We start from the raw sequence: 56,199 nt of genomic DNA on the forward strand, positions 1-56,199 counted from the left end.
AGACGACGGCCCAAGTGCTCGCCGCCCGGCGCACCGACTTTCATCTGAAGCTGGAGGCCCGGCTGCGCCAGCTCTCCGACCCGTTCGCGGTGGCCGCGGCGGCTGAGGAGGCACTGGGCCGTCACCTGGGGGCGAGCCGCGTCGGTTACGGCGTGGTGGACGAAACCGCCCGCTTCTTCACGACGGAGCGGAGCTGGACCGACGGCAGCGTCGACCATCAGGCCGGCACTCATGACCTGCTGAGCTTCGGGCCGGAATTCCTGGACACGCTGCGCCTCGGCGGAACGCTGACCATCAACGACTGCGCGGCGGACCCGCGCTGCGCGGCACCGGAACGGCAGGCCGCCTTGGCGGCGCTGAGCCTCGCCTCCACCGTCACCACCAGCCTGGTGAAGAACGGGCGGATGGTCGCCACCCTCTACGTCCACGACCGGAAGCCCCGGCACTGGCACCCGGACGAGGTCCGTCTGGTCGAGGAGGTGGCGGAGCGCACATGGTCGGCGCTGGAGCGCGCGCAGGCGCAGGAATCGCTGCACCGCGCCAACGCCCGTCTGGCCGCGGAGGGGGAGCAGATGCGCACCCTGTTCCGGCAATCACCCAATTTCATGTGCGTGCTGCGCGGTCCGGATCATGTGTTCGAGCTGGCCAACGACTCCTACCGACGGCTGGTCGGCGACCGTGCCCTGATCGGCAAGCCGGTGCACGAGGCCATGCCGGAGATCATCGGCCAGGGCTTCTTCGAGCTTCTGGGCCGCGTGTACGACAGCGGGAAGCCCTTCGTCGGGCACGCACTGCCGGTGCGGGTCGTCCGCCAACCCGGCGCGCCCGTCGAGGAACGCTTCATCACCTTCATCTACCAGCCGATCAAGGACGCCGACGGTCGGGTGACCGGGATCTTCTGCGAAGGCAGCGACGTCACCGAGGCCAAACGGGCCGAGGACGCGCTTCGCGACCTGAACGCCACGCTGGAACAGCGCGTCGCCGAACGCACCGCCGATCGCGACCGCATATGGCGCCTGTCCACCGACATCATGCTGGTCGCCCATTTCGACGGCACCATCGGCGCGGTCAATCCGGCCTGGACCGGCCTGCTGGGCTGGACGGAGGAGGAACTGGTCGGGCGCAGCTTCTTCGACCTCGTGCATCCGGAGGATCTGGAACGCTCCCGGGCCGAGGCGGCGCGGCTGGGCGCCGGGCACACCACGCCGCGCTTCGAGAACCGCTACCGCCACAAGGACGGTCATTATCTCTGGCTGTCCTGGGTCGCCGTGCCGGATGAGCGCTTCATCCACGCCGTGGGCCGCGACATCACCGCCCAGAAGGAGGCGGACGCCGCCCTGCGGCAGACCGAGGACCAGCTTCGCCAGTCCCAGAAGATGGAGGCGGTCGGCCAGTTGACCGGCGGCGTGGCCCACGACTTCAACAACCTGCTCCAGGCGCTGGAAGGCTGCCTGTCGATGATCGCGCGCCGCACGGAGGAGCCGCAGGTCCACGCCCTGCTCGATGCCGGGCAGCTGGCGGTGGGACGCGGGGCCAAGCTGGTGCAGCAGCTTATGGCCTTCGCCCGGCGCGACAGCCTGCGCCCGGAATCCATCGGCGTGCGCGACCGGGTGCTCGCCATGTCGGCCCTGCTGGAGCGGGCGCTGCGCGCCGACATCGCGCTGGATCTGCGCCTCGGCGACGATCTTTGGCCCGTCGAGGTGGACCCGACCCAATTCGAGCTGGCGGTCATCAACCTCGCCGTCAACGCGCGCGATGCCATGCCGGCCGGCGGGCGGCTGACGGTCGAGGCGGTCAACGCCGTGTTTTCCCCCGGCGATCCACGGGGGGTGGAAGGCGAGTTCCTGCGCCTGTCCGTGTCGGACACCGGCTGCGGCATGCCCGCCACGGTGGCCGCCCGCGCCTTCGAGCCGTTCTTTACCACGAAGGACCTCGACAAGGGGACGGGGCTGGGTCTGGCCCAGGTCTACGGCCTCGCCCGGCAGGCCGGCGGCACCGCCTGGATCGACAGCGCGCCGGACCGGGGCACGACGGTGCATCTGCTGCTCCGCCGCTCCGGCGTCGCCCCCGCCGAGGAGCCCGCCCTTCCCGCGGCCTGTGTGCCGCCGACGGGCAGTGCGCGGCGCCATTGCCGCGTCCTGGTCGTGGAGGACGACCCCATCGTCGCCATGACGGTCAGCACAGCGCTGGAGGACGCCGGGTTCGCCGTGCTGTCCGCCGCCAACGCCGAGGAGGCGCTGCCCCACCTGTCGGACGACGCGGTCGATGTGCTGCTGAGCGACGTGGTCATGCCCGGCGGGATGAGCGGCATCGATCTGGCCCGCGAAGCCCGCGAGCGGCGGCCCGGCCTGCCGGTCATCCTGGCGACCGGCTACAGCGAGGACATCGCCCGTGCGACCGGCATCCTGGTGCTGGCGAAGCCCTACCGGATCGACGAGCTGGTCGGGCGGATCGACGCGATCCTGATGGGCCAAGTCGAGGAGTAAGGAGATCGGGGAATAAAGAAGGCGGAGCCCCGCAGGGGACTCCTGAGGACTCCGCCTTGACCGGCCGCGATCCGGTTGCTCAGATGTGGTCGGAGGACAGGATGGCCTCGGCGTCGCCGCCGGTGCCGCGGCCCGGCAGGACCGCGTTCAGGACGACGCCCATCAGCGCCGCCAGCGCCATCGAGGAGACGACGAAGCCGCCGTCGCCGAACTTCAGCGACGCCCCGCCGATGCCGATCACCAGGATGGTAGAGGAGATCAGCAGGTTGCGCTTGTCGCCCAGATCCACCTTGCCCTCGATCAGCGTGCGGATGCCCGAGGACGCGATGACGCCGAACAGGGCGATGGACACGCCGCCCATCACCGCCGTGGGGATGCTCGACAGGAAGGCCGACAGCTTGCCCACGAAGCCGAGGATGATGGCGAGCGTCGCCGCCCCGCCGATCACCCACACGCTGAACACGCGGGTCACCGCCAGCACGCCGATGTTCTCGCCGTAGGTCGTCGCCGGGGGACCGCCCAGCGCGCCCGCCACCATGGTCGCCACGCCATCGCCGAACACCGAGCGGTGCAGGCCGGGATCGGCGATGAAGTTGCGCCCCACGACGCGGCTCAGCACGATCTGCCCGCCGATGTGCTCGGCGATGGTGACCAGCGCCACCGGCGCCACCAGCAGGATCATCGCCCAGGCCGAGACGCCCTCCTTCATGCCGGAGAACAGCAGGTGGAAGTCGGGCATCCGCAGGAAGGGCGCCGCGGCGACCGGTCCGAAGTCCACCATGCCGAAGACCACGCCCAGGACATAGCCGGTCACGATGCCCAGCAGGATCGGCACCACGGTGAAGAAGCCGCGCAGCACGATGGAGTAGAGGAAGATGCTGCCCAGCGTCGCCAGCGCCAGAAGGAAGTGCGGCAGGCTGTACTCGCCGCCCCCCGCGGTGTTCTGCGCCATGCCCACGGCGACCGAGGCGAGGCCGAGGCCGATCACCACGATCACCGGCCCGACGACGATGGGCGGGAGGATCGCCAGCAGCCAGCGCACGCCGAAGGCGCGGATCAGCAGGGCGACGGCCACATAGACGGCTCCCGCCGCGCAGGCCCCGACCAGCGCGCCGCCGGTGCCGCCGATCTGGGTGGCGGCGACGATCGGGCCGATGAAGGCGAAGGAGGAGCCCAGATAGGCAGGCAGCCGCCATTTGGTGAAGGCCAGATAGATCAGGGTGCCCAAGCCGCTGGTGACGAGCGCCACCGACGGGTCGAGCCCGGTGAGGATCGGCACCAGCACGTTGGCGCCGAACATGGCGAACAGGTGCTGGAGGCTGAGCAGGAGGAAGGTGGCCGGGGGCGGACGGTCGTGGACGTCCAGCACCCGGTCGCGCGGGGCTGTCATGAACTGCGGTTCCCGTATCGGTGGTTGCGGGCCAAGGGTTACTCCGCGACGGCCTGCCCGGTCAAACGCCACCATGCGGAATTTTTCGGCACAGGACTCCCACCGGGGGCCGGCGGCACCGTCACGAACGTGAGAACATAGATCCGTTGCCCACCCATAGGCCATTCGTTAGTATGATGTTTAATAAAATTCCCTTTTTTGGATCTGAAACTGCGGTCCTGCACGCATTTTCGGGATGACGTTCCTGCTTTTAGAGTGATTGACCGCATGGCCGACGAACTGTTTGCACAACTCACCGACACCCTTTCGTCGGCGAAGACCGTGGAAGACCTGACCCGGCCCCTGCTGTCGCTCCTGGAGCTGGTGACGGAGCTGGAAGCCACCTACCTCACCCGGATCGAGCTGGAACACGGCATCCAGCGCATTCTCTTCTCCCGCAACACCAAGACCCTGACCATTCCCGAAGGGCTGGCCGTTCCGTGGGAAGGCACGCTGTGCAAGCGGGCGCTCGACGAAGGGAAGCTCTACACCGACGACGTGCCCAGCTGCTGGGGCGATTCCGAGGCGGCGGCGGCGCTGGGCATTCAGACCTACGTCAGCACGCCGGTCCATCTCGACGACGGCAGCCTGTTCGGCACGCTCTGCGCCGCCAGTTCGGAGCGCAAGCCGCTGACGCCCAAGGGGGAGCAGGTGCTGCGCCTGTTCGCCTCGCTGATCGCCCTTCATGTGCAGCGCGAACAGCTCCTGACCCAGTTCCGGGACTTGAACGCGGCCCTGGAATCCTATTCCTACACCGACGCGCTGACCGGCCTGCCGAACCGGCGCGCCGTGGTCGCGGAACTGCACCGGTTGTTCGCCATGGCCGAACGGGCCGGCCAGAGCGTGCTGATCGGCTTCATCGACCTGGACGGCTTCAAGGCGATCAACGACACCCACGGGCACGAGGCGGGCGACGAATTCCTGACCGAGGTGGGGCGGCGCATCGGTGCGGGGCTGCGGGCGGGCGACACGCTGGGCCGGCTGGGCGGCGACGAGTTCATCATCGTCGGCATGGGCGCCACGCCCGGCGCCGAGGGGGATGACGCCGCCGACGCGCTGCGCGAGCGGGTGGCGCCGCTGATCCGCGGCGGGTACCGCTTGAAGGGCTGCGCCTTCGATTATCCGGGGGCGAGCGTCGGGGTGGTCAGCGCCGACCCCGGCGCCACGACGCCCGACGACGCGCTGCGCGCCGCCGACGCCGCCATGTATGTCCAGAAGAAGATCCGGCGGGCGGTCAGAGCCTGACGCCCAAACCTGACGCCCTCCGCAACGATCGTTCCAAGCCTTACGGACCGGCGGCCGCGCTCCAGGGATCGGGAGCGGTCACCTCGTAGGGCTGGGCGACGCCACCCATCGACAGCGCATGAACGGAATTGCTGGAGAAGCCGCAGGCCTGCTCCGGGTTCACGGCGGTGTTGGGACGGAAGGCGTAGGGCCGCGGGGCGTCGGGCGACACGGAGGTGGCCTTGGTGCGGACGACCAGCCCGTGGCCCGACGGAACACTCTGCTCCACCCAGACCCACAGGACCTCCGGGTTGTCTCGGAAGCGGGCCAGCAGGGTGGACAGCGCCTCCGTGCAGGCGGCGTGGTCGAGCTGGTGGGCGCCGCGGTCGATGATGGCCGAGGCCGGCCCGGACGACGAGGCGTCCGCGGGATTCCAGGTGACCGCCATGAGGCCGGACAGCGCAATGCCAGCGATGGAGGTTCCCCAGAGGACTCCGGAATCGAAACCGGACTCACCGTGACGGCTGGAATGATCGCGCATCGTGGCCCCTCTACAAAACACTCAACCGCTGCAACCGGCGTCTGCAATGTCCCCATCTGTTTGACAGGAACGCAGGCCCGTGACGTTGATCCAGGACAAGCACTTCACGGACTCGTCCGGTTCGTTGTTTATTGTGCACCGCAACATCCGCCCGTCAACACCCACCGGAAGCATGGCAGGGCTGATTCCGCGCGCTTTCACGCCCACGTGGCGATGAACGCGGCAATTTGCCGCTCCTCCGTGCCGGAGCACCGTGACGACCGGCGGATGCACCGCCGGCCAACAGGCTCCCAGACAACGGCTTTGGCGACGTCATGGTTCCCCACCCTCGTCCGATTCGCCAGCAAAGTCAGCTGGTTAGACTTACGCACATTCAGGATTACAAACGAAGGCCACCCCTCGATCCCACGCCCAACGGGTCGATTGTGGACACGCGGGTGCCATTCCCTTTCGCCCGCGCCGCCGACGCGCGTTATGGTGCGCCCGGCGACCAGCGGACCGGCAAGAGTCCGGGGCGCCAGCAAGAAGAACACGAGAACCGGAAGGGACGAGCATGAGTGACGAGACCCCCAGCCGCCGCGCCGCCGCGGCCTTCGCCCAGACCGCGGAATCCGGAACGCCGGTCGCCTTCGCCGATCTGGTGGCGCTGCTGGAGCGCATCTTCCTGCGCCACGGCACGTCGGAGCGGGTGGCGGCGATCCTGTCGGAGAACTGCGCGTCCTGCGAGCGCGACGGTTCCACCAGCCACGGCGTGTTCCGCATTCCCGGCTATGTCGGCTCGCTGAAGAGCGGCTGGGTGGACGGGCGGGCCGAGCCGACGGTGGAGGAGGCCGGTCCCGCCTTCCTGCGCGTCGACGCCGCCAACGGCTTCGCCCAGCCCGCCTTCCTGGCCGCCCGCGGCCGCTTCCTGGAGATGGTGCGCGACAACGGCGTCGCCGTGATGGCGATCCGCAACTCCCACCATTTCAGCGCCCTGTGGCCGGACGTCGAGCCCTTCGCGCGGGAGGGGCTGGTGGCGCTCTCCTTCGTCAACAGTTTCGCCTGCGTCGTGCCGCCGGGCGGCAAGGCCGCCGTCTACGGCACCAACCCGATGGCCTTCGCCACCCCGGTGGCCGGCGCCGACCCGATGGTGTTCGATCAGGCGGCCAGTTCGATGGCCAACGGCGACGTGCGCATCGCGGCGCGCGAGGGGCACGTCCTCCCCGCCGGCTCCGGCGTGGACCGCGACGGCAAGCCGACCACCGACCCCAAGGCCGTTCTCGACGGCGGCGCCCTGCTGCCCTTCGGCGGTCACAAGGGCGGTTCCATCGCCTTCATGATCGAGGTGCTGGCGGCGGCGCTGACCGGCGGCAAATACTCGCGCGAGGTGGACTGGTCGGCCCATCCCGGCGCCGAGACGCCCTGCACCGGCCAGCTCTTCATCGTCATCGACCCGGAGCGCGGCGGGACCGGGGCCTTCGCCGACCGCGTCGCCGGCCTCATCGGAGAGGTGAAGGAGGCGGGGCAGGACCGCATGCCGGGCGAGCGCCGCTACGCCCGCCGCGCCCGCACCCTGCGCGACGGCATCCCGCTGGCCCCCGCCCGGCTGGCCGAGCTGCGCGCCCTGGCCGGCGACGCCTGAGCCCCCTTCCCGCCTTCACATCCGGTCGGTTCCCGCCATGACGACGCCCACCATCGCCACCCTGTCCCGCCAGCTCGACACGGGCGCCACCACCAGCCGCCAGCTTGTCGACTCCGCCCTCGCCGCCATCGCGGCCGGGGGCGAGGAGGCGCGCAAGACCTACACCGCCCTGCACGCCGATCCGGCCCGCGCGGCGGCGGATGCCCAGGACCTGCTGCGCCGGGCCGGGCTGCGCCCCTCCCCGCTGGCCGGCTTGCCGATCTCGGTCAAGGACCTGTTCGACGAGGCCGGGCACACCACGCGCGCCGGGTCGCGGGCGCTGGAGGGCGCCGCCCCCGCCGCCCGCGACGCCGACGCGGTGGCCCGTCTGCGCGCCGCCGGGGCGGTGGTGGTGGGGCGGACCAACATGACGGAGTTCGCCTTCTCCGGCGTCGGCATCAACCCGCATTACGGAACCCCCGGCAACCCCGCCGATCCCGCGCGCATCCCCGGCGGCTCGTCGTCGGGCGCCGGGGTGTCGGTGGCGGCGGGCCATGTCCCGCTGGCGCTCGGCACCGACACCGGCGGTTCGGTCCGCATTCCGGCGGCGCTCTGCGGCATCGTCGGTTTCAAGCCGACGCAGCGCCGGGTGTCGCTGCGCGGCGCCCTGCCGCTGTCCTGGTCGCTCGATTCCATCGGGCCGCTCGCCCGGACGGTGGAATGCTGCGCCATCGCCGACGCCGTGCTGGCCGGTGACGCGGAATGGGTGCCGCCACCGGTCGGGCTGGCCGGGCTGCGCTTCGCCGTGCCGCAGACGTTGGTCCTGGACGGGATGGAGGACGCGGTGGCCGGCGCCTTCGACGCCGCCTGCCGCCGCCTGTCCGAGGCCGGGGCGCACATCGTCGAGATTCCCATGGCGGAGCTGGCGGAGATCGGCCCGGCCAACGCCAAGGGCGGCCTGCCCGCGGCGGAGGCCGCCCATTGGCACCGCGACCTGCTGGCGGAGAAGGGCGACCTTTACGATCCCCGCGTCCGCGTCCGCATCGAGCGCGGCCAGACCATGAGCGCCGCTGATTACATCGAGGTGGCGCAGCGCCGCGCCGACCTGATCGCCCGCACCGACCGGGTCACGGCGGACTATGACGCGCTGCTGATGCCGACCGTTCCGCTGCTGGCGCCGCGCATCGACGCCTTCGCCGAGGACGCGGAGTTCACGCGGCTGAACCTGCTGCTGCTGCGCAACTGCGCCCTGTTCAACTTCCTGGACCGCTGCGCCATCAGCCTGCCGATGCAGCGGGCCGGCGACCTGCCCAGCGGCCTGATGCTGGTGGGCGCGGCGGGGGCCGACCGCCGCCTGCTGTCCATCGCCGCAGCGGTGGAGCCGGTGGTGGGCGCCTGACGCGAGGGGGGCGGCGCACCCGCCCCATCAGAAGCCCCCTCAGAATCCCAGGGCGCAGCCGTCCTTGCGGTGGTCCGAGCCGGCGATCAGCAGGCCGGCCGCATGATCGATCCAGATCGCCTGCCCGCCGCCCATCGGCTCGTTCCGGCGGACCACCGCGTGGCCGCGCCGCGCCAGTTCCGCCGCGGTGTCCTCCGCCACGGTGGGCTCGATCTCCAGGACGCCGTTGAAGGCGAAGCTGCGCGGCTGGTCGATGGCGGTCTGGACGTCCAGCCCACGGTCGAGCACCGCCGACACGAAGGCGCCGTGCCCCGCCGCCTGGTAATGGCCGCCCATCACGCCGAAGGGGCAGACGGCGCGCCCGTCCTTGCGGATCAGGCCGGGGATGATGGTGTGCAGCGGGCGGCGGCGCGGCGCCAGGGCGTTGGGGTGCCCCTCGGTCAAGCGGAAGGAGGTGCCGCGGCTGTGCAGGAGGACGCCGGTCGCCGGGTCGAGCTGCACACTGCCGAAGCTGTGGAAGATCGAGTTGATGAAGGAGATGGCGTTGCCGTCGCGGTCGACCACGCTGAGGCAGACCGTGTCCTTGTGTTCCGCCTCCGTCCACAGCGCGGGGGGCTGGGCGCGCGCCGGGTCGATGCGGCGGCGCAGCGCCGCCGTCGCTTCCGCCGAGAGCAGCGCGGCGGCGGCGTCCGGAGCGCCCTCCCCCACCAGAGCATCGCGGTGGTGGTAGGCGAGCTTGGTCGCCTCGGCCTGCAGATGGTGGCGGTCGGCGTCACCGACCGACGGCGACAGGTCGAAGCCGCCCAGCGCGTTCAGGATCATCAGCGCGGCGAGGCCCTGGCCGTTCGGCGGGCATTCCAAAATCTCGTAGCCGCGGTAATCCGTGGCGATCGGCGCCGCATACTCCGCCCCGCCCTGCGCCGCCGCGAAGTCGTCGAGCGTGTGCAGCCCGCCGCGGGCGCGCAGGAAGCCGACCAGCGACTCCGCCGTCGCCCCCGTGTAGAAGGCCGCCGCCCCGTGCGCCGCGATGTCGCGCAGCCGCTGGCCGAGCAAGGGCTGGGCGTGGCGCTCCCCGGCGCGCGGCGCGCGGCCACCGGGCAGGAAGACGGCGCGGCAGCCCTCGTCCGCCGCCAGCAGGGGGACCGCCGCCGCCCAGTCCTGGGCCACCCGCGGGGAAACGCCGTAGCCCTCCTCGGCATAGCGGATGGCGCGGAGGAGCAGCCGGTCGAGCGGCAGCCTCCCGTGATCGGCGTGCAGCCGCGTCCAGGCGGCGACGGCGCCCGGCACGGTGACCGCGTGGGCGCCGTGGCGCGGAATCTCGCCGGTGACGCCCAGCCCGGCCAGACGCTCCACGCTCGCGGCGGCGGGCGCCCGCCCGCTGCCGTTCAGGGCGACCACCGGCCCGTTCGCCGGGGCGTAGAGGACGAATCCATCGCCGCCGATGCCGGTCATGTGCGGCTCGACCACGCATTGCACCGCGACGGCGGCGATGGCCGCGTCCACGGCGTTGCCGCCCGCCGCCAGGATCTCCAGCGCCGCCGCGCTCGCCAGCGGGTGCGAGGTGGCCACCGCGGCCTCCGTCGCCACCAGCGCCGACCGTCCGGGCCGGCAGAAGTCACGCATCACGACGGGGCGCCCTCCGGGACGGGAATCGGGTCAGTGCGGGTCGCGGCGCAGGGGGATGACGCGGCGGTTCCGGGTTTCCGGCTCCTTCGCGGCGTGGATCTGCACCTTCTTGAGCTGGATGACGTAACGCTCGGCGCCGTTGACCATCACGGCGATGACGGTCGGCCCGTTCGCCCAGTCGCTGGGTACGAGATGCAGTTCCTTGATGCGCGCGGTTCCGGCGGTCAGCTCCGCAAGGTCCAGAACCTCGTCCCCGGCGCGAAATCCCAGATATTCATCAACGATCATGGCGTCCGGCGGCAGTGTCTTGGCGGCAATGTCCCCAACCCTACCAGCACCGCAGGCGGCGGGCCACCGTGCAGGCCGCCGCCCGGCGCTTTTTCCTAGGGAGCCCTACGGACGGCGCGTCATGCGGCAATGCGCGTCATATGGCAAAACGAGTCATGTGGCAAAACGAGTCATGTGATTGTCCCAGCGGAAGTCGGCCAGCCGCAGGCCGTCGCCCGGCAGGTCCGGCGCCGCGCCGACCGTCCGGAGATTGCCGAGCCCGCTGCTCGCCAGGAAGCCGTCGCCGTCCGGGGCGATGCCGCAGCCGTCGGGCAGCGCCGCCGCTCCCAGCCACGCGCCGGTGGCGTCGTCCCACAGCCCGATGATGCCGCCCTTGGGCGAACTGGCCGCGACCTTGCCCTTGTCGGCCGCGACGCTGCCGATGTAGCCTTCGAACCGGGACAGCGCGTCGTCCGGAGTGTCGAACAGGCGCACCGCGCCGCCGCCCGGACGGTGCGTGCCGGTCAGCGGCTGGAGCATGCCGACGGGCCGCTCGTCCTGCGCGCCGAAGGCGATCCCGCCGTCGGCCAGGGCGGCGATGTGACGGATGCCGAGGTTGGCGTGCTCCTCCGGCAGGCGGACCTGATCGAGCAGCTTTCCGCTCGCCACCTCGACATAGGTGATCGAGGAGTCCATCTCGTCCAGGTTCAGCTTGGCCCGGCCGGTGTCCGGGTGGGTGATGACGCCGCCGTTGGCGACCGCGAGGACCGTGCCGTCCGCGATCATCAGAAGCTCGTGCGGCCCCAGCCCGTGGGTCGGCATCGCGCCGACGCGGCGGTAACCGTCCATCGCGTCGTAGACGCCGATCGACCCGGCCTCGCGCGGCACGTCGTCCTCCGCCACATAGAGCAGGCGTCCATCCGTGGAGAAGGCGCCGTGCCCGGTGAAGCGGCGGTCCTCCGGCGCGCGGACCACCGGCCCCGGACGCCCGCCCGATTGCCCATCGACCAGCGACAGCGGCATGAACCAGCGCCCCGGACGGCGGGCGAAGGCCACGGCCTCGGCCCGCGTCGGGTGCGGAACGATGCCATGGGCGCGGCCCGGAGTCGGGGTGGTGAAGCGCACGCCGCCCGCCCCGTCCAGCGCCGCCACGCCATACTCCGGCGATGCCGTCGCGGTGGCGTAGGCGTTGAGGAACAGCGTCCCCCCGGCGGTCTCCGCCCGCGCCGGCCCCAGGAGGGCGCCGAGCAGGCCGCCCCCGAGCAGACCACCGCCAATCAGAAGCAGGGTGCCCCGGCGGGTCGCGTCCATCGCTCAGTCTCCATCCAGTTCGTTGAAGCCGATGCTGATGTCCAGCAGCGGCGCCACCGTGCCGGTCAGCAGGTTGCGCACGTCCTTGGCCCGTTGCAGGGTGGTCTCCACGGTCTTGCGCTTGGCCGGATCGGCGACGGCGACGTTGATCGGGGTGGGGATCGCCTCGGCGGCGCGGATCGCGGCGGTGAAGCCCTCGTCCAGCGCGCGGCGGGCCTGCGCCCCGGCATCGCCGGCGGGCAGCAGGGCGGTCAGGCCGGGGCCGCCGCCCTCGCCCAGCATCAGGGCGCGCAGCGCCTCCAGGTTGATGCGGACGTTGCGGGCCGACTGGCCGCTGCGCAGCGCCTCGGCCACCGCCGGCTTGGCCTCCCCGGCGTTGGGGCCGAGCGGCGCCAGCAGTTTCTGGTCGGCCACCACCTGCAGGGCGGTGAGCGCGCCGGAGAAGAGGACGTTGACCGCGGAACCGGCGTCGGGACCGAGCGCGGTCTGCTCCCCGGCGGCCAGCGGCGCCTCCAGCGCCTTCCAGCCGTCGCGGACCTCGCGGGTGATGGCGAGGACGTTCTGCGCCACCGCGGCGGCCAATGCGCCGCGGAATCGCCCGGCCTCATCGCCCTGGAATGAGGAGGCGGTGACGCCTTCGTCGAACAGCAGCCGCTCCAGCGCGGTCAGCCCCTGCACCGCGGCGCTCTGGCGGGCCAGCCCGCCGGGCTCCAGCAGCTTCGGATCGCGGTTCTTCAGCATGGCGAGGATCTGGCGCTGCACCACCCCGGCCCGCTCCGGCCAGAAGGCGATGCGGTCGGCGCGCAGCTCCATCGCCAGCGGTCCGGAGCGCAGATGCTGGACACCGGCCCAGGCGTCGTAGAGGGCGCGGTGGGCGGCGCGGCAGCTCTCCAGCCCGTCCGCTGTCGGCGCCGCGGCGAACTGCGCCAGCCGTTCCGCGTTGATGCCGGCGGCGCCGGCCAGCGCGTCGAAGCGCGGCAGGGCATGGGTTCGAACCAGACCGCCCAGCATGGTGGCGTCTCCCGCCGGCTCCCGCGCCGCCAGGGCGAGCCGGCCCGGCAGGAGGATCGACAGGGCGGCGGCCGACATCAGGCCGATCACGCGGCGGCGTTGCATTCTCATCACCTATGCCATTCAAACCGTGTGGACTTTAGAGCCCCAGAACGAAACGCACCAACTTTTCCCGGTCGCCGCGCGGCAGGGCCATGAAGGCGCCGCGCGCCTTGCCCGCCTCGCCGCCGTGCCACAGGACGGCCTCGGTCACGCTGCGCGCCCGCCCGTCGTGGAGCAGGGCCAGCGTGCCGTCGGATTCCGCCAGCCGCCTCATCCCCCACAGCGGCGTCGTGCGCCAGTCGCGGCCCCGCGCCTCGCCCATCGCCACGCCGTCGGCCAGATCCTCGCCCAGGTCGTGGAGAAGCAGGTCGCTGTAGGGGAAGATCGTGCGGCGGGACAGCGCGGGATGCGCGGCGTCCTCCGCCGTGGTGAAGGAGGGGCGGTGGCAGGACGCGCAGCCGGTGGCGGCGAACAGCGCGCTGCCCGCCGTGTCGCGCGGCGCCTCCAGCCCTCCGTCGGGCGGCAGGGTGCGCAGATAGCCGTCGATCAGCCCAATCACCGTGGAGGGGATCTCCAGCCCCTCATACTGCGGGGAGTCGCCGTGCGGGGCGTTCCGGCATTCGGTCTGCGCCGGGGTGCAGTCGCCCCAGGGCTCGGGATAGGCCGGGGTGGACATGCCGATGTCGAGGCTGAAGGCCTCCGAATTCTGGCGGTGCAGCGTCGGGTGGACGGCCTTCCAGCCGAAGCGGCCGAGTTGCCGCGTGCCCTCCGGCGCCACCCAGTTGGGGCGCCCGGCGACGCCGTCGCCGTCACGGTCCTCCGGATCGGCGCCGGCCAGGATGTCGGCTTCGGGGATGCGCTCCAGCAGGCCCATGCCACGCACGGACGGAGCGATGCGGGCGGAGATCGCCGTCGCCTCGGCCAGCGGGCCGTAATTGAGGTCGGTGACGGACAGCAGCGGGCGGCGCAGCGTCGCCGTGTCGCCGTCGGGGAAGCGCACCGTCTCCTTGCGGTAGGTCAGGACGGGCTGGCCCTCGATGGCAAAGCCGAGCACCGCGTTGGTCTGGATCTGCCGCCCATAGACGGGGTCGCCGCTGAGCTTCAGCGCGTAGCCGACGCCGCGGTCGTCGGGAACGGCGGGATCGGGCGGTCGCCCCTGGCGGGCCGCCGGATGGCAGGCGGCGCAGGAGCGGGCGTCGTAGAGCGGACCCAGCCCGTCGTTGGCGTGCGTCACCGTGGGGGCGCTGACCCACATCCGCCGGAACAGCTTCTCGCCGATCCGGGTGTCGAGGTCGCCCGCCACCGCCGGCAGGGCCGGCAGCAGGGCGAGCAGAAAGGCGAAACGGGCTTTCATCAGTCGGGCGGGCGGCCCCATTCCAGAATGGCAAAAGGACGGGCTGCGGCCCCTCCCACCGCGCGGGCGGTCGGCGGGGAGCGGACAACGCCGCCCCACGCGGGAAGGAGAGGCCGCAACCCGTGGTCCGCCGGCTTACTTGCCGACGGCCGACGGGTTGTCGAGGCTGTCCGAACCTTCCAGCTCGACCGAGACGCCCAGGGCGGCGACGACGCCTTCCAGGGCCTTCTTCTGATCGACCAGACGGTCCACCGCGGTCGAGACGATCGCGTTGCCTTCGGCGTTGTCGGTGCCGATCATCTGGTCGTAGGCCATCTTGCCGAGGTCGGCCGTGTCCTTCATGACCTTCATCGCGGCGGTGGTGGCGGTCATCGCCTCCTTCACCTTGGCGTCGGCCTCCGGCGCGGTGGCGGCGACATACTGCGACAGCGACGGGCCGGTCACGACCTTGCCGTCCACGCGGGTGTAGCGACCGCTGTAGACGTTGACCATGCCGATCTGGTCGTAATAGTGCGAGTTGTGGGTGTTGTCGGAGAAGCAGTCATGCTCCTCCTCCGGGTCATGCAGCATGAGGCCGAGCTTCATGCGCTCGCCGGCCAGCTCGCCGTAGCTGAGGCTGCCGAGTCCGGTCAGGATGCGGGCGACGCCCTCCGACTCCTTGGCCTTGGCGACGGAGGCGCGGGCCTTGCCCTTGGCGCCCCAGGCCTTGGCCATCTCCTCCAGATCCTCGACCAGCATCTGGGTGGCGACGGTCAGGAACTGGGCGCGGCGGTCGCAGTTGCCGTTGGTGCAGTCCTTGCCCTTGGCGTAGTCGGTCGCCTTACGATCGCCGGCGCCCGGACCCGTGCCGTTCAGGTCCTGGCCCCACAGCAGGAACTCGACGGCGTGGTAGCCGGTCGCCACGTTGGCCTCGACCTTGCCGGCCTCGTGCAGCTTGTCGGCCAGCAGCTCCTTGGTGATCTTGCGGGCGTCGATGGTCTTGTCGCCGGCCTTGATCTTCGGGTTGGCGATCACGTTGGCCTTGGCGAACGGGTTGCTGTCGCCGCCGGCGTAGCCGTCGTCCACATAGTCGATCAGGCCCTCGTCCAGCGGCCAGGCGTTGACCTTGCCCTCCCACTCGTCGACGATCGGGTTGCCGAAGCGGAAGGCCTCGGTCTGCATGTAGGGGACGCGGGCGTTCAGCCACGCCGTGCGGGCGGCGGCCAGCGTCGCCTCCGACGGGTTGGCCACCAGCGCGTCGACGGCCTTCTTCAGCGCCTTGGCGGTGCTGGCGGAGTCCTCGTAGCTGGCCTGGGCGATGTCGGCGTAGGTCTTCACCACGTCCTTGTAGGCGGGCTTGGACGTCTGGGCGTCGGCGGCGAGCGGCGCCAGCGCGATGAGAGCCGCGGCGGCAAGGCCGGAGGCGTGCTTGAACATGAAGGTCTCCTCAAGCGTCGGTGATCGTTGGCGTGAGAGCCATGAAAGTGCGAAGCATTCTCAACATGCGCCGCCAATCACTCTCATTGTCAAGATGCAATTGCCAAGCAGGGCGAGCATTGCCGAATTTGCGGCGGACGGCGGGGCCATGGCGGCGGCCCCGCCTGCCCGCGCTCACTTCACCAGCGGTTCGTAGCGGGCGTCGGTCAGCGTCTTCATGAAGGCGACCAGCGCCTTGATTCGGCGGTCGTCGAGCGCCGGACCCTCCTCCAACTCCTTGATGGAGACGGTGGCGGCGATTTCCGGATTGGCCCAGGGCTTGCCGGTCTCCGGGTTGATCTGGTCCGCCGGCTTGGTGCTGTTGTACTTGTTGTAGAAGCGGACGACGGTCTCCAGGTCCTTGAAGACGCCGTTGTGCATGTAGGGGCCGGTCACCGCGACGTTGCGCAGGGTCGGCGTCTTGAATTTCCCCTCATGCGCCTTCTGGCCCTTCAGCGCCGGATTCTCGGCCAGCCCGCGGTCGATGTGAGTCGCTGCCACCCCGTTGGCCGCCCGCAGTTCCGCGTTCACCGGAACGCCGATGTTGTGGTACTCGTAGTTGGTGAAGACCTCGTTCTTCGCCGCCGGCATGGCGTTCAGCTTGTGGCAGACGTTGCAGTTGGTGAACTGCTGCGAGAAGAACAGGGTCATCCCCAGTTCCTCCTCGCCGGTCATCTTGTATTCGCCGCGCAGATAACGGTCGTACTTGGAATCGAAGGGCGAGAAGACGTCGGTCGTCTCGAAGGCGGCGATGCTGTCGGTCATCGCGTCATAGGCGCGGTCGGCGTCGTCCAGCACCCCCGCGCCATAGAGGGCGACGAAGCTCCGCGCGTAGTCGGCGTTCTCCTTCAACCGCCCTTGCACCTCCGCCTTGGAGGCCATGGCCATCTCGGCGGGGTTCAGCGGCGGGCCGCCGGCCTGCTCCTGAAGGGTGGCGGCCCGGCCGTCGTGGAACTGCCCGCCGAAGGGAACCCCGCTGGCCTTGAAGCCAAAGCGCGGGGCAAGATGGGCGTAGGCGGCGGTCGGCGCGTTGCGGTCGCCCAGCGACTTGCCGTCGGCCCCCAGCGACGCGGCGCCGCGCGGGTCGGCGAAGCCGGATTCGGGGTTGTGACAGGTCGCGCAGGACTGGCTGCGGGTGGAGGACAAGTTGTTGTCGAAGAACAGCGCCTTGCCCAGTTCGGCCTTCGCCTTCTGCATCTCCGCCGGATCGGCGGCCATGCCGGAACCACCGGCGATCAACAGGGCGGACAGCGCCGCGGCCGGCGCGACATATTTGCCGAACAATGACATCCTGACTCTCGCTCCTTGACGGCGGTGGCCCACGGCGGCAATCCATGGCGGGGCCTGCCGGTCAGTATCCATGCCCTTCGGCCTGGATGATAGTTATTCTCATTATCACGAACGTGCGACCTATTGCCACTGGTCGTAGGACCGGCGGGATTAACCCCTTGCCCCGTTCGTCCGGCCCCGTTCCCGGATGGACGATCCGGTGCGGGGGTTTCGGCATGACGGAAAAGGGTACCCCGACCCGGCTACCGACTCTGCTTCGCCATCCGGAGGGCTCGCCGCCATTTCGGGAGAAGACCGCACCACCGTCGGGACTCCAAATGCTCCGCACGCCACGAAGGGAGCGGTCGCCGTGGCACCCACACAATCCCGGCATAGCCCGATAATCACTTCAAATTCTAATCATTTCCTTTCAAAGCAATCCGATCGTCATTCCCGCCCCCGCGCGGCGCTCTCCTTCCCGTTTCTTTGACCCGACGCCGCTGCACATGGCGATGCCTGCACTTTGCCTGAAGGCAGCGCGAAAAGTTGCGTTACGGATCGCAAAGACAACGATGCCGGCCCGCCGGACTACCCCAATCGATAGGTTTATTAAAATACCGGCTTTCGACATCCTGAAATCACAGACGCCGTGCATTCCCTGAAAATCAGTAATCAAACCCATCCGCTTCACAGTGATGAAGCGAAAACCCCTTCGCATAACAATTATCAAAGGAGACAATCAATGACCCTGTTCGCCAACATCCGCGCCATCATTTCCCCGGTCCACGCCGCTTCCAAGGACCGCAAGGGCATCACGGCCCTCGAATACGGTCTGGCGGCGGCGCTGGTCGCTCTGGTGATTATCGGCGGAGCCCGCACCTTCGGCACCAACGTCAGCACCCTGTTCACCGGCATCGGCACCACGGTCAGCGGTACCTCGACGACCATCCCGTAAGCGCCGCCTCTCCTCCTCCCTCCCACGCAAAGTCCCGCCATGGATACGATCGCAGTCCTCGATCCCCTCTCCCTGGCACTGCCCATGGCGGGGCTTGCGCTGGGCTGGGCGGCGGTGGACGACCTGTGCCGGCGCATCATTCCGGACACGGCGTCCATCCTCCTCGCCACCCTCGGCCTCGCGCTTCCGCTCTGGCAGGGCGCCCCCTTCCCGTGGGGCAGCCTTGCCGCCGCCGCCGCGCTGTTCCTGGCCCTGTGCGCCCTGCACGGGCGGGGCTGGCTGGGCGGCGGGGATGTGAAGCTGGCCTCGGCCATCCTGCTGCTGGTCGGGGTGGAGCGGGCCGCCCCCTTCGCGACCGCCACCGCGCTGGCCGGCGGGGTTCTCGCCCTTCTCTATCTCGCCGGGTGGCTGGCCCTGCGCAACGGGCGCCCGGCGCGCCGGCTGCTGCGCCGCTTCGGCGGACGGTCCACACCGGTTCGCCTTCTCGCAGCCGAGGCGCACCGCATCGCCACCCGCCATTCCGTGCCCTACGGCGTCGCCCTGGCCGCCGGCGGGCTGCTCACCCTCTCCAACCCCACCGGAGGAGCGGCATGGTTCTGAGAGTGCTTTTCCTGTCCCTGCTGCTCGTCGGGCTGTCGCTGGTGGGCTACGTGTCCTTCTCGATGCTGCCGGCCCCGACCGCCGCCGTCGCGGTCCCGGCGCCCCAGGCACCCATGGACTCCGTGCTGGTCGCCGCCCGCCCGATCTCCACCGGGATGCTGCTGCGCGCCGAGGATCTGCGCTGGGAGCCCTGGCCGCCGGGTCGCCTCGGCGACGGCTACATGGTGCGAGGCCGCGTGGCGGAAAGCGCCTACAGCGGCGCCGTCACCCGCCGGTCCTTTGCGTCGGGCGAGCCGATCATGGCCGGCCACATCGTGGCGCCGGGGGAGCGCGGCTTCCTCGCCGCCGTCCTGTCGCCGGGCAGCCGCGCGGTATCGGTGGCGGTGGACGCGGTCAGCGCGACCGGCGGGCTGATCTGGCCTGGCGACCGCGTGGACCTGATCCTGACCCAGAATTTCGAATCCCACGCGGGGCGCGACCTGCGCAACCGGGCGGTCGGCGAGACCGTGCTCCAGAATCTGCGTGTCATCGCCATCGACCAGCAGCTCGGCGAGGCCGGCATGGCGAAGAACGGGCCGGACGGGCGCATCCCCCGCACCGTGACGCTGGAGGTCACCGCCCGTCAGAGCGAGACGGTCACCGTCGCCGCCACCATGGGCAAGCTCTCACTGGCGCTGCGCAGCCTGCTCGCCGACGAGACCGTTCTCGCCGCCGGGGAATCGGAACCCGCTTCGGCCCCCACCTGGGCCGAGGACGTGTCGCCCGCGCTGCGCCAGCTTCCCGCAGCCCACAGCGCGGAGGCGCCCGCCGCCCGCCGCCCGGCTCTGCTCATCATCCGCGGCTCCAAGACGGAAACGCTCGAACGCTGAACCGGCGCGCCGACCCAGGGGGGGACGAACTCATGACGATGACCACCACAACCACCATGGGCCGGGCCGCAGCCATTAAGATCGCCGCGGCAGCCCTCCTGGCCGGGCTGTTCGCGGCGCTGGCCGCCACGCCGGCCCAGGCGCAGCAGCGCCCCCGCGAGATCATGCTGGAGGTCGGCGGCGGGCAGCCGGTCAACCTGTCCGCCCCGGCGGCCAGCGTCTTCACCTCCGCCCCGGAGATCGCCGACGTGCAGGCGTCCGGCCCGCAGGCCTTCTTCATTGTCGCCAAGACGCCGGGGCGGGCCAGCGTCTACGCCCTGTCGGCGGACAACAAGCCGCTCGCCTCCTTCAGCGTCGTCGTCACCATGCCCATCGGCGACCTGCGATCCAAGCTGGTCGCCCAGGTGCCCAACGCCGCCATCGACGTGCAGAGCACCGGCAACGGCATCACGCTGACCGGCACCGTCTCCTCCCCCGCCACGGCGCGGCAGATGGTCGAGCTGGCCGAGCGCTACGTCGGGCAGGGGCAGACCGTCACCAACCGCCTGACCGTCGCATCCCCCGCCCAGGTCAACCTGCGGGTCCGCGTCGCCGAGGTGTCGCGTCAGGTGACCAAGGAACTGGGCGTCAATTTCGAGAGCATGTTCAACATCGGCTCCTTCGCCTTCGGGATCGCCACCGGGCGGCCCATCCTGGACGCCGCCGGCAACCTGATCCGCGCCATCCCCCCAACCAACTCCATCGGCGGCAGCTACCGCTCCAGCAACGGGCGGGTGGACATCAACACGGTGGTGGACGCGCTGGCCGAGGACGGGCTGATCACCGTGCTGGCCGAGCCGAACCTGACCGCCCTGTCCGGCGAAACCGCCAGCTTCCTGGCCGGCGGCGAGTTCCCCATCCCGGTCGCCCAGTACGACCGCACCACCACCATCCAGTTCAAGAAGTACGGCGTCAGCCTGGACTTCACCCCGACCGTGCTGGGCGGCGGCCAGATCAGCATGCGCGTCCGCCCGGAGGTCAGCGAGCTGACCAACAACGGCGCCGTCGTGGTCGACTCCATCCGCATCCCCGGCCTGTCGGTGCGGCGTGCCGAGACGACCATCGAGCTGGCCAGCGGGCAGAGCTTCGCCATCGCCGGCCTGCTTCAGAACAACACCACGGCGACGCTGGACGCCGTGCCGGGGCTGGGCGACGTGCCGGTGCTGGGGGCGCTGTTCCACTCCAGCAAGTTCCGCCGCAACGAGACGGAGCTGGTCATCGTCGTGACCCCCTACCTCGTCCGTCCGGTGTCCGCCGCCAACGCCCTGTCCGCCCCGACCGACGGCTTCGTCGCGGCGACCGACGTGGAGCGCATCTTCCTGAACCGCGCCCAGAGCCTCCAGCCCCCGCCGGGCGGCGGCAGCGCGGCTCCGGCCGCCCCGCTCGCCGCCCCGATGGCGATCGGGCCGGGCGCCGCCCGCCTGCACGGCGACGCCGGCTTCAGCCTCCAATGACCCCTTTCGCGGAGCACAGCGCCATGCCCAAAGCCATGCGAACGCCGATGCTGCTTCTGCCACTCCTCACGGGTCTGCTGGGCGGCTGCGCCGTGCCACAGACGCCCCCGCCGATGCCCGCCGCCCAGACGCCCGCCGTGAAGGCCTTCCGCAACGCCGTCCCCGTCGCCATCGACCCGCGCAGCGGCGCCGTCACGGCGGAGGAACACGCCCGGGTGGTCCGCACGGTGGCCGGGCTCGGCCGCGACACCACCCCCCACGTGACGGTCACTGGGCCGATGCTCGCCGCCCCGGCGCGGGTCGCCGTCGCCTCGCTGCTGGGCGCGGCCGGCGTACCGCCGGAGAACATCACCTTCGCCCCCGACCAGACCGGCGCCCCGGCGCTCCAGGTCACCACCTACGTCGCGCTGGCCCCGGACTGCGGGGCGTGGAGCGACATCTACAACGGCTGGTACCAGAACAGCCCGACCGAGGCGCTGGGCTGCAGCAACCGGCGCAACCTCGCTCTGATGCTGGCCGACCCGCGCGACCTCGTGCAGGGCCGGGAGACCGTGCCCGCCGACGGCCAGCGCATGGCCGGCGCCGTCCAGCGCTACCGCGCCGACAAGGTGAAGCCCTTCGTGAAGGGGAACACGTCCAGCGCCTTCCTGCTGGCCCCCGCCCTGAACGGAAGCCAGGAGGAGCAATGAGCCTGCTCGCCACCCTTCTCGGCGACGCGCCGTCGCAGGCCGACGCCGCCCGCGGCTCCGGTCCCCGCCTGCTCGCCTACGTCGCCGACGCGGCCAGCGCCGCCCTGCTGAACAGCGCGGCCGCGTCCCTGCTGCCTTGCGAGGTGCGGACCGGCGATATCCGCAGCGCCGCCCGCGACCTGGCGCGCCAACGCTCGCCCGACCTGCTGCTGGTCGATCTGTCCGGCGTCGCCGAGCCGCTGGCCGCGATGGAGTCCCTGGCCGGGGTCTGCGATCCGTCGGTGCGGGTCATCGCGGTCGGCGACAGCAACGACATCGGCCTCTACCGCGACCTGCGGCGGATCGGCGTCACCGACTATTTGTTCAAGCCGCTGTCCCGCGACCTGCTGGAGGGCGCGCTGCGCGCCGCCGGCGCCGGCACCGCGGCGGACGAGGCGTCGGGACGGCTGGGCAAGCTGGTGGCGGTGGTCGGCGCGCGCGGCGGCGTGGGGACCACGACGGTCGCGGTGCATCTCAGTTGCTGGCTGGCCGACGGGGCGCGCGGGCGCACGGCGCTGGTCGACCTCGACCTGCAGAACGGCACGGTGGCGCTGGCCCTCAACCTGCGCCCCGAGCCGGCGCTGCGCGAGGCGGTGGAGACGCCCGACCGGGTGGACGACGTGTTCATGGAGCGCGCCATGGTCGCCGCCTCCGACCGCCTGTCCGTCCTGGCGGCGGAGGAGCCGGTGGAGGACGTGATCGACATCGCCCCCACCGCCGCGCTGTCGGTGCTCAATCGTCTCCAGGCCCGCCACAACTACGTGGTCGTGGACGCGGGACGCGCCCAGGGCGGGGCCGCCCGCGCCGCGCTGGAGGCGGCCTCCATCGTGGTCCTGGTCGGCGACGCCAGCGTCGCGGGGCTGCGCGATCTGGTGCGGCTGCGCGCCGCCATCGCGCGGCGGTCCGGCGGCGGGCGGCTGGTCACCGTCCTGAACCGGCGCGGCGCCCCCGGCGAGCTGCCCGCGGCGGACCTGATGCGCACGCTGGGCGAGCCGCCGGAACACGCCCTGCCCTACCGCCCGGTGCCGCTGGCCGTCGCAGCGGGCGTCGGCGAGCCGGCCTTCCGCCACTGCCGCCGCTTCCGCGAGGCGATGGAGCGGCTGGGCGCCGACGTCGCCGGCCAGCCCGCCGCGCAGGACGGCCTGTTCCGCCGCTGGGTGCGGCGATGAGCACCCTGTTCGGCCGCAAGGCGGCCCCCACTTCCCTGACCGTGGCGACGAGTCCGCCGCCCGAGGTGCCGAAGCCCGCCCCGGCCCCGGTGGCGGCGCCCATCCCGCCGCCGCCGGCCGCGCCGCGGCCGGTCAACCGCTCGCTGAACGACATCCGGTCGCAGGTGCTGGCCCGCATCGACCCGGCGACCATCGCCGACATGCCGGCGGAGACGCTGCGCCCGCTGGTCGAGCGGCTGATCGACGACATCGCCACCACCAGCCGCAGCCAGTTGAACGGGCGCGAGCAGGCCACGCTGGCGACGGAGCTGGTCCACGACATGATCGGGCTGGGGCCGCTGGAGCCGCTGCTGGCCGACGACGCGATCACCGACATCATGGTCAACGGCCCCTCCCGCACCTTCGCCGAGCAGCGCGGCAAGCTGGTGGAGATGCCGGTGCGCTTCCGCGACGCCGGGCACCTGCTGAACATCGCGCAGCGCATCGCCTCGGCGGTCGGGCGGCGGGTGGACGAGTCCAGCCCGATGGTCGACGCCCGGCTGGCCGACGGCAGCCGCGTCAACATCGTGGTGCCGCCGCTGGCGCTCGACGGCGCCTGCATCTCCATCCGCAAATTCGCCCGCCGCACCATCGGCTTCCGCGAGTTGGTGGAGTTCCGCAGCATGTCCGAGCCGATGGCCCGCGCGCTGGAGATCATCGGGCGCTGCCGGCTGAACATCATCATCTCCGGCGGCACCGGCTCGGGCAAGACGACGCTGCTCAACGCCATGTCCCGCCCCATCGAGGCGACCGAGCGCGTCATCACCATCGAGGACGCCGCCGAACTCCAGCTCCAACAGCCCCACGTCGTCCGGCTGGAAACCCGCCCGCCCAACCTGGAGGGCCAGGGGCAGGTGACGCAGCGCGACCTCGTCCGCAACGCGCTGCGCATGCGGCCCGACCGCATCATCATCGGCGAGGTGCGCGGGGCGGAGGCCTTCGACATGCTCCAGGCCATGAACACCGGCCATGACGGGTCGATGTCGACCATCCACGCCAACAACCCGCGCGACGCGCTGAGCCGCGTCGAGAACATGGTGCTGATGGCCGGGATGAGCCTGCCCAGCCGCGCCATCCGCCAGCAGATCGCCGGGGCGGTGCACGTCATCATCCAGGTCCAGCGCATGCGCGACGGCGTGCGCCGCATCACCCACGTCACCGAGCTGGTCGGCATGGAGGGCGACGTGATCCTGACCCAAGACCTCTTCACCTTCGAGTTCCGCGGCGAGAACCGCGACGGCATCCTGGAAGGGCGCTACGCCGCCACCGGCCTGCGCCCGCGCTTCGCCGAGCGGCTGGCCTATTTCGGGCAGGAGGCGGCCTGGAACGCCGCCACCACCGGCCTCTGAGACGGGGGGATACGCGATGGACCGCATCCAGGCCCTTCAGCTCGCCACCCTGCTCCTCGGTGTCGGAACGCTGCTCTTCGCCCTCTCCACCCTGCGCGCGTTCCGCCGCCACACGGCGCTGCGCCGCCGGCTGGCCGCCCTGTCGGCGGAGGCGCGGGCGGTGGTGGAGGACGGGAGCCCCGACATCACCGGCGCCGGCTCCCTAACCCTCGCCGACCGGGTGAAGCGGCGCATGTCGCGCTTCTACGCGCGGCGCCAGACCGTCTATCTGCCGCCGGGCATCCGGCTGTGGCGGGCGTTGCTCACCGCCGTGATCGCCGCCGGCCTGTGCTGGTGGCTGGGCGGGCCGGTGGTGGGCGAGGCGGGCGCCACGACCGCCGCCGCCGTGGCCCTGCTGGTCACCCCGCGCCTCGTCTTCGCCGCCAGCCGCCGCAAGACGCTGGAGGCGCTGATGAACCAGCTTCCCGACGCGATCAGCCTCGTGGTCCGCGCCACCCGCGCCGGCATCCCGGTCTCGGAAAGCCTGCGCATGGTCGGCAGCGAGCTGTCCGAGCCGATCGCCCCGCTGTTCCGCCGCATCGTCGACGAGACGGCCATGGGCATCGACCTGGAAACCGTGCTGGCCCGCGCCGCCGCCAACGTCCGCCTGCCGGAGTTCCGCTTCTTCGTCGTCACCTTGCTTTTGCAACGGGAGACCGGCGGCAACCTGACGGAGCCGCTGGAGAATCTGGCCGACATGATCCGCCAGCGCCGCCGCGTGCAGATGCGCACCCGCGCCCTGACGTCGGAGGCGCGCAGCTCCGCCGCCGTGCTGGCCGCCCTGCCCTTCCTGGCCGGCGGCGGCATGGCGATGCTGAACCCCGACTACGCGATGCGGCTGATCGACGAGCCGAGCGGCCAGACGATGCTGGCGGTGGCCGGCGGGCTGCTGCTGGTCGGCGTCGGCTCCATGCAGCTCCTCATCCGGAGGACCCTGTCATGAGCGGCGGCGTGATGGGCGGCCTGATCCCGCAGCCGGTCCTTCTCGGCTTCGGCGTGCTGATGATCCTCACCGGGGTGGCCGGGCTGCGCTCCTGCGTGCTGCGCGAGCGGCTCCTGGCCCGGCTGGAGCGCCTGCGCGGCGGAACCGCGCCGTCCGCCGCCACCGAAACGGAACGCCGGAGCCTGCTGAGCCGGATCGGCGCCGCGCTGGCCCGCACGCCGCTCGTCGGCTCCGCCGACCGGGAACGGATGCGCCGGAGCCTGATCGCCGCCGGCTACAACCAACCCGGCCACCTCTACTCCCTGCTCGGCATCAAGCTGCTGTGCATCGGCGCCGGGATGGCGCTGGTCCCGGCGGCGGCGGGCGATCTGCTGCCTTCGCTGATCGGCGCGCCCGGTGCCGCGGCGCAGGTGGTGGCCGGCGCCCTGCTCGGCTGGCGGCTGCCCGATCTGGCGCTGGGCCGGATGCGCGACCGCCGTCTGGAGGAGGTGCGCAACGGCCTGCCCGACGCGCTCGACCTGCTGGTGATCTGCGGCGAGGCCGGCCTCGGCCTGGAAGCGGCGGTGGACCGCGTGGCCCGCGAGGTGGCGACCGCCTACCCGGCGCTGAGCGCCGAGCTGTCGGCCACCGCGGCGGAGATGCGCGTGCTGTCCGACCGCGGCGGCGCGCTCAACAATCTGGCCGCCCGGCTGGACATGGAGGGCGTGCGCGGCATGGCGACGACGCTGATCCAGGCCATGCGCTACGGCACCCCGCTGGCCCAGGCGCTGCGCGTCCTGGCCGGGGAGATGCGCGCCCAGCGCCTCGCCCGGTTCGAGGAGAAGGCGGCCCGCCTGCCGGTGCTGCTGACCCTGCCCATGGTGGTCTTCATCCTGCCCTGCGTCTTCATCGTCGTCGGCGGCCCCGCCATGCTCGACGTCTCGCGCAGCTTCGACAGCGCCGGCAACAGCCAACAGACCCATTCCAGCCAGTCCGCTTCCAACCCGCCCCACAGCCAGACCATGGGAGGTCAGCCATGATCGCCACCCCGTCTTCCCTCTCGTCCAAGCAGAGCCTCTCCGGTCTGGGCCGCGCCGCGGCGGCCGCCCTTCTGCTGCTGTCGGTCAGCGCTTGCGCCTCCGCGCCGGGCGGCGGACCGGTGGGGTCGAGGAGCGGCGCGACGGCGAACGCCACGCTGGACGACAAGGCGCGCGTGCAGCTCCGCCTCGCCCGCGCCGCGCAGGAGGCCGGCAACACCGGCTCCGCGGTGCGTTTCTACCGCGCGGTGCTGGATCAGGCGCCGGGCCATGTCGGCGCCCTGCTCGGGCTGGGCGAAACCCTGTCGGAGAGCGGCTCCGCCGCCGACGCGGTGGTCGAGCTTCAGAAGGCCGCCGCCGCCGTTCCCGACAATGTGGAGGTGCAGACGGCGCTGGGCCGCGCGCTGGTCCGCGCCAACCGTCCCGCCGACGCGCTGAACCGCTTCGACGCCCTGCTCCGCCGCAACGACGACGACCTGCGCGCCCGCCTGAACCGCGGCGTCGCCCTCGACCTCGCCGGGCGGCACGCGGAGGCCCAGACCGAGTACCGTCACGTCCTGAAGGCCGAGCCGAACAACGCGACGGCCATGGCCAACCTCGGCCTATCGCTGGCGCTGAACGGCAGCGCCGAGGGCGTGGCGATCCTGGAAGGGCTGGTCCAAGGCGGGGTGGACTCTCCCCGCGTGCGCCAGAACCTCGCGCTGGCCTACGGGCTGAAGGGTGATCTGGAGGCGGCGGCCCGTGTGGCCCGGCTCGACCTCGACGACGCCAACGTGCGCTCGAACCTGGCCTTCTACGAGACGGCGCGGCAGTTCGTCGCCTTCAAGCCGTGAGGCGGCCATGCTTAGCCGCAACCGCAGCCCCTTCCTCAGTCCCCTGCGCGACCGCCGGGGCCTGACCACGCTGGAGCTGGCGATCGTCTCCCCGGCGCTGATCGCGGGCATGATCGCGCTGGCCGAGGTGTCCTACTCGCTGACCGTGGACGGTCTGCTCAACCACGCCGCCCGCGCGGCCGCCCGCAGCGGCTTCACCGGGGAGTTGGCGAGCGGCTTCACCGACCGCCGCGCCCAAATCTGCGACACGGTGCATCGGCTGACCCACCGGGTGCTCGACCAGAGCCGCCTGTCGGTGCGCAGCCACAGCTACGCCTCCTTCACCACGCTGGGGCAGGTCAACGGCGGGGTTCCGCCCTCCACCTCGCTGACCGACCTGAATTGCGGCTCCACCAACTGGGACGCCAAGCAGACCGGGGCGGCGCTGGGCGGCAGCGGGCAGGTCGTCGTCTACGCCCTGCGCTACACCCAGCCGGTGCTGACCGGGCTCGGTGCCACCGTGCTGGGCCGGACGGAGCTGGTCCACGAGGCCCGGCTGGCCGTGCGCAACGAGCCCTTCATGGTGGGGGAGTGACCGGCATGACGGGATCTGCTCCAGAAACCCGGCGCCCACGCCTGCCGCGCGACCGGCGCGGCGTCGCGGCGCTGGAGATGGCGCTGCTGGCGCCGGTCCTTCTGGTGCTGGTCACCGCGACGGTGGACGTGGTGCGCTACGTCAGCATCAGCCTGACGCTGAACCGCACCGCCGCCAACGTCAGCGACATCGCCACCCAGTTCGACAAGCTGCGCGTCGGCATGACGGTGGTGAAGGGGAACGAGGTCGGCGTCCTGTTCCTCGCCGCGACGGAAGTCGCCCAGCCGCTCGACCTGATGGCCGGCGGACAGGTGATCGTCAGCTCGGTCGCCAACATGGGCCAGGGGTCGCGGGTGATGTGGCAGGAACGGGCCGGCACCGGCTCCGCCGCCAGCCATTTCGGCGCAGCCGGCGGGGTCGCCACGCTGCCGCCCGGCTTCACCCAGCAGCCCGGCGACAACGCCATCTTCACCGAGCTGTTCTACCGCTTCACCCCCTATCTGCTGAGCTGGCCGTGGCTCGGCAACGCCGGAACCTCCACGACGCTCTACGCCAGCGCCGTCTACCAACCCCGGCTCGGCACGCTCACCACGCTGGAGACCGGGCCATGAGGACAGCCTTCACGCCTGCGGCCCGCCTGCTCGCTTCCCTGGCCGCGGTGCGGCGGGACCGCCGGGGCGCCACCGCGCTGATGTTCGCCGCCGCCGCGGTGCCGTTGCTGGGCATGGTCGGGCTGGCGGTGGATTACGGGCGGGCCTTCCTGGTGCAGTCGCGGCTTCAGACCGCCATCGACGCCGGGGCGCTGGCCGCCGGCAAGATGCTGAACTCCTCGGCGGATGCCCAGAAGGACATCGCCATGTTCGTCGCGGCCAACCTGCCGCCGGGCTTCCTCGGGGCGGCCATCGGCACTCCGGCGGTGACCCTGGACCAGACGAACCAGCGCGTCGGCGTGTCCGTCACCGCCACCCTGCCGACGACCTTTCTGCGCGTCCTGCGCGTCAACCATCTGACCATCTCGGTCACCAACCAGGTGCAGCGGGCCAACGCCGGGCTGGAGCTGGCGCTGGTGCTCGACGTCACCGGCTCCATGGCGACCAACAACCGCATCGGGGAGCTGCGCAGCGCCGCCACCGACCTCGTCAACATCCTGTTCGGGCCGGGCAGCACGCCGCCGAAGAACCTGTGGGTCTCCATCGCCCCCTACGCGGCGGAGGTCAACATCGGCAAGACCCGGACGACCTGGTTGGCGGCCGGCAGCTACGACGCCACCAAATGGGCCTCGCAGGGCTGGCGCGGCTGCGTCCTTGCCCGCACGCAGCCGCAGGACCAGACCGAAACCCCGCCGGCCTCAGCACCCTTCAAGCCTTTCTGGTACCCGAACAACCAGTACAGCGGCTCCAACAACGACAACCCCTGGACCCCCACGAACATCACCGACGACGGCACCTACCGCCAGACCAACGACATGGCCGGGCCGAATCTCGGCTGCCCGCCGCCGGTCATGCCGCTGACCAACGACCGCTCGGCGCTGCTCGCCAAGATCGCCGGGCTGAAGCCGGTGAACCGCGGCGGCACCATGGCGAACCAGGGGCTTCAGGCGGGGTGGTTCACCCTGTCCCCGAAATGGCGCGGCCTGTGGGGCGGCACGACGCCGAACACGCTGCCGCTCGATTACGGGACCCCCGACATGTCCAAGGCGGTTGTCCTGCTGACCGACGGCAACAACGAGTGGTACAAGTACAAGCCACAGGGCGACTACACCAGCTACCAGCGCCTCAGCGACGGGCTGCTGGGCACCACCAACACCAACCAGGTGACGACGGCGATCGACAACCGCATGCTGACGCTGTGCAGCAACATGAAGGCGGCGGGAATCACCCTGTTCACCATCACCGTCGGCGACAGCGCCAGCAGCGCCACCCGCACGCTCTACCAAAGTTGCGCCTCGCCCGGCCCGAACCACTATTTCGACAGCCCCACGCCGGCGGACCTGCAGACGGTGTTCCGAACCATCGCCGGCCAGCTCAGCAACCTGCGGATCATCCGATGAACGGGGGGGCCGCTAAACGGGGGGCCGCTGAACGGCCGATACCTTGGCCGGGGGCGGTATGGCGGAGACGGCGGTTTATGACCTATTGCGCATTGGTCCGCCGCCTCCCGATGGGCTACAGGAATCGGGACCGTGCAGACAAGAGGCCCGCCCGTCATGTCCCAGACCTTCCCCCAGACCTTCCATGTGATCGTCGCCGAAGACGACCCGGTCGTCGCGGTCACCATTGCCGAAACCCTGGAGGAGCGCGGTTTCCGCGTGACCATCGGGCGCAACGGGTTCGATGCCTTCAAGATCGACCAGAACGATCCCGCCGACATCCTGATCACCGATCTGCGCATGCCGCATTTCGACGGCACCAGCCTGATCGCCCGCATGCAGGAGCAGCGCCCGGAGCTGCCCATCCTCGTCACCACCGGCTACAGCGACAACCTGCCCAAGGAGGAGCCGGGGCAGCTTTCCGTCGTCCAGAAGCCCTTCTCCGAGGACAGCATCGTCCGGGCGGTGCAGAGCCTGCTCGGCGTCGCCTGACGGGAGCGGAAACGGCACCGCGAGAAAAATTCCCGCCCGGTGAAGTTCCTGCTTGCGCTCCGCCGCCGGGACCCGTATAAGCCGGCCTCCGTTCCGGATTAGCTCAGTCGGTAGAGCAGCGGACTGTTAATCCGCGTGTCGCTGGTTCGAGTCCAGCATCCGGAGCCATATTGCGGGTGTAGCTCAGTTGGTTAGAGCGCCGGCCTGTCACGCCGGAGGCCGCGGGTTCAAGTCCCGTCACTCGCGCCACATTGCGGGCGTAGCTCAGGGGTAGAGCACAACCTTGCCAAGGTTGGGGTCGAGGGTTCGAATCCCTTCGCCCGCTCCAGTTTCGGGCACGACAGTGTCGTCAGGGGCCGCTTGTCCAACAAGCGGCCCTTCGTCGTTCCGGACCGACCGGACCGCGCCAACAACTCTCCAGATCCTGACCCGACACTCTCTTCCCCGCCGAGCCGCGACCAGCGGAATGTTTCATGAAGCAGGATCTCGTCGGAGGTGTCGTCATGCAACGCTTACGAAGGACATGACCGGTTCAAAGTGCGGCCAGTGCCATCTTATGAACGGAACGCCTCGCGGCCCGGCCCCCAACATCACGAGCCACGCCGACAGATACTCTCGGTGAGACGCGCGAAGGCCAGCATGCCGGGATCATCCATACCGATGCTCTTATCGGCATACATGCGGGCGCGTCCCATGCGGCAAGGTTCATTCCGGAAGCGGACGAGCGCCTCGTCACAGGCTGCGACCGCTCTTGCGCGGATCGCCGCCTGATCCCCGGCACCGGCCAGGGCTGAGGAAACCGCATCGAGCGCATCGACCACGGTCTTGTCCCCAGGCTTCGCACCGCCTCGCGCCATGACGGCATCGCGCGCCTGTTCGAGAAGGAGGGCCAGTTCGCTCCAGGGGATTTCGGTCCGCCCCTTCGTCCTCTTCGACATCGTCAGGAGCCCGGTCGCGAGCAGGGTGCCGAGGCTCGATCCCGTCGCGGCGGCCGCGGCCTTGGCAAGGATGCCCAAGCTCACGCCCACATCGTCGATCCCATCCATCTGCTGCTCGGCCATGAGGTCCAGCACCCGGCGCAACATGCCGCCGGTGTCCCCATCGCCGAGCCTGGAGTCGGCTGCATTGAGTTCCTGTTCGAGGGTCGTCATGCGCGCGTGCGCGAGGGCGACGCCGGCGGCAATGTGCGTGACGGTCAGGCCCATGGTCAACCAACCTTCCAGAAGGGGCAGGACGCCGGAGCGGCAAGGAGCCGTTCCAACTCATCGTCGAGGAAGCAAAGGCTGAGCGACACGCCGGCCATTTCCATCGAGGTCACATAAGGCCCGACCAGCGGCTGGACGACCGCCAGCCCAGCCTTGTCCAGCCGTTCCGCAAGGCGCCGGTACAGGATGAAAAGCTCTTCCAGGGGGGTGGCGCCGAGGCTGTTGACCAGAACCGACACCCGGTTTCCGCTTCCATCGGGACGTTCCGCCAGAAGACGGTCGACCATCTCATCCGCAACGGCATCCGCCGGCTTGAGTGTGTCGCGCCAGATGCCGGGCTCGCCGTGGATGCCGATGCCCATTTCCATGTCGCCCTGGGCGATGCGGAACGACGGCTCCGCCGCACCGGGGATCTGGCAGGACGAGAGGGCGCAGCCGATGGTCCGCGTCCGCTCCACGGCCTTCGCCGCCGCCGCGGTCACCTCGGCCAGCGAGGCGCCCTCGTCGGCCCGGGCGCCGGCGATCTTGTAGGCGTAGACGATGCCGGCGACGCCGCGCCTCTTGTTGCGTTCTTCGGGAGCGGCGCTGGCGATATCGTCGGTGCCGAGCACCGTGCTCAGTTCCAGGCCATCGTCCTCAAGGAACTCCCCCGCCATGTCGAAATTCATGCGGTCGCCACCGTAGTTCCCGTACAGGCGCAGGACACCGCGCCCACCGTCCGCCGCCTTGATCGCGGCTATGCAGGAATCCACGGTCGGACCTTCGAAGACGTTGCCGATCGAGCAGGCGTCGACCAGACCCGGACCGACATAGCCGGTGAACAGGGGCAGGTGTCCGGACCCGCCGCCGGTCACGATGCCGACCTTGCCCGACCGGGCGCCTTCGGTGCGGCGGATCACCCGCCCCGCCGGTCCGTCCCGCATGAGGGATGGATGAGCCGCGCACAGCCCGTCGAGCATCTCGTCCACATAGTGCGCAGGATCGTTGATCAGCTTCTTCACGATGGATTCCTCCCGTTGCGCCGCGTCCGCGCGCCATAGCAGCCCTCCGCCCGCAGCGCTCCGGCGCGTCGGTGACTGGAAGGGTCTGTCGGTCGGATGCAGGCTTGTGGGGCTTGGGGCCGGACGCTGGGGCCCGGTCCCGCCCGTTACGTAATGGGTGTGTTGGGCGCCGGCGCCGCGGCGTCGTCACCGTTGCTGTAGCCCAGCTGGAGTGAAATCGATTCCGCGTGGCTCATGACGACCGGGGCGAGGCTCTGCACCCGTTCGTGCGTCATGCGCGTGGCGGGGCCGCTCACGCTCACCGCGGCGAAGACATGCCCGCTGGTGTTGCGGATCGGCGCGGCGACGCAGCGCACGCCGATGTCGATCTCACCGTCGTCGATGGCGTATCCGCGCTTGCGGATCGATGCCAGGTCCTCCCTCAGCCGGTCGGGGTCGGTGAGGGTGTTGCGCGTGTAGGCCGGAAGCCCCATCCCAAGAACGCGGTCGATGACGAGGTCGGATTGGAAGGCCAGGGTCGCCTTGCCAACGCCGGTGCAATGGCAGGGCGACGCCTCCATCGTGGTCGTCGCGTTGTTCGGGCCGGATCGGCCCCCTGCGCCCCGCTCGATGAAGACCATCTTCATGCCGTCGAAGACGCACAGATGGACGGTCTCCCGCGACAGGGTGCTGAGCGCATCCACGTACGGCTTCGCCACGCGGTGCACGTCCATGTTGGCCAGAACGATCGACCCCAGCTCGAAGAGCTTGATGCCGAGCCGGTACTCGTCGCGGCTGTGGTCCTGTTCCAGGAACCCGATTTCCTTGAGCGTGAGAATGAGGCGGTGTGCCGTGCTGCGCGGAAGCTTGGTCCGGCGCGCCACATCGGCAAGCGACAGCCTGCGGTCGACGGTGGAAAAACATTCAAGGACGCTGAGCATCTTTCCAGCCGACTTGATGTTGTTCGTCTTCAAGAATGCCTGTCCCTTCTGCTCACCTGCCGGACAGGCGTACCGGGCATGGTCGTGGAGCCCGGTTCCGCCTGCTTCAGGCGCAGGGCGGAGCAAAGATCGGCCAACCGGCCCTCCGGGGTCAAGTCGTGTCGACGCGCTCATCGTCCCTCCCAGGGCACGCCACCCTCGGAAACGCAATTCCGAGGGCGGCCGGCATTCCGTGGCTTCGGCTGACGCGGCTATTCCGCCGCGGCCTCGGTCGGCGAGGCCTCGTAACGAAGCACCTCGCGCAGCGCGGCGTCGATGCGTGCCTTCTGCGCCTCGGTGGCGGCGGGCATCGGCTGGCGCGGGACGCCGACCTCGCAGCCCTGCCGGCTGAGCGAATGCTTGACGCACCCCGGCAGGTTGTCGCCGTTGATCGTGTTCCAGAAGGCCAGCAGACTCCGGTGGATTTCCAGCGCGCGCGGATGGTCGCCGGCCTGCACGGCATTCCACAGCGCGACGGTCACGCCGGGCACCGCGGCCGGATTCGCCGCGATCGTGCCGTGGGCTCCCAGCGCGAAGGACGGGTAGAGAAGCGCGTCGACCGCCGTGAAAACGAGCTTGCCCGGCACCTGCTCGTTCAGCAGATCGGCCATCAGCTTGAGGTCGCCCGCGCTCTGCTTGACGCCGATGACGCTGTCGATCTCCTTCATGATGCGGACCAGGAGCGACGGCGACAGGTAGTTCCAAGGCACCACGTTGTAGATGACGATCGGCATCCGCGTCTCGCTGGCGAGCGTGCGGAAATGCGCCAGCGTCGCGTCCTCGTCGGGTTTGAAGACGTAGTGGACGGGCGTCACCTGCAAGGCCGCCACCGGCAGGTGCTCCAGGGCCCTGGCCTTGGCGATGGCGTCGCGGGTGCTGTTGACGATGATGCCCGCAACGACCGGAACGGCGCCGTCGACCTCCTCGCAGGAAATGGCGACGAGGCGCGTCAGTTCCTCGGTCGAGAGGGTGTGCCCCTCGCCGGTGCTTCCGCCGACGCAGACGCCGTGGACGCCCTTTTGCAGCATGAACCGCACCTGGGCGCGGAACGCCGCCTCATCGATCTCCCCGTCGGCCGTGAAGGGTGTGACCAGGGGGGGGATGATGCCGCTCAGCGATGTTGACATTTGGACGTTTCCTCTTTGCTTGTCCCACAATGCGGTATTTACATTTAGTACCTATCTCCTGTCAACGCGCAACCCACCTAATTCCGACTGGATATAATGGTATGTTCGCTTGACGAACATCCCGTATTGTGGGATACGGCAGGAAAGGCAGGGCAGCGAACCGCCCTGCGGCATGTCTTGGAGGAGACGCTCATGATGGGACTGCCCACAGGCAGGCTCGGCCGCGGGACGGCGGCCACCGTTGCCATGCTGACGTGTCTTGCGGGGGCCGCTCCGGCTCTTGCCGAATGGCCCGAGCGGCCGGTGACGCTGATCGTCATTGCCGGGGCCGGGGGCGGCAGCGACTACACGATGCGCCTGCTCGCCCGGGAACTCGAAGCCAAGCTCGGCCGCCCCTTCAATGTCGTGAACCAGCCTCAGGCGTCGGGCGTCGTCGGGATGACGACCTATACGACGGCCAAGCCCGACGGCTACACGCTGGGCCAGATCGCCCCGTTCGCCCAATACAAGCTGCTGGGACAGGCCGATTTCACATCGGCGAGCTACACCCCGATCGCCCAGTTCAACGCCGATCCCGCGGCGGTGCACGTTGCCCAGAACTCCCCGCTGAAGAGCGTGGCGGACATCGTGGCCAAACTGAAGACGGACCCCGGCTCGCTCCGCATCTCATGCGGCGGCACGTGCAACGCCAGTTGGGACATCCCCTTCATTTCCCTGCTTCTCGACCAGGGCGTCGATGCCAAACGGCTCAATCTGATTCCCGCCGCCGGATCGGCGGCCGGACTGCAGGAACTGGCCTCCGGCGGCGTCGATGTCGTCCTGTGCTCGCTTCCCGAGGTTGACGCGCTGCGCGACGCGGGCCGGGTCCGCAGCATCGCGGTGATGAGCGAGACGCGCATCGAGGGCTACCCGGACGTCGCCACCGTCGGCGAACAGGTCGGGAAGCCGTACAGCGGCGGCACCTGGCGCGGTCTGGCCGGCCCCCCCGGCATGGACCCCTCGCTCGTGGCGCGGATCGAATCCGCGGTGAAGGATGCGTTCGAGAGCGACCGCTTCCAGCGCGAGATGAAGGCGCGCCGGTTCGGGGCGGCCTGGCTTGGACAGACCGAGCTGAAGGCCTTCATGGAGCAGCACGAGCAGGAGACCGCACGCGCGATCAACGCCGTCGGGTACAACAAGTAGATATCGATCCGATGGCGTGCGCGCGTCGGACGGCAATGGGAGGAAAACCTATGCGTATCAGCGTTCTTGCATCCGTTCTGTTGGCTTTCGCCGGGCTGGCCGGCGCGGCGCAGGCCGAATACCCCGAGCGCCCGGTCACCATCATCGTTCCGGCGGCGGCCGGCGGGGGCGGCGATACGACGACCCGCATCCTGGCGCGGGAACTGAAAGAGATCCTTGGGCAGCCGATCACCATCGTCAACCAGGGCCAGGGGGGCGGCGTGGTCGGCCTGACGGCGATCAAGAACGCCACGCCCGACGGCTACACCGTCGGGCTTCTCTTCCCGTATGCGGGGTACAAGGCGACGGGGCAAGCCGACTTCTCGGCCAAGGACTTCACGCCGATCGCCAACTTCAACGGCGATTCCTCCTCCCTCCTGGTCGGTTCCGGGTCCCGCTTCAACGACCTGAAGACGGCCCTGGAGGCGATCAAGGCCTCCCCGGGGTCCTTCAAGGTTCACTGCAGCGGCGGCTGCGGCAGCGTGTGGGACATCCCGGTGGCGGGCATGATGCTCGACTATGGGATCGACGTTGCCGCGATCAAATGGGTGCCGGGCCAGGGCGCCGCACCCGGCCTCATCGAACTCGCGGCGGGCGGCGTGGATTTCCAGACCGCCTCCCTGCCCGAGGCGTCCGCCCTGATGTCGGCCGGCCGCGTGCGTCCCCTGGCCGTTCTGAGCCCCGAGCCGGTGCCTGGATTCCCCAACGTGGCCACGACCACGCAGACCATCGGCGTCGCCGTCGACGGCGGAACGTGGCGGGCCATCGGCGGTCCGGCCGGCTTGCCGGGCGACGTCGTCGCGAAGCTTGACGCCGCGGTCGCCAAGGCGACGGCGAGCGCGGCGTACAAGGACGCCATGGCGAAGGCGAACTTCGGGGTCAAATACCTCAACGGCAAGCAGCTCGAGGAGCTGATGCTGCGGCACGAGAAGGACACCGCCCGCGTCATGGACGCCCTTGGTTACGGGAAGTGATCGGCGGGGGGCCGGGCAACCCATGCATTCCTTCTGACGGTGGAGGCTATCCGCCATGAAAGTTCAAGACGTCTTCGTCGGCCTGTTCTTCATCGTGATCGGCATCCTGATGATCGGCCACGCGGCCGACCTGAAGCCGCCGCGCCACCTCAAGTTCGGCCCTGGATTCTTCCCGCTGCTCATCGGCTCGGGGCTGATCATCGTCGGAGGGGTCATCGCGCTGCTCGGCCTCCGCAGCTTGCGCACCGAACCTCTCTGGCACCGGCCGGAGTGGTCGCGGACCAGGCAGGGCTGGGTGCGGTTCTGCTCCATCCCCGCCGCGATCGCCCTCTACGTGCTGATCGTCGACGCGGCCGGCTTCCTGCTCACCGCCGTCCTGGTGATGGTCCTCGTGCTGGCCGTATCCGGTGTGCCCCTGCGCCGCAGCGTGCCGGCGGGAGCCGTCACCGCGGTCGTGCTGACGGCGATCTTCGCCTCCGTGCTCCACGTACCCCTGCCGTGGGGACCGCTTCAGAACATCTCGGGGTGGCTGCTATGGTGATCCTAACGGACGTTCTCGGCGTCCTGCTCGACGTCCACCTGCTGCTGGTGATCGTCGCTTCGGCCATCTACGGGCTGGTGCTGGGGGCGATCCCCGGCCTTACCGCGCTGATGGCCACGGCCCTGCTGGTGCCGGTCGTCATGTTCATGGAACCCGTGCCGGCGATCGCGGCGATCATCACCTCCTCCGCCATGGCCATCTTCGCCGGCGACATCCCGGGTGCGCTCATGCGCATGCCGGGCACGCCCGCGTCGGCCGCCTACACCGACGACGCCTACAGCCTGACGCGCGATGGCAAGGCCGGCCTGTCCCTCGGAGCCGGCCTGTTCTCCTCGGTTCTGGGGGGCCTGCTGAGCGCCCTTGTTCTGACCCTGGCCGCTCCGAACCTGGCCGAACTGGCGCTTCAGTTCAGCAGCGTGGAATATTTCTGGCTAACGGTCCTGGGCCTCAGCTGCGCGACCTTCGTCGGCGGCTCGTCGCTTCTCAAGGGGGTGGCGGCCCTGCTGTTCGGGCTTGGGCTGTCGACCATCGGCATGGACCCCGTCTCCGGGACTCCCCGCTTCACCTTCGGCGTCACCAATCTACTCGGCGGTCTCGGCCTGATTCCGCTTCTCATCGGGGTGTTCGCGATCTCCGAACTGCTGCGCACCGTGACGCTTCCGGCAACCGGCGAACGGCAGGCGCGACCGGCGGTCGGCTCGATCAGCGCCGGGATGGGCCGCCTGATGTGGCATCACCGCTTCGAAGTGCTGCGCGGAAGCACGCTGGGAACACTCGTCGGCGCTCTGCCGGGGGCCGGCGCGGACATCGCCGCATGGATCGCCTATGCGGTCACCCGCCGCTCGCAAAAGGGCAAGGACCCGAACGCCGTCGAGCAGAAAGTCCAGCGCATCGTTTCCGCCGGCGCCGCGAACAACGCCAGCCTGGGGGGAGCCTACATCCCGGCGACCGTGTTCGGAATCCCCGGTGATGCGATCACCGCCATCGTGATCAGCGTCATGTTCCTCAAGGGCCTCAACCCCGGCCCGACCATCTTCCTCAACAACCCGACGGCGATCTACTCCATCTTCGCGATCTTCTTCGTCGCGAACATCCTGATGATCCCGCTGGGCATCCTGTGCATCCGCACCTTCGGCCTGATCCTGAAGGTGCCGAGGACCTATCTGACGCCGATCATCCTGCTCTTCTGCATCGTCGGGGCCTTCTCGGTCGAAAACACGCTGTTCGCGGTCGGAATCATCGCCATTGTCGGCTTGCTCGGCTATTTCATGGAAGCCAACGACATTCCCATGGCTCCGGCGGTGCTCGGCCTGATTCTCGGGCCTGTGATCGAGCAGACCTTCATGACGTCCATGCTGAAGAGCGGCGGAGAGGTGTCCGTGTTCTTCGACCGTCCGCTCGCCATCGCCCTTGCGGTGGCGACCCTCGGCTCCTGGGCGCTGGCGGGCGTCTTGAAGCTCGTGGACGCGGCCAAGGCGCGCCCCGTCCTGACGTGACGCATGTGGCGGCTCCTCATCGTGACCGCGCGCGGAGGGCTCCCGGAAGCCCTCCGCGCTGCAGTTCCAGCACCCCCGGAGCAGAATCGGCGGGTCGAGTGTCAGGCGTTGACTGGGGCGCGGCCGGCGGTCTTTGAGATGAGCAAGGAACAGGAGCGTAAGCCCGGGAGCACGACGGAGCGCCCCCCTGGGCAGAGCGGACACCCGTGGCCAAGCCATCCTTGACCGCCCGGACAAGCCCAGCCGGGTGTCTCTTTTCAGGGCCGCGGACAGGTGCCCTGCAATACTATTGCACAAATTGCCCGTGCGGCGGGGCGCTTGGTATATTGCTCCGATTTGGCCGGCCAAATCAGAGCGATCGTGCTCCAGGGAGGATACGCTGATGGAGAACGCCAAAGCGGCGCACATCAACGAATTGGTCCGCGTCTCGGAAGGGACCGCGTCGAAGCGCGACGCCATCATCACCGCATCCTGGCGCCGGTGCGTGGCCGATCACAAGCTGGACCCGACTGTCCGGCGCGAAGCCTACATCCTGCCGCACGAGCGTCTGTGCCTGCACCGCGACGCGATGGACGAGTTCCTGCGCATGGCCCGCTTCGGGCTGGAGGCGCTGTATCATCAGGTGGCCGGCATGGGCTACGCCCTGCTGCTGACCGACAGCAACGGAGTCACCGTCGATTTCATCGGCGACCGGGCGTCGGACGACGATCTGCGCCGGACCGGCCTCTATCTCGGCGCGGACTGGAACGAGGGACGGGCCGGCACCTGCGCGGTCGGCACCTGCATCGCCACGGGCGAGGCGTTGACCGTCCACCAGACGGACCATTTCGACACGACCCACATTCCCCTCACCTGCACGGCGGCTCCGGTGTTCCACAGCGGCGGCGGGCTTGCGGCGGTGCTGGACATCTCCGCGCTCCGTTCGCCGGAGCCCAAGATCAGCCAGTATCTGGCCCTCCAACTGGTCAAGGCCTACGCGCACAAGATCGAAAACGCCAACCTCTACAACAATTTCCGCCGGGAGTGGGTGATCAAGCTCTCCGCCTCCCAGGAGTTCGCGGAGGTCGATCCGGACTTCGTGATCGCGCTGGACGGCGCCGGGCGGATCATCGGCTTCAATCACCGCGCGTGGAAACTGCTGGCCGGTGAGGGCGAGGACCGGGAGCATCCCATCGGACGATCCTTCTCCGACCTGTTCGACTGCCAGTTGGACGATTTGGTGCGGTTCGTGCGTTCCCTGCCCACCGACCAGCGCACCCTCCGCCTGCGGCGCAGCGGGACACCCCTGTTCGCGCAGGCGATGCCGCCGCCGGCCATCGCTGTCCCGCGCCCACGCAAAGGAAACGAGGGAAGCCTGCCCAAACCGCTCCAGGCGATGTGCGGAGGTGATCCGGCGCTGAAAGCGGTGCTGACGCGCGCGGCGAAGCTGGTGAACACGCGGATGAGCCTGCTGATCCACGGCGAGACCGGCACCGGCAAGGAACACCTCGCCAAGGCCCTGCACCAGTCGAGCGTGCGCGCGGCCAAGCCCTTCGTCGCCGTGAACTGCGCCGCGCTGCCGGAGGCGCTGATCGAGAGCGAGTTGTTCGGCTATGAGGCCGGCTCCTTCACCGGGGCCACGTCACGGGGCAAGAAGGGGCTGATCCTGGAGGCGGACGGCGGCACGCTGTTCCTGGACGAGATCGGCGACATGCCGCTGTCCTCGCAGACACGCCTGCTGCGCGTCCTGGCGGAGCGGGAGGTCACCCCCATCGGCCGCACCAAGGCGGTGTCGGTGGACGTGCGCGTCATTGCCGCGACCCACCGCGATCTGGTCGAGCTGATCAAGGCCGGGACGTTCCGCGACGACTTGTATTTCCGTCTCAACGGCGCGGTGTTCACCGTGCCGCCGCTGCGCCAGCGCGGCGACCTCGACTGGCTGATCGACCGGCTGCTGGCCGAGCGGACGGAGCGGGACGGCATCGGCTACACCATCGCCGCTCCGGCGCTGGCGGCCCTGCGCGCCCACGGCTGGCCCGGCAACGTGCGCGAGCTGGTGAACGCGCTCGACTACGCCTGCGCCGTCTGCACCGACGGGCTGATCGAACTGATGGATATTCCCGACCCCATGCAGCGCAGCGGCGTGTTCGAGGCGTGGCCGGCGGGCGCTCCGACGCCCGCCCCGGACTGCGACGACCCCGCCATCCGCCTGCGCGAGGTGCTGCGCCGCCTGCACTGGAACGTCTCGGCGGCGGCGCGGGAAACGGGCGTGGACCGCTCGACCATCCACCGCCAGATGCGCCGTTTCGGCATCGTCCCGCCGCACCGGCTGGATTGAGGCATGCCACACCTGTTGCAGCGCCCCTGCAACAGGTCATGCAACAGGTGAGGTGATCGCAACACCGCCACCCGTCGTGCAAACCGTTGCGGAAGCACGATAGTCAGCCACACGCACATTTGGCACGGCTCTTGCCATAGACCCCTTCAAAACATCGAAGCGAAGGGGGGACGCGTGGCACCGGCCATCGGCATCATTGCCAATCCAGTATCCGCGCGCGACATCCGCCGGGTCGTCGCGAACGCGGCGAACCTCCAGATCGCGGATCGTGCCAACATCGTCCTGCGGGTGCTGGCCGCGCTGCGCGCCTGCGGGGTCACCGACGTCCTGATGATGCCGGAGCATGGCGGCATCGGGCGTCATGTGGCGCGCGGGCTGTCGCGGGCGGCGGCGCACGGCGAGGCGCCTTATCCCGCCATTCACCCGCTGCCCATGCCGGTCACCGGCACCGTCACCGACACCCATCGGGCGGCGGACGAGATGCGCCGGGCGGGAGTCGCCGCCATCGTCGTGCTGGGCGGCGACGGCACGCACCGCGCCGTGGTGGCGCACTGCGGGGCGGTGCCCGTGGCCGGCATCTCCACCGGCACCAACAACGCCTTTCCCGAACACCGCGAGCCGACCATCACCGGGCTGGCGACCGGCTTGGCCGTGACCGGGCAGGTGCCCCCGGACATCGCCTTCGCGGCGAACAAGCGCATCGACGTGTCGCTCAACGGCCGGGTGGAGGAGATCGCGCTGGTCGATGTCGCTCTGGTGACCGAGCGCTACGTCGGGGCCCGCGCCCTGTGGAAGCCGGACAGCTTCCGCGAGCTGTTCGTCACCTTCGCCGACCCGGAGGTCATCGGCATGTCGGCCATCGCCGGTCTGCTGGAGCCCGTGACGCGGGAGGAGAGCGGCGGGCTGATGGTGCGTCTCGGCACACCGGCGTCCGGCATGACGGTGCTGCGCGCGCCCATCGCGCCGGGGCTGATGGCCTCGGTCGGCGTCGCTGATTGGCGCCGCATGCCGGCCGGCGTGCCCTTCGTGCCGGAGGTGAAGGCCGGCTCCATCGCGCTCGACGGCGAGCGGGAAATCGCATTCTCGGCGCAAGACCGCGTGTCCCTGACGCTCCGGGACGACGCCTTCCGCACCGTGAACGTGGGCGGCTGCATGCAGTACGCCGCCCAGAACAGGCTGCTGACCGGCGCCCCGGCGCCGGTCACGGCCGAGCCTTAAAAAAACCCGTCTTTGAAAAACCCGTCTTTGAAAAACCTGACAAGGGAGAAACGTCAGTGACCAACACCCCTTATCCACTCGACAAAGCGGACCTGCTGCAAGCCTACCGGACCATGCGGACCATCCGCGAGTTCGAGGAGCGTCTGCACATCGACTTCGCCAAGGGCGACATTCCGGGCTTCGTGCACCTCTACGCCGGCGAGGAGGCCTGCGCCACTGGCATTATGATGCACCTGAATGACAACGACCGCATCGCCTCGACCCATCGCGGCCACGGTCATTGCATCGCCAAGGGAGTCGATGTCCACGAGATGATGGCGGAGATCTACGGCCGTTCCACCGGCGCCTGCCGGGGCAAGGGCGGATCGATGCACATCGCCGACCTGTCGAAGGGCATGATGGGCGCCAACGGCATCCTGGGCGCCGGCGCGCCGCTGATCTGTGGGGCGGCGCTGGCCGCCAAGTTCCGGGGCGACGGTGGGGTCGGCATTACCTTCGTCGGCGACGGCGCGTCCAACCAGGGCACCTTCCTGGAGAGCATGAACCTCGCGGCGGTGTGGAACCTGCCGGTCGTCTTCGTGGTGGAGAACAACGGCTACGCCGAATCCACCGCCATGGAATGGGCGGTCTCCTGCGACAGCTACATCGACCGTGCCACCGGCTTCGGCCTGCCCGGCGTGACGGTGGACGGCACCGACTTCTTCGCGGTGTACGAGGCGGCCGGCGAAATCGTCAAGCGCGCCCGCGAAGGCGGCGGCCCGGCGCTGCTGGAATGCAACATGGTCCGCTTCTACGGCCATTTCGAAGGCGACGCCCAGACCTACCGCGCCAAGGGCGAGGTGGAGAACCTGCGCGCCAACCGCGACTGCATCAAGCTGCTCGCCCAGCGCCTGACCGAAACCGGCACCGTCGCCCCCGCCGAGCTGGAGGCCATCGACCGCGAGGTGAACGCGCTGATCGAGGACGCCGTGCGCTGCGCCAAGGCGGCCCCGCTGCCGGTCGCCGCCGACCTGCTGAAAGACGTCTACGTCGCCTACTGAGCGGCCCACGCCAAAAAATCGGCATTCACCGGAGGAAACACCATGTCCCGCAAAATCAGCATGAAGACGGCGATCAACGAGGCGTTGGACCTCGAAATGCGCCGCGACCCGACCGTCATCCTCATGGGCGAGGACATCGTCGGCGGCACCGGCGCGCCCGGCGAGGACGACGCCTGGGGCGGCGTGCTGGGCGTCACCAAGGGCCTGTTCGCCAAGCACGGCGACCGCCTGCTGGACACGCCCCTGTCGGAATCCGCCTACATCGGTGCGGCCATCGGCGCCGCCGCCTGCGGCATGCGCCCGGTCGCGGAGCTGATGTTCATGGACTTCATGGGCGTCTGCTTCGACCAGATCTTCAACCAGGCGGCCAAGTTCCGCTACATGTTCGGGGGCAAGGCGGAGACGCCGGTGGTGATCCGCGGCATGGTCGGCGCGGGCTTCCGCGCGGCGGCCCAGCATTCGCAGATGCTCACCCCGCTGTTCACCCATATTCCGGGGCTGAAGGTCGTCTGCCCGTCGAACGCCTATGACGCCAAGGGCCTGCTGATCCAGTCGATCCGCGACAACGACCCGGTCATCTTCTGCGAGCACAAGAACCTCTACGGTCATGAGACCGAGGTGCCGGCGGAGTCCTACGCCATCCCCTTCGGCGAGGCGAACGTGCTCCGCGACGGCGATCACGTCACCATCGTCAGCTACGGCCTGACCGTCCACCGCGCCATGGAGGCGGCGGACGCGCTCGCCAGGGACAAGGTGGAGGCGGAGGTCATCGACCTGCGCACCCTGTCGCCCATCGACTGGGACACCATCATCGACAGCGTGGAGCGCACCGGCCGGCTGGTCGTGGTGGACGAGGCGCACCCGCGCTGCAACCTCGCCACCGACATTTCGGCCTTCGTGGCGCAGAACGCCTTCGGCGCGCTGAAGGCCGGCATCCAGATGGTGACGCCGCCGCACACGCCGGTGCCCTTCTCGCCCTCGCTGGAAGACCTCTACATCCCCAGCGCCGAGGCCGTCGCCGCCGCCGTCCGCCGCACGCTGGCCCCCTCTCCCCGCAGCACCCTCGCCGCCTGATCCCGGAGCCGCTTTTTCATGACCACTCTCAACGAGCGCATCAAGCCCATCGTCATGCCCAAGTGGGGCCTGTCCATGTCGGAGGGCAAGGTCACCGGCTGGCTGAAGCAGCCGGGGGCCACCGTCAACCTGGGCGACGACCTGCTGGAGGTCGAGACCGACAAGATCACCAACGTGGTCGAGGCCGGCGAGACCGGCGTCCTGCGCCGGGTGCTGGGCGAGCCCGGCACCGTCTACCCGGTGAAGGCGCTGATCGCCGTGCTGGCCGAACCCGACGTGCCGGACAGCGACATCGACGCCTTCATCGCCAGCTACGCCGTCCCCGCCGCCGACGGCGGGGAGGACGGGGCGGATGCCGGTCCACGCTACGAGTTCGCCGAGACGGCGGCGGGCAACATCCGCTACGCCAGGCGCGGCGACGGGGCGACGACCGTGCTGCTGGTCCATGGCTTCGGCGGCGACCTCGACAACTGGCTGTTCACCATCGACGCCCTGGCGGAGGGCGCCACGGTCTACGCGCTGGATCTGCCGGGGCACGGCCAGTCTGCCAAGACGCTGCCCGACCCGACGCTGACCGGCCTGTCGAAAGCGGTCCAGGACTTCATGGACGCGGTGGGCATCGGGGCCGCGCATCTGGTCGGCCATTCCATGGGCGGTGCGGTGTCCATGCGCACGGCGCTCGACGCGCCGGAGCGGGTGGCGTCGCTGTCGCTGATCTGCTCGGCCGGTCTGGGGCCGGAAATCAACCAGGACTACATCGCGGGCTTCATCGACGCGACCTCGCGCCGCGACCTGAAGCCGGTGCTGGAAACCCTGTTCGCCGACGCCGGCCTCGTCAGCCGCCAGATGACCGACGAGCTGCTGAAGTACAAGCGGCTGGACGGCGTGGACGGTGCCCTTCGGGCCATTGCGTCCTCGATGTTCGAGAAGGGGGCGCAGAGGGCCATTCTCGGCGCGGCGGTCGGGGCCGCGAACGTGCCGACGCTGGTCGTGTGGGGCGCGGAGGATCGCGTCATTCCCGCCGCCCACGCCACGGCGCTGGGCTCCGCCGCGCGGGTCGAGGTGGTCCCGAACGCCGGTCACATGGTGCAGATGGAGGCGGCCGGGAAGGTCAACGCCCTCATCAAGGACCACGTCACGAAAAACGCCTGACCCTTCCACCCGTCCGGCCGGCTTGCGGGCTCTCCCCCGCGCCGGCCCTTGGAGACGCACCATGCCAAACCTCAAGGACAAGAGCATCATCGTCACCGGTGCCGGCCGCGGGATCGGCGCCACCATGGCCCGCGCGCTCGCGGCCGACGGCGCGCGGCTGATCATCGCCGATCGCACGGAGGACGATGCGAGGGCGGTCGCGGAGTCCATCCGCGCGAAGGGTGGCGACGCCGTCCCGGTCACGGTGGACGTCCGCGACCGCGCCGCGGTCCGCCGCATGATCGACACGGCCGTCTCGTCCTTCGGACGCCTCGACGTCCTCTTCAACAACGCGGGCGTCGCCCAGACCAAGCCATTTCTCGACATCACGGAGGAGGACTGGCGTTTCGTCACCGACGTCAACGCATTGGGCGTGCTGATCGGCATGCAGGAGGCGATCAAGACCTTCCGCGCGCAAGGCGGGGGCGGGAAGATCATCAACACCGCCTCCATCGCCGGCAAGCAAGGATACGAGCCGCTCGCCCATTACTCGGCCAGCAAGTTCGCGGTGGTTGCCTTGACCCAGGCGGCGGCGCGTGCCTTCGGCAAGGAGAAGATCACCGCCAACGCGATCTGCCCCGGCGTCGTCGCGACGGAGATGTGGAAGATCATCGACAAGGGCTTCCGTGACACCGGACTGACGACGGCCGAGGACGAGGCGTTCAACCATTTCGCGGCCGGCGCCGTGCTGGGCCGTCCTTCGACGGCGGAGGATCTGGTGGGGGTGGCACGCTTCCTCGCCTCGTCCGATTCCGACTTCATGACCGGCCAATCCCTGCTTGTCGACGGCGGAATGGTCTTCACCTGACCGCGGCCCGGCGATTTCGAGCTGACGCGCATCATCTCAGCGACAAAATTGGCAACAACAAAATTGGAGGAAACGACCATGACCACGATGAAGGCCGCCGGGTGGGCGCGGATCAAGGTGCATTGGTGCGGGATCTGCGGCTCCGACCTGCACGAATTGGTCCACAACAAGGACCGGAACGTGAAGATCATCGTGCAGCCGGCGGCCCCGGCCGTCGCGGCGGAGTAACGGCCATGCCCGCGTCACCCACTGCGCTTGTTCATCAGGCCGAGAAGCCGGCTTGGCTTCGAGCCCGCGCGCCGTCGACCGGTGCCAATGAGGACACCCGCGCCCTCGTCCGCCGACATGCCCTGCACACGGTCTGCGAGGAGGCCGCCTGTCCCAACATCGGCGAATGCTGGAGCAAGCGGCACGCAACGGTGATGATCCTGGGCAGCGTATGCACGCGGGCCTGCGCCTTCTGCAACGTGGCGACCGGACGGCCCGACGCGCTCGATCCGCGAGAACCGGACCGACTGGCCGAGGCGGTTCTGGAACTCGGCCTGCGCCATGTGGTCATCACCTCGGTGGACCGCGACGACCTGCCGGATGGCGGTGCCCGGCAGTTCGTGCGTTGCATCGAGCGGGTCCGCGCCGTCTCGCCCGCGACGACGATCGAGATCCTGACCCCCGACTTCCGCAACAAGACGGGAGCCGTCGAGACCGTCGCCGATGCCCGGCCGGACGTCTTCAACCACAACCTGGAAACCGTGCCGCGCCTGTACGCGACGGTGCGGCCGGGGGCACGCTACTATCACTCGTTGCGCCTTCTCGACCAAGTGAGGAACCGGCGCCCGGAGATCTTCACCAAGTCCGGCATCATGCTGGGCCTTGGCGAGGAGCGCGCCGAGGTGCTTCAGGTCATGGACGACCTGCGGGTGGCGGGCGTCGATTTCCTGACCGTCGGCCAGTATCTGCGGCCCACCCCGCGGCACCACCCGGTGGCGCGCTACGCCCCGCCGGGGGAGTTCGCCGAATATGAACGGGTGGCGCGGGCCAAGGGCTTCCGGATGGTTTCGGCAAGCCCGCTGACCCGCTCCTCCTACCACGCCGAACAGGACTTCGCGGCCTTGGTGCGAAGCGCAGGACAGCCGGTCCCAACCGGGCGGTGATGACCGCGGGATCGCTGCGCAGGGTGTCGTGGTCGTCGGCATCCGCGTTCCCGGCGGCGATCAGCAGGGCGCGGAAGCGGATCGTCTCCGCCAACCTGCGCTGAATGGGCTTGGGGGCATGTTCAAGCCCGAAGCGCATCGGCCAACCGCAACGTCGGAGCGGTGTCCACCCCACCCGGCCTTATGGTGGGGAGGTCGCCGGGACCGGAGTGGGAATGCCATAGGCGTGGGCGAGTTGGTTGAAGCTGTCGACGGTCGTCTGGTCGATGGGAATGCCAAGGGTCCTGCGGCGCTCCGCCTCCGCCCACTCCCGGTCGCCGGGCGCCATGACCGTTCGGCCCGGCACGGCCTGGGACCCGCGCAGGGCGGCCAGATAGCGCGCCATGTTGTCCTCGAAGTTTTCCCGCGGCAGGAAAGCGTCCGGACGGATCGCCATCACGAAGGCGCCCATGCCGCGCGGCGTGCTCAGGTCCGGTCCCGGCATCGGCAGGATCTCAAAGCTCAGCTTCATGCCGGTCAGGACAGCGCTGAGGATCTCAACGAAGCCCGCCAGCCCGGCCCCCTTGAAGCCGAACTCGCCGCCCAGCGGCGCCAGCATCTCGGCCCGCTCGGGATCGGTGGTGTTGCGTCCCTCGGGGTCCGACGCGGTGGCCTCGGGAAGCGCGAGCCCGAGGCTGCGGTAGAGCTGGACGCGGTTGTAGGGGATGGCGCTGGTGGCCATGTCGAACAGCCACGGATCACCGTCCTTCACCGGAACGGCGATGGCGATCGGGTTGGTGCCGTGGAAGCGTTCGGCGCCGTCGTGCAGCCGCATGAAGCTGTCGGAATTGCAGACGGCCATGCCGATGCAGCCCGCCTCCGCCGCGGCGAGCGCGAAGGCGCCGGCCGGGCCGAAATGGGAGTTGTTGCGGATGGCGACCGCCCCGATGCCGAACCGGCCGGCCAGTTCGACCGCCTTCTCCTGCGCGCGGTAGGCGCCAAGCGCGCCGTGGGCGTGGTCGGCGTCCAGCGTGGCGACGGCCCCGAATTCGGACAGGATGCGCGGAGCGGGACGCGGGTTCACCCGTCCCTGGGTCATGGTGGTCACATAGTGGCCGAGCAGCCGAACGCCGTGGCTGTCGACCCCCAGCCGAGAGCCGTGCATCATCGCGCGCGTGGCCGCGTCCGCCGTTGCCTCGTCCGCTCCCGCGGCCAGGAACACCGCGCGGCAGAAGGAATCCAGGGCTTCCGCGCCGTAGCGCGCGGTCGGCTGAGCCGGTCCGGTCACAGCGTCTGCCCTCCGTCGGCGACGAGCAGGCTTCCGGTCATGAAGCCGGACTCGTCGCTGGCCAGATAGACCGCGGCGGCGGCCATCTCCTCGACGGTGCCCAGGCGCCCCATCGGCTGGCGCGCGACGAACTGGGCCCGCATGCCCTCGGGATCGGCGCTCGACTGGATGCGCTCCTCCAGCGACGGCGAGTGGGTGGTGCCGGGGCACAGCGCGTTGCAGCGGACGCCGACGCCAATGAAGTCGCGGGCCACGGCCTTGGTCAGGCCGATCACCGCCGCCTTGCTGGTCCCGTAGGCGGTGCGGTTGGCGACGCCGGTCAGGCTCGACGCCACCGAGGCGACGTTCACGATGGAGCCCCGCCGCCGCTCGATCATGCCCGGAAGCGCCGCGCGGATGGTGTGGAACATCGAGGTGACGTTCTGGTCCAGGCTGCGCGCCCAATCCTCGTCGCTGCAGTCCAGGATGGTGCCGTTGTGGACCCACCCGGCGTTGTTGACGAGGATGTCGAGCGGCCCGGCCTCGGCGACGACGCGCCGGACCGCCGCCGGGTCGGTCACGTCGAGCGCGACCGGGGTGATCCGGGGATCGATGCGGGGAAGGTCCTCCATCTTGGACAGCGTGCGGCTGGCCGCGACGACGTCGGCCCCCTCCCTGGCGAAGGCGAGCGCGATGGCCTGTCCCATGCCCTGCCCCGCTCCGGTCACCAGGGCGCGTTTTCCGTCTAGTCTGCCGGTCATCGTGTTTGGAACTCCACCAGTCGGCGCCGCAAGGGGCGCCGGATTGGACGCAAGGATTCGCTGTATGGACCGGGAGGACGGCGTTTCCACCGCCGCACCCGGCCCGCCGCCATCATCCGAAGAGCAGGTTCGGGATCAGGAGGATGACCTCGGGCACGAAGATCAGAAGCAGGGTCGTCAGCCCGATGGCGATCATCAGGGGCAGGGACTCCCGCACATAGGCACCCACCGACACCCTCAGGATCGAGCAGACGGTGAACATCGCCGCCCCGACCGGAGGCGTGAAGTTGCCGATCGTCGCCGCGACGATGAAGACGATGCCGAAATGCACCGGATCGCCGCCCATCGCCCGCACGGCGGGCAGGAAGATCGGGGTCATCATGATGATGATCACCGTCGCGTCGATGAACAGGCCCGCCACCAGAACCAGGAGGACGATCAGGACCATCACCAGCTGGACATTGTCGGTGAGGCTGGTCAGGGACGAGGCGATGACTTCCGGGATGCGCTCGAAGACGATGCCGTAGCTGAAGATCGCCGACAGGCTGATGAGGAACATCGCGGAGCCGACGTCGGCGAGACTGACCTCCAGCGCCTCGACGAAACTCTTCGCCTTGAGCCGGCGGTAGATCGCGAAGCCGATGAACAGCGCGTACAGAACCGCGAAGGCGCCGATCTCCGAGGGCGTGAAGATGCCCATGCGCAACCCGACGAGCAGGATGACCGGGAACAGCAGAGCCCAGACGCCGCCCTTCAGAGCACTGCCGACTTCCGACAGGGACGCCCGTTTCGCCCGCTCCGGAGGGTATCCGCGCTTGTTGGAGGTGTACCAGACGGCGATGCTCATGGCGATGCCGAGCAGAAGCGCCGGGGCGAAGCCCGCCGCGAACATCCGTCCGATCGACACCTGGCCGATGGTCCCGTACAGGATCATGCCGATGCCCGGCGGGATCAGCGGGGTGAGAAGCGAGGTGAAGGAGATCACGCCGGCGGTGAAGCCGCGCGACATGCCCCGTTTCGTCATCTCCTCGCCGAGGATGCGCGACTGCATCGCCGCGTCCGCGATGGCCGATCCCGACACGCCGCCCATCAGCGCCGACAGGACGATCGAAATCTGGGCGAGGCCGCCCTTGAAGTGTCCGGTGGCCACCGACGCCAGATTCAGCAGGCTTTCGGTGATGCCAGACCGGTTCATGTAGTTGCCCGCCATGATGAACAGGGGAACGGCGAGCAGGGCGAAATTCTGGGTCTGGGACACCGTCACCTGGAGCGGGATGGTGAAGGGCAACTCCGGGTGCTGGAGGAAGAAGAGCACCCCCGAGATGCCGATCGCGAAGGCGACCGGCATGCCGATGAGAAGGAAGACCGCGAAGGCGAGAGAGACGAGCAACATGGTCAGGCGGTCTCCCCGGTGGCGGCAGCGGCGCACGGAACGCCGTCGGACCGCATCAGGGCCCGTATCTTGAGAATCGTGGTGATGAGCATCAGGGCCGCCCCGACGGCGATGCTGGAAGTGACCCAGGAATAGCTGACGCCGGGAATGCCGTTGAAGGTCCGGGACCGGCTGGTCCAGGCGAGCAGGGTGCCGCCGTAGACGGCGTAGCAGAGGAACAGCGCGATCGCCGCGTAGTTCACGAACAGCAGGGTCCGCTGGTACCGCTCGGACAGCTTCGCGGTCACCAGATCGAGGGACATCAGCATGTCCTTGCGCCAGGCGATGTCGGCGCACAGGAACACCGCCCAGGCGAAGAAGCAGGTCGCCAGATCGATGGTCCAGTTGAGCGGGTGCTGCATCATCCGCGCCACGCCGCCCAGCAGAAGCAACCCCACCATCAGCATCAGGAACAAGCCGGCGAGGATCGCCTCCAGCTTCAGGACATAGTCGTAGAGAGTCTTCATAAAGGCAGGCCTCGCCGGCTTCGGATGACTTAGCGACCCATTTCCTTGTAGACGGCCGCGCGCACCTCGGTGAGACCGAGCTTCTGGTACGCGGCGTCGCCGGCCTTGCGGAAGGCCTCCAGATCGACGTTGTCGGTCACCTTCATGCCGCCCTTGACCAGCGCGGCCTTCTCACCTTCGGCCGCGTCGGCGAGCACCTTCGACACCTTCTGGCCGGCGGCGCTGCATTCCTCGACCAGCGCGGTCTGGTAGTCGGCGGGCAGCTTCTTGAACCAGGCGGCGCTCACGACCTCGAAGTTGATCAGCAGGATGTGGCCGGTCTCGCTGACGTTCCGGACGACCTCCTGGAGATTGCCCGGACGGATGTTGGCGTAGGTCAGTTCCGCGCCGTCGACGGCCCGCTGCTGAAGGCCGGGGTAGATGTCGCCGAAGCTCATCGCCGTCGGGGCCGCGCCGATGGCGCGCACCGATTCCTGCCAGATGGGGGCCGGCGGGGTGCGGATGCGCAGACCGGACAGGTCGCCCGGATTGCGGACCGGCTTGTTGGCGAACACGTGGCGCTTGCCCTGCACGAAGTCGAAGCAGACGACCTGGAGGCCGTGCTTGTCCGCCAGCTCCGTCTTCCATTTCTTGACGATGTCGAGCTTCGACAGCGCGAAGGCCTCGTCGAGCGTCTCGATGAAGTACGGGCCGTTCAGGACCGCGATCTCACGGACATAGTTGCCGAGGCGGGCCGCATCGGTGTTCTGGCCGATGTTGGCGCCCTGGCGGATCTGCTCGATGATGTCCTCTTCGTTGCCGAGCTGGGCGCTGTGGAACACCTCGATCTTCAGGCCGCCGTTGGTCCGCTCCTCGACGCGCTTGGCCCATTCCTGGAACGCCGAGTGATAGGCTTCGACCGGGCTGTGGACATGGTTCATGCGCAGGATGTGCTTCTGCGTCTGGGCCTGGGCCATCCCCATGCCAGCGATCAGCGTCAGCGCGGTGGCTCCAAGAAAAGCGCCAAGGCGCTTGGACATGTTGGTCACTGCCTACTCCCTAGAATTTCTTATGAGTTCAGAGATCAAGGGCGCCCGTTGCTTTGAGCGCGGAGCCTGAAAAAGCCCTTATGTCATGCGTTTCTGCCCACTTCTGCGGAGCGGACAGGCGATGCGCGGATGGCGAACGGCTCAGCCAGCGCAACGTTCGGTTATCTTGCACACTTGTATCCAAGGATGCAAGATGGTACGGATCATCCAGAAGGCGATTTGATTGGTGTCCAATCAAATCCATGTTCGGACGGGATTGCGTCGGACAAGGGCGGCGTGATGGAGGGGAGGCACAACCAATAATGTCAAAGTGTTCGTCCGGCGGCACCAGACTTCGGTCCGGTTCCACCCGCGTCCCGGACTGTGTACAGCGGCGCTGCGACCTTGCGTGGGCCAATCCGATCCGGCGATAATCGCGATTCCGTACTCGGGAATGGCGATGTCCGCCGACGCAGCGGCTGGGGGTTATACGGTGAAGAACGAACGGCTGGTGTTGGAACGCAACACACTGGACAGCGTGATCTACAAGGAACTTCGGAAGAGGATCATTTCGCTGTCGTTCCAGCCCGGCTCGATGATCTACGAAAACGCCGTCGCCGATGAATACGGCGTCAGCCGGACACCGGTCCGTCAGGCCTTCTCCCGGCTGGCGAACGAGGGATTGCTGAGCATCCTGCCGCAGCGCGGCGCGCAGGTGTCCCACCTGTCCGCGGCCAAGGTGAAGGAGGCCCAGTTCATCCGGGAAGCGCTGGAGGTATCGGCGTTCGGGGAGGTGGCGCGCATCTGGAACAAAACCGCCGATCACAGCGCGGCGCAAGCCAAGGCGCTGGCGCTGATCGAGCAGCAGAGACAGGTCGTGCGGGAAAAGGACTATGTCGGTTTCACCGAACTGGACGTGGCGTTCCACGACACCGTCATCGGGGTTCTGGGAAACGTCATGCTGCTGGAGATGCTGAACGACGTGAGGACGCATCTGACACGGGTGCGCTTCCTCGAACTTCAGGAGGCCCACCATGAGGACGACGCGATCGCCGACCACGTCAAGCTGATGCGCTCGATCATGGCGAACGATGTCGCGGGGACCCAATCGCTCCTGCTGGCCCATTTGAAGATGATCGAGGCGATGCGCGACGACATCCTCAAGCGTCACGACATTCTCTTCGAGTAGAGCCCGTCCGGGGCTCCGCCGAGGAGCCCGTTCCCGGGCGGTTCATCCGGACATCGCTGACGGACGCAGACCCGGACCGGTCGGACAACCGGTGGGAAAGGGGGCGGCTTGCCCTGTGCGAACCGACGGCAAGACCAACGCCCCCGCAAGCGGGTACAATCAGGAGGAAACGAGATGAACAGACGGTCGATCCACAGCTACACCTGGATTCCGAAGTGGTCCACCAAGGACGGCGCCTACGCGGCAGAGCGCGCCGCGGCCTTCGGCTATGGCCAACTCGTCGTGCCGATCCGCGACCATGACAGCATCGAACCGGCGGCCATCGCCGCGCTGTGCGAGCGGGCCGGAGTCCGCCCCGTCGCGACCTCGCCGCTTCAGGTCGACAACGACATTTCGAGCACCGACCCGGACGTGCACCGCCGCGGGATCGAGCGGCATTGCGCGGCGCTCGCCCTGGCGCGCGACATGGGCGCGGACCGCATGGGCGGCATCCTCTACAGCGCCTTCGGCAAGGCGTCGAAGGTGCCGAGCGACGCCAACTTCCAGGCGGCGGCGGACGGGTTGCGGATCGTCGCCGAACGGGCCGCGTCCTACGGGATGCTGCTCGCACTCGAAGTGGTCAACCGGTACGAGAGCAACCTGATCAACACGGCGGAACAGGCCGTCCGGATGGTCAAGCTGATCGGCGCCGACAACGTCCGCGTCCATCTCGACACCTTTCACATGAACATCGAGGAAAACGACCTTCTGGGCGCGCTTGAGCTGGCGATGCCCCATCTCGGCTATTTCGAGATCGACCAGAACCACCGCGGCCGCCTGACGGAGGGGGCCATCGACTTCGCCCCGATGCTGCGCCGTTTGAAGGCGGCCGACTATCAGGGGCTGATCGGCGTCGAAGCCTTCTCCTCCGCCGTCTCGCACCCGGACATCACCGCGGGCGTCGCGTCCTGGCGCAACCTGTTCGACCATGGCGACGAGGTGGCGCGCGACGGGCAACTGCTGCTCGATCAGCACGGCCTCTGACGACGCCCGCCTGATCGAACCGCTGGCGGCCGCGCCGCGCCGGCAGGAGGCGCTGGTTCGGGCGATGAGTCCCGATCAAATCCGGCTGCGCCTGACCGTGTCGGAAACGCCCGCCGGCCAGCGGAAGGGCGCTGCGGAGTTCGGCGCGCTCCGCGGCGCTGGAGAGATCGATCACGCCCTGCCGCCGGGGCGCGAGGAATTTCGTCCATGCGCCCCGGCGGCCTACGACAGCCGACAGGTGTCCACGCAACCGATCCGTGACCGATACCCGATCGGCGTAAGGAAACCAGGATAAAATCCACCCCTCTTCAAACGACGTCTCCTCCGTGCAACACGATGGCCCCTTTGGCGACGCGATACGATCCCGACGGCACCGCCTCGCGGTCCCAGACTCCGTCGTTCGGCAGCGCGCGCAGCTTGTGACGCTCCACTTCGCGCTTCGTCACGGAGCGGGGGAAGCTCTCCACGAAGGCGATGAAGCGCGGAATCTTGAAGGCGGCCATGCGGCCCTCGCACCATGCGGCGATGGCGGCCGGCTCCACGCCGCTGCCCGGTTCGCGGATGACGAAGGCCTTGACCTCCTCCTCCCCCTTTTCGGACGGCGTGCCGACCACCACGACCTCGCGCACGCCCGGACACTGGCTGAGCACGCTTTCCACCTCATAGGCCGACACGTTCTCGCCACGGCGGCGCAGCCAGTGAGCCTGACGCCCCGTGAAGTGCAGATAGCCGTCCGCGTCCAGATGGCCGAGGTCGCCGGTGTGCAGCCACAGGTTCGACAGGCATTCCAGCGTGCGTTCCGGCGCGTTGAAATAGCTCGACATGAAGATGTGCGGGTAGCGGGGGCGCAGGGCGATCTGGCCGGTGACACCCGGCGGCACCGGCTGGTCGTCGTCATCGAGGATGGTCACCTCCGCCCAGCCATGGGTCAGGCCGTTGGCGCGCGGCTTCGGCGAGTTCATCCGGTTGTTGACGATCAGCACGCCGCCGGTCTCGGTCAGCGAATAGACGTTGACGAAGCCGATGCCGAACCGCTCCACGAAGCGGTCCGACACGGCGGGCGGGATCTGCCCCGTCACCCCCAGCGAGACGCGCACCCGGTGGTCGCGATCCGCCGGGCTCTCCGGCTGCTCGGTCAGCACGGTGATCATGGTGCCGATCAGATCGACGATGGTCGCCCCGGTCTCCCGCGCCCGCGCCCAGAAGTTGCTGCCGCTGAAGCGCCGGTCGATCACCGTGGGGATGTCGGCGACCATCGGCCCCATCACCCCCAGCATCAGTCCACCGACGTGGAACAGCGTCAGGATCGAGTAATGGACGTCGTCCGGCCGCGTCTCGAACGCCTCGACGTAGCGCATCCCCGCCGCGATCCAGGCGAAATGCGGCAAAAGCGCGCCCTTGGGCAGGCCGGTGGTTCCGCCGGTGTAGATGATGACCGCCGGATCGCCGCCGGACACCGCCACCACCGGCAGCGGATGCCCCGGCTCCAGCAGGTCGGCGAAGGGCGGGAAGCGCCCGCCGGTTCCCCCATCGCCATCCTCCACCGCAT

The 56,199-nt window shown here is 69.4% G+C and carries 52 protein-coding genes and 3 tRNA genes (2 of these 55 only partly in view); 36 read left to right on the forward strand and 19 right to left on the reverse strand.

Annotated features, from left to right (window positions below; genetic code table 11):
• A protein-coding gene (locus JJL56_RS18145) for a PAS domain-containing protein (RefSeq protein ID WP_247891132.1) crosses the window boundary here: on the forward strand, positions 1–2,486 show its 3' portion. 469 nt of this gene lie to the left of the window's left edge; only the last 2,486 of its 2,955 coding nucleotides appear in the window; its start codon lies off the left edge, out of view; its stop codon occupies positions 2,484–2,486.
• 79 nt (positions 2,487–2,565) lie between these two features.
• Here JJL56_RS18145 and JJL56_RS18150 read toward each other — a convergent pair whose 3' ends face one another.
• Complete coding sequence (locus JJL56_RS18150) at positions 2,566–3,876, reverse strand: solute carrier family 23 protein (protein WP_145627638.1); 1,311 nt, start codon at positions 3,874–3,876, stop codon at positions 2,566–2,568.
• Between the two features lie 267 nt (positions 3,877–4,143).
• Between JJL56_RS18150 and JJL56_RS18155 the strand changes: the two genes are divergently transcribed.
• On the forward strand, positions 4,144–5,160 hold the full coding sequence (locus JJL56_RS18155) for a sensor domain-containing diguanylate cyclase (RefSeq protein ID WP_200485832.1): 1,017 nt from the start codon (positions 4,144–4,146) through the stop codon (positions 5,158–5,160).
• Positions 5,161–5,200: 40 nt separating this feature from the next.
• On the opposite strand, the gene JJL56_RS18160 is transcribed toward JJL56_RS18155, so the two are convergent.
• Positions 5,201–5,680 (reverse strand): hypothetical protein, encoded by a 480-nt coding sequence (locus tag JJL56_RS18160; RefSeq protein ID WP_200485833.1) that lies wholly within the window; start codon positions 5,678–5,680, stop codon positions 5,201–5,203.
• A 553-nt stretch (positions 5,681–6,233) separates the two neighbouring features.
• Here JJL56_RS18160 and JJL56_RS18165 point away from each other — a divergent pair.
• On the forward strand, positions 6,234–7,301 hold the full coding sequence (locus tag JJL56_RS18165; protein WP_200485834.1) for an Ldh family oxidoreductase: 1,068 nt from the start codon (positions 6,234–6,236) through the stop codon (positions 7,299–7,301).
• 37 nt (positions 7,302–7,338) lie between these two features.
• Entirely contained in the window at positions 7,339–8,679 is a 1,341-nt protein-coding gene (locus JJL56_RS18170; protein WP_200485835.1) for an amidase, read from the forward strand.
• 39 nt (positions 8,680–8,718) lie between these two features.
• On the opposite strand, the gene JJL56_RS18175 is transcribed toward JJL56_RS18170, so the two are convergent.
• The 7 genes from JJL56_RS18175 to JJL56_RS18205 form a co-directional block, all read right to left on the reverse strand.
• Positions 8,719–10,302, reverse strand: a complete 1,584-nt coding sequence (locus JJL56_RS18175) for a gamma-glutamyltransferase family protein (protein ID WP_200485907.1) — start codon at positions 10,300–10,302, stop codon at positions 8,719–8,721.
• Between the two features lie 33 nt (positions 10,303–10,335).
• A complete protein-coding gene (locus JJL56_RS18180) occupies positions 10,336–10,593 on the reverse strand; it encodes a hypothetical protein (protein WP_094306058.1) in 258 nt (85 codons plus the stop codon).
• Positions 10,594–10,746: 153 nt separating this feature from the next.
• Positions 10,747–11,883 (reverse strand): DUF1513 domain-containing protein, encoded by a 1,137-nt coding sequence (locus JJL56_RS18185; protein WP_145627629.1) that lies wholly within the window; start codon positions 11,881–11,883, stop codon positions 10,747–10,749.
• Between the two features lie 3 nt (positions 11,884–11,886).
• A complete protein-coding gene (locus JJL56_RS18190; RefSeq protein ID WP_211111903.1) occupies positions 11,887–12,999 on the reverse strand; it encodes an imelysin family protein in 1,113 nt (370 codons plus the stop codon).
• 34 nt (positions 13,000–13,033) lie between these two features.
• Positions 13,034–14,290 (reverse strand): di-heme oxidoreductase family protein, encoded by a 1,257-nt coding sequence (locus JJL56_RS18195; protein WP_200485836.1) that lies wholly within the window; start codon positions 14,288–14,290, stop codon positions 13,034–13,036.
• Between the two features lie 135 nt (positions 14,291–14,425).
• Positions 14,426–15,706 (reverse strand): imelysin family protein, encoded by a 1,281-nt coding sequence (locus JJL56_RS18200; RefSeq protein WP_145627626.1) that lies wholly within the window; start codon positions 15,704–15,706, stop codon positions 14,426–14,428.
• Between the two features lie 174 nt (positions 15,707–15,880).
• Complete coding sequence (locus JJL56_RS18205) at positions 15,881–17,035, reverse strand: cytochrome-c peroxidase (RefSeq protein WP_200485837.1); 1,155 nt, start codon at positions 17,033–17,035, stop codon at positions 15,881–15,883.
• Positions 17,036–17,756: 721 nt separating this feature from the next.
• Here JJL56_RS18205 and JJL56_RS18210 point away from each other — a divergent pair.
• The 17 genes from JJL56_RS18210 (at position 17,757) to JJL56_RS18290 (ending at position 30,530) form a co-directional block, all read left to right on the forward strand.
• Entirely contained in the window at positions 17,757–17,969 is a 213-nt protein-coding gene (locus tag JJL56_RS18210) for a Flp family type IVb pilin (RefSeq protein WP_109071578.1), read from the forward strand.
• 39 nt (positions 17,970–18,008) lie between these two features.
• Complete coding sequence (locus JJL56_RS18215; protein ID WP_200485838.1) at positions 18,009–18,569, forward strand: A24 family peptidase; 561 nt, start codon at positions 18,009–18,011, stop codon at positions 18,567–18,569.
• Positions 18,560–19,438: a Flp pilus assembly protein CpaB gene (gene cpaB, locus JJL56_RS18220; RefSeq protein WP_211110673.1), complete on the forward strand. Its 879-nt coding sequence runs from the start codon at positions 18,560–18,562 to the stop codon at positions 19,436–19,438. The genes JJL56_RS18215 and cpaB overlap by 10 nt, the downstream gene beginning before the upstream one ends.
• Positions 19,439–19,470: 32 nt before the next feature.
• Complete coding sequence (locus JJL56_RS18225) at positions 19,471–20,931, forward strand: type II and III secretion system protein family protein (protein WP_200485839.1); 1,461 nt, start codon at positions 19,471–19,473, stop codon at positions 20,929–20,931.
• A 23-nt stretch (positions 20,932–20,954) separates the two neighbouring features.
• Positions 20,955–21,620, forward strand: a complete 666-nt coding sequence (locus JJL56_RS18230; protein WP_247889563.1) for a CpaD family pilus assembly protein — start codon at positions 20,955–20,957, stop codon at positions 21,618–21,620.
• The gene (locus JJL56_RS18235; RefSeq protein ID WP_200485840.1) at positions 21,617–22,828 is read left to right on the forward strand and encodes a CpaE/TadZ family protein; all 1,212 of its coding nucleotides are present in this window, start codon (positions 21,617–21,619) and stop codon (positions 22,826–22,828) included. Before JJL56_RS18230 ends, JJL56_RS18235 begins: the two co-directional genes overlap by 4 nt.
• Positions 22,825–24,216: a TadA family conjugal transfer-associated ATPase gene (locus tag JJL56_RS18240; protein WP_247890301.1), complete on the forward strand. Its 1,392-nt coding sequence runs from the start codon at positions 22,825–22,827 to the stop codon at positions 24,214–24,216. Before JJL56_RS18235 ends, JJL56_RS18240 begins: the two co-directional genes overlap by 4 nt.
• Positions 24,217–24,232: 16 nt before the next feature.
• Entirely contained in the window at positions 24,233–25,198 is a 966-nt protein-coding gene (locus JJL56_RS18245) for a type II secretion system F family protein (protein WP_145627612.1), read from the forward strand.
• On the forward strand, positions 25,195–26,217 hold the full coding sequence (locus JJL56_RS18250) for a type II secretion system F family protein (protein WP_145627610.1): 1,023 nt from the start codon (positions 25,195–25,197) through the stop codon (positions 26,215–26,217). The genes JJL56_RS18245 and JJL56_RS18250 overlap by 4 nt, the downstream gene beginning before the upstream one ends.
• Positions 26,214–27,047 (forward strand): tetratricopeptide repeat protein, encoded by an 834-nt coding sequence (locus tag JJL56_RS18255; protein WP_247889562.1) that lies wholly within the window; start codon positions 26,214–26,216, stop codon positions 27,045–27,047. The genes JJL56_RS18250 and JJL56_RS18255 overlap by 4 nt, the downstream gene beginning before the upstream one ends.
• A 7-nt stretch (positions 27,048–27,054) precedes the next feature.
• Entirely contained in the window at positions 27,055–27,621 is a 567-nt protein-coding gene (locus JJL56_RS18260) for a TadE/TadG family type IV pilus assembly protein (protein WP_145627608.1), read from the forward strand.
• Between the two features lie 5 nt (positions 27,622–27,626).
• A complete protein-coding gene (locus JJL56_RS18265) occupies positions 27,627–28,232 on the forward strand; it encodes a TadE/TadG family type IV pilus assembly protein (RefSeq protein WP_200485841.1) in 606 nt (201 codons plus the stop codon).
• A complete protein-coding gene (locus tag JJL56_RS18270; RefSeq protein WP_200485842.1) occupies positions 28,229–29,671 on the forward strand; it encodes a TadE/TadG family type IV pilus assembly protein in 1,443 nt (480 codons plus the stop codon). The genes JJL56_RS18265 and JJL56_RS18270 overlap by 4 nt, the downstream gene beginning before the upstream one ends.
• A gap of 156 nt (positions 29,672–29,827) precedes the next feature.
• Entirely contained in the window at positions 29,828–30,202 is a 375-nt protein-coding gene (locus JJL56_RS18275) for a response regulator (protein WP_035682866.1), read from the forward strand.
• Positions 30,203–30,294: 92 nt separating this feature from the next.
• Positions 30,295–30,370, forward strand: a tRNA-Asn gene (locus tag JJL56_RS18280).
• A gap of 4 nt (positions 30,371–30,374) precedes the next feature.
• Positions 30,375–30,451: transfer RNA gene (locus JJL56_RS18285), tRNA-Asp, on the forward strand.
• Between the two features lie 4 nt (positions 30,452–30,455).
• Positions 30,456–30,530 (forward strand) — tRNA-Gly (locus tag JJL56_RS18290).
• A gap of 262 nt (positions 30,531–30,792) precedes the next feature.
• Here the strand turns inward: JJL56_RS18290 and JJL56_RS18295 are convergent.
• The 4 genes from JJL56_RS18295 to JJL56_RS18310 form a co-directional block, all read right to left on the reverse strand.
• A complete protein-coding gene (locus JJL56_RS18295) occupies positions 30,793–31,407 on the reverse strand; it encodes a DAK2 domain-containing protein (protein WP_200485843.1) in 615 nt (204 codons plus the stop codon).
• A 2-nt stretch (positions 31,408–31,409) separates the two neighbouring features.
• Positions 31,410–32,408 (reverse strand): dihydroxyacetone kinase subunit DhaK, encoded by a 999-nt coding sequence (locus JJL56_RS18300; protein WP_145627600.1) that lies wholly within the window; start codon positions 32,406–32,408, stop codon positions 31,410–31,412.
• A gap of 146 nt (positions 32,409–32,554) precedes the next feature.
• Positions 32,555–33,361 carry an IclR family transcriptional regulator gene (locus tag JJL56_RS18305; protein ID WP_200485844.1) on the reverse strand — a complete coding sequence of 269 codons (807 nt, stop codon included), beginning with the start codon at positions 33,359–33,361 and terminating at the stop codon, positions 32,555–32,557.
• Positions 33,362–33,579: 218 nt separating this feature from the next.
• Positions 33,580–34,494: a dihydrodipicolinate synthase family protein gene (locus tag JJL56_RS18310; RefSeq protein ID WP_200485845.1), complete on the reverse strand. Its 915-nt coding sequence runs from the start codon at positions 34,492–34,494 to the stop codon at positions 33,580–33,582.
• A 192-nt stretch (positions 34,495–34,686) separates the two neighbouring features.
• Between JJL56_RS18310 and JJL56_RS18315 the strand changes: the two genes are divergently transcribed.
• From JJL56_RS18315 to lipA, 12 genes are all read left to right on the forward strand, one after another.
• Positions 34,687–35,676, forward strand: a complete 990-nt coding sequence (locus JJL56_RS18315; RefSeq protein WP_200485846.1) for a Bug family tripartite tricarboxylate transporter substrate binding protein — start codon at positions 34,687–34,689, stop codon at positions 35,674–35,676.
• A 50-nt stretch (positions 35,677–35,726) separates the two neighbouring features.
• Complete coding sequence (locus tag JJL56_RS18320; protein WP_145627593.1) at positions 35,727–36,689, forward strand: tripartite tricarboxylate transporter substrate binding protein; 963 nt, start codon at positions 35,727–35,729, stop codon at positions 36,687–36,689.
• Positions 36,690–36,744: 55 nt separating this feature from the next.
• Positions 36,745–37,230: a tripartite tricarboxylate transporter TctB family protein gene (locus tag JJL56_RS18325; protein ID WP_200485847.1), complete on the forward strand. Its 486-nt coding sequence runs from the start codon at positions 36,745–36,747 to the stop codon at positions 37,228–37,230.
• Complete coding sequence (locus JJL56_RS18330; protein WP_145627589.1) at positions 37,224–38,726, forward strand: tripartite tricarboxylate transporter permease; 1,503 nt, start codon at positions 37,224–37,226, stop codon at positions 38,724–38,726. Before JJL56_RS18325 ends, JJL56_RS18330 begins: the two co-directional genes overlap by 7 nt.
• 382 nt (positions 38,727–39,108) lie before the next feature.
• On the forward strand, positions 39,109–41,043 hold the full coding sequence (locus JJL56_RS18335; RefSeq protein WP_200485848.1) for a sigma-54-dependent Fis family transcriptional regulator: 1,935 nt from the start codon (positions 39,109–39,111) through the stop codon (positions 41,041–41,043).
• A 174-nt stretch (positions 41,044–41,217) separates the two neighbouring features.
• A complete protein-coding gene (locus tag JJL56_RS18340; RefSeq protein WP_200485849.1) occupies positions 41,218–42,261 on the forward strand; it encodes an NAD(+)/NADH kinase in 1,044 nt (347 codons plus the stop codon).
• A gap of 56 nt (positions 42,262–42,317) precedes the next feature.
• Entirely contained in the window at positions 42,318–43,301 is a 984-nt protein-coding gene (locus tag JJL56_RS18345; RefSeq protein ID WP_200485850.1) for a thiamine pyrophosphate-dependent enzyme, read from the forward strand.
• A 42-nt stretch (positions 43,302–43,343) separates the two neighbouring features.
• Entirely contained in the window at positions 43,344–44,375 is a 1,032-nt protein-coding gene (locus tag JJL56_RS18350) for an alpha-ketoacid dehydrogenase subunit beta (RefSeq protein ID WP_137115767.1), read from the forward strand.
• Between the two features lie 18 nt (positions 44,376–44,393).
• Positions 44,394–45,527, forward strand: a complete 1,134-nt coding sequence (locus tag JJL56_RS18355) for an acetoin dehydrogenase dihydrolipoyllysine-residue acetyltransferase subunit (RefSeq protein WP_200485851.1) — start codon at positions 44,394–44,396, stop codon at positions 45,525–45,527.
• Between the two features lie 61 nt (positions 45,528–45,588).
• Positions 45,589–46,374 carry an SDR family NAD(P)-dependent oxidoreductase gene (locus JJL56_RS18360; RefSeq protein WP_200485852.1) on the forward strand — a complete coding sequence of 262 codons (786 nt, stop codon included), beginning with the start codon at positions 45,589–45,591 and terminating at the stop codon, positions 46,372–46,374.
• Between the two features lie 78 nt (positions 46,375–46,452).
• Positions 46,453–46,602, forward strand: coding sequence for an alcohol dehydrogenase catalytic domain-containing protein (locus JJL56_RS18365; protein WP_145627578.1), 150 nt, complete (start codon positions 46,453–46,455; stop codon positions 46,600–46,602).
• 5 nt (positions 46,603–46,607) lie between these two features.
• The gene (gene lipA / locus JJL56_RS18370) at positions 46,608–47,525 is read left to right on the forward strand and encodes a lipoyl synthase (protein WP_200485853.1); all 918 of its coding nucleotides are present in this window, start codon (positions 46,608–46,610) and stop codon (positions 47,523–47,525) included.
• Positions 47,526–47,706: 181 nt separating this feature from the next.
• On the opposite strand, the gene JJL56_RS18375 is transcribed toward lipA, so the two are convergent.
• The 5 genes from JJL56_RS18375 to JJL56_RS18395 form a co-directional block, all read right to left on the reverse strand.
• Positions 47,707–48,792, reverse strand: a complete 1,086-nt coding sequence (locus JJL56_RS18375) for an Ldh family oxidoreductase (RefSeq protein ID WP_200485854.1) — start codon at positions 48,790–48,792, stop codon at positions 47,707–47,709.
• Entirely contained in the window at positions 48,789–49,532 is a 744-nt protein-coding gene (locus tag JJL56_RS18380; RefSeq protein ID WP_200485855.1) for an SDR family oxidoreductase, read from the reverse strand. The genes JJL56_RS18375 and JJL56_RS18380 overlap by 4 nt, the downstream gene beginning before the upstream one ends.
• A 112-nt stretch (positions 49,533–49,644) precedes the next feature.
• A complete protein-coding gene (locus tag JJL56_RS18385; RefSeq protein ID WP_200485856.1) occupies positions 49,645–50,925 on the reverse strand; it encodes a TRAP transporter large permease in 1,281 nt (426 codons plus the stop codon).
• Positions 50,926–50,927: 2 nt separating this feature from the next.
• Positions 50,928–51,431: a TRAP transporter small permease gene (locus JJL56_RS18390; protein WP_200485857.1), complete on the reverse strand. Its 504-nt coding sequence runs from the start codon at positions 51,429–51,431 to the stop codon at positions 50,928–50,930.
• Between the two features lie 29 nt (positions 51,432–51,460).
• Positions 51,461–52,450: a C4-dicarboxylate TRAP transporter substrate-binding protein gene (locus JJL56_RS18395; RefSeq protein WP_211110674.1), complete on the reverse strand. Its 990-nt coding sequence runs from the start codon at positions 52,448–52,450 to the stop codon at positions 51,461–51,463.
• Positions 52,451–52,898: 448 nt separating this feature from the next.
• On the opposite strand from JJL56_RS18395, the gene JJL56_RS18400 reads away from it, so the two are divergent.
• From JJL56_RS18400 to JJL56_RS18410, 3 genes are all read left to right on the forward strand, one after another.
• Complete coding sequence (locus JJL56_RS18400; RefSeq protein WP_211111904.1) at positions 52,899–53,627, forward strand: GntR family transcriptional regulator; 729 nt, start codon at positions 52,899–52,901, stop codon at positions 53,625–53,627.
• 174 nt (positions 53,628–53,801) lie between these two features.
• Positions 53,802–54,650 (forward strand): sugar phosphate isomerase/epimerase family protein, encoded by an 849-nt coding sequence (locus JJL56_RS18405; RefSeq protein ID WP_200485858.1) that lies wholly within the window; start codon positions 53,802–53,804, stop codon positions 54,648–54,650.
• Complete coding sequence (locus JJL56_RS18410) at positions 54,595–54,945, forward strand: hypothetical protein (RefSeq protein ID WP_200485859.1); 351 nt, start codon at positions 54,595–54,597, stop codon at positions 54,943–54,945. Before JJL56_RS18405 ends, JJL56_RS18410 begins: the two co-directional genes overlap by 56 nt.
• Before the next feature lie 13 nt (positions 54,946–54,958).
• Here JJL56_RS18410 and JJL56_RS18415 read toward each other — a convergent pair whose 3' ends face one another.
• Positions 54,959–56,199, reverse strand: partial view of an AMP-binding protein gene (locus JJL56_RS18415; RefSeq protein ID WP_247891133.1) — the 3' portion only. 415 nt of this gene lie beyond the right edge of the window; the window shows 1,241 of its 1,656 coding nt (coding positions 416–1,656); its start codon lies beyond the right edge, outside the window; the stop codon is at positions 54,959–54,961.

It is taken from the genome of Azospirillum aestuarii, assembly GCF_016632405.1.
In the GTDB taxonomy this organism is placed as follows: domain Bacteria; phylum Pseudomonadota; class Alphaproteobacteria; order Azospirillales; family Azospirillaceae; genus Azospirillum; species Azospirillum aestuarii.

Excerpts from the sequence above, each read along its gene's own strand:
- JJL56_RS18245 (WP_145627612.1), top strand. The coding sequence starts at position 24,233 with ATGGACCGCATCCAGGCCCTTCAGCTCGCCACCCTGCTCCTCGGTGTC.
- JJL56_RS18335 (WP_200485848.1), top strand. The coding sequence starts at position 39,109 with ATGGAGAACGCCAAAGCGGCGCACATCAACGAATTGGTCCGCGTCTCG.
- JJL56_RS18185 (WP_145627629.1), bottom strand. The coding sequence starts at position 11,883 with ATGGACGCGACCCGCCGGGGCACCCTGCTTCTGATTGGCGGTGGTCTG.
- JJL56_RS18240 (WP_247890301.1), top strand. The coding sequence starts at position 22,825 with ATGAGCACCCTGTTCGGCCGCAAGGCGGCCCCCACTTCCCTGACCGTG.
- cpaB (WP_211110673.1), top strand. The coding sequence starts at position 18,560 with ATGGTTCTGAGAGTGCTTTTCCTGTCCCTGCTGCTCGTCGGGCTGTCG.
- JJL56_RS18315 (WP_200485846.1), top strand. The coding sequence starts at position 34,687 with ATGATGGGACTGCCCACAGGCAGGCTCGGCCGCGGGACGGCGGCCACC.
- JJL56_RS18160 (WP_200485833.1), bottom strand. The coding sequence starts at position 5,680 with ATGCGCGATCATTCCAGCCGTCACGGTGAGTCCGGTTTCGATTCCGGA.
- JJL56_RS18330 (WP_145627589.1), top strand. The coding sequence starts at position 37,224 with ATGGTGATCCTAACGGACGTTCTCGGCGTCCTGCTCGACGTCCACCTG.
- JJL56_RS18260 (WP_145627608.1), top strand. The coding sequence starts at position 27,055 with ATGCTTAGCCGCAACCGCAGCCCCTTCCTCAGTCCCCTGCGCGACCGC.
- JJL56_RS18385 (WP_200485856.1), bottom strand. The coding sequence starts at position 50,925 with ATGTTGCTCGTCTCTCTCGCCTTCGCGGTCTTCCTTCTCATCGGCATG.
- JJL56_RS18150 (WP_145627638.1), bottom strand. The coding sequence starts at position 3,876 with ATGACAGCCCCGCGCGACCGGGTGCTGGACGTCCACGACCGTCCGCCC.
- JJL56_RS18200 (WP_145627626.1), bottom strand. The coding sequence starts at position 15,706 with ATGTTCAAGCACGCCTCCGGCCTTGCCGCCGCGGCTCTCATCGCGCTG.
- JJL56_RS18400 (WP_211111904.1), top strand. The coding sequence starts at position 52,899 with ATGTCCGCCGACGCAGCGGCTGGGGGTTATACGGTGAAGAACGAACGG.
- JJL56_RS18190 (WP_211111903.1), bottom strand. The coding sequence starts at position 12,999 with ATGCAACGCCGCCGCGTGATCGGCCTGATGTCGGCCGCCGCCCTGTCG.
- JJL56_RS18365 (WP_145627578.1), top strand. The coding sequence starts at position 46,453 with ATGACCACGATGAAGGCCGCCGGGTGGGCGCGGATCAAGGTGCATTGG.
- JJL56_RS18235 (WP_200485840.1), top strand. The coding sequence starts at position 21,617 with ATGAGCCTGCTCGCCACCCTTCTCGGCGACGCGCCGTCGCAGGCCGAC.
- JJL56_RS18180 (WP_094306058.1), bottom strand. The coding sequence starts at position 10,593 with ATGATCGTTGATGAATATCTGGGATTTCGCGCCGGGGACGAGGTTCTG.
- JJL56_RS18395 (WP_211110674.1), bottom strand. The coding sequence starts at position 52,450 with ATGTCCAAGCGCCTTGGCGCTTTTCTTGGAGCCACCGCGCTGACGCTG.
- JJL56_RS18265 (WP_200485841.1), top strand. The coding sequence starts at position 27,627 with ATGACGGGATCTGCTCCAGAAACCCGGCGCCCACGCCTGCCGCGCGAC.
- lipA (WP_200485853.1), top strand. The coding sequence starts at position 46,608 with ATGCCCGCGTCACCCACTGCGCTTGTTCATCAGGCCGAGAAGCCGGCT.
- JJL56_RS18165 (WP_200485834.1), top strand. The coding sequence starts at position 6,234 with ATGAGTGACGAGACCCCCAGCCGCCGCGCCGCCGCGGCCTTCGCCCAG.
- JJL56_RS18270 (WP_200485842.1), top strand. The coding sequence starts at position 28,229 with ATGAGGACAGCCTTCACGCCTGCGGCCCGCCTGCTCGCTTCCCTGGCC.
- JJL56_RS18205 (WP_200485837.1), bottom strand. The coding sequence starts at position 17,035 with ATGTCATTGTTCGGCAAATATGTCGCGCCGGCCGCGGCGCTGTCCGCC.
- JJL56_RS18255 (WP_247889562.1), top strand. The coding sequence starts at position 26,214 with ATGATCGCCACCCCGTCTTCCCTCTCGTCCAAGCAGAGCCTCTCCGGT.
- JJL56_RS18320 (WP_145627593.1), top strand. The coding sequence starts at position 35,727 with ATGCGTATCAGCGTTCTTGCATCCGTTCTGTTGGCTTTCGCCGGGCTG.
- JJL56_RS18310 (WP_200485845.1), bottom strand. The coding sequence starts at position 34,494 with ATGTCAACATCGCTGAGCGGCATCATCCCCCCCCTGGTCACACCCTTC.
- JJL56_RS18405 (WP_200485858.1), top strand. The coding sequence starts at position 53,802 with ATGAACAGACGGTCGATCCACAGCTACACCTGGATTCCGAAGTGGTCC.
- JJL56_RS18360 (WP_200485852.1), top strand. The coding sequence starts at position 45,589 with ATGCCAAACCTCAAGGACAAGAGCATCATCGTCACCGGTGCCGGCCGC.
- JJL56_RS18380 (WP_200485855.1), bottom strand. The coding sequence starts at position 49,532 with ATGACCGGCAGACTAGACGGAAAACGCGCCCTGGTGACCGGAGCGGGG.
- JJL56_RS18355 (WP_200485851.1), top strand. The coding sequence starts at position 44,394 with ATGACCACTCTCAACGAGCGCATCAAGCCCATCGTCATGCCCAAGTGG.
- JJL56_RS18410 (WP_200485859.1), top strand. The coding sequence starts at position 54,595 with ATGGCGACGAGGTGGCGCGCGACGGGCAACTGCTGCTCGATCAGCACG.
- JJL56_RS18195 (WP_200485836.1), bottom strand. The coding sequence starts at position 14,290 with ATGAAAGCCCGTTTCGCCTTTCTGCTCGCCCTGCTGCCGGCCCTGCCG.
- JJL56_RS18155 (WP_200485832.1), top strand. The coding sequence starts at position 4,144 with ATGGCCGACGAACTGTTTGCACAACTCACCGACACCCTTTCGTCGGCG.
- JJL56_RS18215 (WP_200485838.1), top strand. The coding sequence starts at position 18,009 with ATGGATACGATCGCAGTCCTCGATCCCCTCTCCCTGGCACTGCCCATG.
- JJL56_RS18295 (WP_200485843.1), bottom strand. The coding sequence starts at position 31,407 with ATGGGCCTGACCGTCACGCACATTGCCGCCGGCGTCGCCCTCGCGCAC.
- JJL56_RS18210 (WP_109071578.1), top strand. The coding sequence starts at position 17,757 with ATGACCCTGTTCGCCAACATCCGCGCCATCATTTCCCCGGTCCACGCC.
- JJL56_RS18230 (WP_247889563.1), top strand. The coding sequence starts at position 20,955 with ATGCCCAAAGCCATGCGAACGCCGATGCTGCTTCTGCCACTCCTCACG.
- JJL56_RS18325 (WP_200485847.1), top strand. The coding sequence starts at position 36,745 with ATGAAAGTTCAAGACGTCTTCGTCGGCCTGTTCTTCATCGTGATCGGC.
- JJL56_RS18170 (WP_200485835.1), top strand. The coding sequence starts at position 7,339 with ATGACGACGCCCACCATCGCCACCCTGTCCCGCCAGCTCGACACGGGC.
- JJL56_RS18275 (WP_035682866.1), top strand. The coding sequence starts at position 29,828 with ATGTCCCAGACCTTCCCCCAGACCTTCCATGTGATCGTCGCCGAAGAC.
- JJL56_RS18250 (WP_145627610.1), top strand. The coding sequence starts at position 25,195 with ATGAGCGGCGGCGTGATGGGCGGCCTGATCCCGCAGCCGGTCCTTCTC.
- JJL56_RS18225 (WP_200485839.1), top strand. The coding sequence starts at position 19,471 with ATGACGATGACCACCACAACCACCATGGGCCGGGCCGCAGCCATTAAG.
- JJL56_RS18350 (WP_137115767.1), top strand. The coding sequence starts at position 43,344 with ATGTCCCGCAAAATCAGCATGAAGACGGCGATCAACGAGGCGTTGGAC.
- JJL56_RS18390 (WP_200485857.1), bottom strand. The coding sequence starts at position 51,431 with ATGAAGACTCTCTACGACTATGTCCTGAAGCTGGAGGCGATCCTCGCC.
- JJL56_RS18175 (WP_200485907.1), bottom strand. The coding sequence starts at position 10,302 with ATGCGTGACTTCTGCCGGCCCGGACGGTCGGCGCTGGTGGCGACGGAG.